At 62.0% G+C, this 56,705-nt stretch carries 54 protein-coding genes (1 of these 54 running past the window's edge); 29 read left to right on the top strand and 25 right to left on the bottom strand.

Translation table 11 applies throughout. The features are described from left to right. Together D7D26_RS02285 and D7D26_RS02280 are read left to right on the top strand one after the other, a co-directional pair. On the top strand, window positions 1-1,277 hold the 3' portion of the coding sequence (locus D7D26_RS02285) for a sigma-54-dependent Fis family transcriptional regulator (RefSeq protein ID WP_120371863.1). 493 nt of this gene lie to the left of the window's left edge; only the last 1,277 of its 1,770 coding nucleotides appear in the window; its start codon lies off the left edge, out of view; it ends in the stop codon at window positions 1,275-1,277. Between the two features lie 313 nt (window positions 1,278-1,590). Continuing rightward, a complete protein-coding gene (locus D7D26_RS02280; protein ID WP_120371862.1) occupies window positions 1,591-2,790 on the top strand; it encodes a pyridoxal phosphate-dependent aminotransferase in 1,200 nt (399 codons plus the stop codon). A gap of 33 nt (window positions 2,791-2,823) precedes the next feature. Here the strand turns inward: D7D26_RS02280 and D7D26_RS02275 are convergent, their stop codons facing one another. The 5 genes from D7D26_RS02275 to D7D26_RS02255 form a co-directional block, all read right to left on the bottom strand. Beyond that, window positions 2,824-3,435 carry a GNAT family N-acetyltransferase gene (locus tag D7D26_RS02275; protein ID WP_199674656.1) on the bottom strand — a complete coding sequence of 204 codons (612 nt, stop codon included), beginning with the start codon at window positions 3,433-3,435 and terminating at the stop codon, window positions 2,824-2,826. An 83-nt stretch (window positions 3,436-3,518) separates the two neighbouring features. After that, window positions 3,519-4,694 carry an amidohydrolase gene (locus D7D26_RS02270; RefSeq protein WP_120371861.1) on the bottom strand — a complete coding sequence of 392 codons (1,176 nt, stop codon included), beginning with the start codon at window positions 4,692-4,694 and terminating at the stop codon, window positions 3,519-3,521. An 87-nt stretch (window positions 4,695-4,781) separates the two neighbouring features. Further along, on the bottom strand, window positions 4,782-5,996 hold the full coding sequence (locus D7D26_RS02265) for a hypothetical protein (protein ID WP_120371860.1): 1,215 nt from the start codon (window positions 5,994-5,996) through the stop codon (window positions 4,782-4,784). 486 nt (window positions 5,997-6,482) lie between these two features. Next, entirely contained in the window at window positions 6,483-6,947 is a 465-nt protein-coding gene (locus tag D7D26_RS12440) for a hypothetical protein (RefSeq protein WP_199674654.1), read from the bottom strand. A gap of 276 nt (window positions 6,948-7,223) precedes the next feature. Further along, window positions 7,224-7,808 (bottom strand): hypothetical protein, encoded by a 585-nt coding sequence (locus D7D26_RS02255; protein ID WP_120371859.1) that lies wholly within the window; start codon window positions 7,806-7,808, stop codon window positions 7,224-7,226. Window positions 7,809-8,106: 298 nt separating this feature from the next. On the opposite strand from D7D26_RS02255, the gene D7D26_RS02250 reads away from it, so the two are divergent. Together D7D26_RS02250 and D7D26_RS02245 are read left to right on the top strand one after the other, a co-directional pair. Next, window positions 8,107-8,754, top strand: coding sequence for a response regulator (locus D7D26_RS02250; RefSeq protein WP_120371858.1), 648 nt, complete (start codon window positions 8,107-8,109; stop codon window positions 8,752-8,754). After that, on the top strand, window positions 8,751-10,142 hold the full coding sequence (locus D7D26_RS02245; protein ID WP_120371857.1) for a sensor histidine kinase: 1,392 nt from the start codon (window positions 8,751-8,753) through the stop codon (window positions 10,140-10,142). Before D7D26_RS02250 ends, D7D26_RS02245 begins: the two co-directional genes overlap by 4 nt. A gap of 224 nt (window positions 10,143-10,366) precedes the next feature. On the opposite strand, the gene D7D26_RS02240 is transcribed toward D7D26_RS02245, so the two are convergent. After that, window positions 10,367-12,265 (bottom strand): SpoIVB peptidase S55 domain-containing protein, encoded by a 1,899-nt coding sequence (locus D7D26_RS02240; protein ID WP_120371856.1) that lies wholly within the window; start codon window positions 12,263-12,265, stop codon window positions 10,367-10,369. Further along, a protein-coding gene (gene prfB, locus D7D26_RS02235; RefSeq protein WP_199674652.1) for a peptide chain release factor 2 occupies window positions 12,262-13,357 on the bottom strand; the annotation gives its coding sequence in 2 pieces (ribosomal slippage) (window positions 12,262-13,284 and window positions 13,286-13,357; 1,095 coding nt in all). Before prfB ends, D7D26_RS02240 begins: the two co-directional genes overlap by 4 nt. On the opposite strand from prfB, the gene D7D26_RS12240 reads away from it, so the two are divergent. From D7D26_RS12240 to selD, 3 genes are all read left to right on the top strand, one after another. Continuing rightward, the gene (locus D7D26_RS12240; protein WP_158606234.1) at window positions 13,329-13,502 is read left to right on the top strand and encodes a hypothetical protein; all 174 of its coding nucleotides are present in this window, start codon (window positions 13,329-13,331) and stop codon (window positions 13,500-13,502) included. The genes prfB and D7D26_RS12240 overlap by 29 nt on opposite strands. A gap of 139 nt (window positions 13,503-13,641) precedes the next feature. After that, entirely contained in the window at window positions 13,642-13,860 is a 219-nt protein-coding gene (locus D7D26_RS02230; RefSeq protein ID WP_120371854.1) for a DUF2905 domain-containing protein, read from the top strand. Between the two features lie 75 nt (window positions 13,861-13,935). Then, the gene (selD, locus tag D7D26_RS02225; RefSeq protein ID WP_147413031.1) at window positions 13,936-14,982 is read left to right on the top strand and encodes a selenide, water dikinase SelD; all 1,047 of its coding nucleotides are present in this window, start codon (window positions 13,936-13,938) and stop codon (window positions 14,980-14,982) included. 198 nt (window positions 14,983-15,180) lie between these two features. Here selD and D7D26_RS02220 read toward each other — a convergent pair whose 3' ends face one another. From D7D26_RS02220 to D7D26_RS12740, 12 genes are all read right to left on the bottom strand, one after another. Beyond that, on the bottom strand, window positions 15,181-16,035 hold the full coding sequence (locus D7D26_RS02220; RefSeq protein WP_120371852.1) for a hypothetical protein: 855 nt from the start codon (window positions 16,033-16,035) through the stop codon (window positions 15,181-15,183). A 2-nt stretch (window positions 16,036-16,037) separates the two neighbouring features. After that, the gene (pyrR, locus tag D7D26_RS02215; protein ID WP_120371851.1) at window positions 16,038-16,583 is read right to left on the bottom strand and encodes a bifunctional pyr operon transcriptional regulator/uracil phosphoribosyltransferase PyrR; all 546 of its coding nucleotides are present in this window, start codon (window positions 16,581-16,583) and stop codon (window positions 16,038-16,040) included. A 36-nt stretch (window positions 16,584-16,619) separates the two neighbouring features. Further along, window positions 16,620-17,222 carry an orotate phosphoribosyltransferase gene (gene pyrE, locus D7D26_RS02210; protein ID WP_233543430.1) on the bottom strand — a complete coding sequence of 201 codons (603 nt, stop codon included), beginning with the start codon at window positions 17,220-17,222 and terminating at the stop codon, window positions 16,620-16,622. Next, window positions 17,210-17,929, bottom strand: a complete 720-nt coding sequence (pyrF, locus tag D7D26_RS02205) for an orotidine-5'-phosphate decarboxylase (RefSeq protein ID WP_120371850.1) — start codon at window positions 17,927-17,929, stop codon at window positions 17,210-17,212. The genes pyrE and pyrF overlap by 13 nt, the downstream gene beginning before the upstream one ends. 59 nt (window positions 17,930-17,988) lie before the next feature. Next, complete coding sequence (locus D7D26_RS02200; protein ID WP_120371849.1) at window positions 17,989-18,918, bottom strand: dihydroorotate dehydrogenase; 930 nt, start codon at window positions 18,916-18,918, stop codon at window positions 17,989-17,991. Next, window positions 18,902-19,672: an iron-sulfur cluster-binding protein gene (locus D7D26_RS02195; RefSeq protein ID WP_078015660.1), complete on the bottom strand. Its 771-nt coding sequence runs from the start codon at window positions 19,670-19,672 to the stop codon at window positions 18,902-18,904. The genes D7D26_RS02200 and D7D26_RS02195 overlap by 17 nt, the downstream gene beginning before the upstream one ends. Before the next feature lie 121 nt (window positions 19,673-19,793). Then, entirely contained in the window at window positions 19,794-21,095 is a 1,302-nt protein-coding gene (locus D7D26_RS02190) for a dihydroorotase (protein ID WP_120371848.1), read from the bottom strand. A 53-nt stretch (window positions 21,096-21,148) separates the two neighbouring features. Then, on the bottom strand, window positions 21,149-22,375 hold the full coding sequence (locus tag D7D26_RS02185; protein WP_120371847.1) for a Zn-dependent hydrolase: 1,227 nt from the start codon (window positions 22,373-22,375) through the stop codon (window positions 21,149-21,151). A gap of 12 nt (window positions 22,376-22,387) precedes the next feature. Continuing rightward, on the bottom strand, window positions 22,388-23,668 hold the full coding sequence (locus D7D26_RS02180; RefSeq protein ID WP_120371846.1) for a TRAP transporter large permease: 1,281 nt from the start codon (window positions 23,666-23,668) through the stop codon (window positions 22,388-22,390). Beyond that, on the bottom strand, window positions 23,669-24,127 hold the full coding sequence (locus D7D26_RS02175; protein ID WP_078015664.1) for a TRAP transporter small permease: 459 nt from the start codon (window positions 24,125-24,127) through the stop codon (window positions 23,669-23,671). Window positions 24,128-24,295: 168 nt separating this feature from the next. Further along, complete coding sequence (locus D7D26_RS02170; RefSeq protein ID WP_120371845.1) at window positions 24,296-25,297, bottom strand: TRAP transporter substrate-binding protein; 1,002 nt, start codon at window positions 25,295-25,297, stop codon at window positions 24,296-24,298. Between the two features lie 66 nt (window positions 25,298-25,363). Beyond that, entirely contained in the window at window positions 25,364-25,498 is a 135-nt protein-coding gene (locus D7D26_RS12740; RefSeq protein ID WP_255415961.1) for a hypothetical protein, read from the bottom strand. A 17-nt stretch (window positions 25,499-25,515) separates the two neighbouring features. Between D7D26_RS12740 and D7D26_RS02165 the strand changes: the two genes are divergently transcribed. Then, window positions 25,516-26,469, top strand: a complete 954-nt coding sequence (locus D7D26_RS02165) for an MBL fold metallo-hydrolase (protein WP_120371844.1) — start codon at window positions 25,516-25,518, stop codon at window positions 26,467-26,469. A gap of 204 nt (window positions 26,470-26,673) precedes the next feature. Here D7D26_RS02165 and D7D26_RS02160 read toward each other — a convergent pair whose 3' ends face one another. The 3 genes from D7D26_RS02160 to D7D26_RS02150 are packed head-to-tail and all read right to left on the bottom strand — an operon-like array spanning window position 26,674 to window position 29,410. Then, window positions 26,674-27,915: a dicarboxylate/amino acid:cation symporter gene (locus tag D7D26_RS02160; RefSeq protein WP_120371843.1), complete on the bottom strand. Its 1,242-nt coding sequence runs from the start codon at window positions 27,913-27,915 to the stop codon at window positions 26,674-26,676. Window positions 27,916-27,939: 24 nt separating this feature from the next. Beyond that, a complete protein-coding gene (locus D7D26_RS02155) occupies window positions 27,940-29,100 on the bottom strand; it encodes a UxaA family hydrolase (protein WP_120371842.1) in 1,161 nt (386 codons plus the stop codon). Between the two features lie 13 nt (window positions 29,101-29,113). Then, complete coding sequence (locus D7D26_RS02150) at window positions 29,114-29,410, bottom strand: UxaA family hydrolase (protein WP_078015669.1); 297 nt, start codon at window positions 29,408-29,410, stop codon at window positions 29,114-29,116. A gap of 109 nt (window positions 29,411-29,519) precedes the next feature. Between D7D26_RS02150 and D7D26_RS02145 the strand changes: the two genes are divergently transcribed. The 4 genes from D7D26_RS02145 to D7D26_RS02130 all read left to right on the top strand — a co-directional run bounded on the left by D7D26_RS02145 (window position 29,520) and on the right by D7D26_RS02130 (window position 33,318). Beyond that, window positions 29,520-30,473 carry a LysR family transcriptional regulator gene (locus D7D26_RS02145; protein ID WP_120371841.1) on the top strand — a complete coding sequence of 318 codons (954 nt, stop codon included), beginning with the start codon at window positions 29,520-29,522 and terminating at the stop codon, window positions 30,471-30,473. A gap of 328 nt (window positions 30,474-30,801) precedes the next feature. Then, a complete protein-coding gene (locus D7D26_RS02140) occupies window positions 30,802-31,542 on the top strand; it encodes an ABC transporter ATP-binding protein (protein WP_078017124.1) in 741 nt (246 codons plus the stop codon). A gap of 2 nt (window positions 31,543-31,544) precedes the next feature. Continuing rightward, entirely contained in the window at window positions 31,545-32,471 is a 927-nt protein-coding gene (locus D7D26_RS02135) for a SufB/SufD family protein (RefSeq protein WP_078017125.1), read from the top strand. A gap of 277 nt (window positions 32,472-32,748) precedes the next feature. Beyond that, entirely contained in the window at window positions 32,749-33,318 is a 570-nt protein-coding gene (locus D7D26_RS02130) for a manganese efflux pump MntP (protein ID WP_120371873.1), read from the top strand. Window positions 33,319-33,389: 71 nt separating this feature from the next. Here D7D26_RS02130 and D7D26_RS02125 read toward each other — a convergent pair whose 3' ends face one another. Further along, window positions 33,390-34,553, bottom strand: a complete 1,164-nt coding sequence (locus tag D7D26_RS02125; RefSeq protein WP_120371840.1) for an amidohydrolase — start codon at window positions 34,551-34,553, stop codon at window positions 33,390-33,392. A 37-nt stretch (window positions 34,554-34,590) separates the two neighbouring features. Next, entirely contained in the window at window positions 34,591-34,845 is a 255-nt protein-coding gene (locus tag D7D26_RS02120) for a hypothetical protein (RefSeq protein ID WP_078017127.1), read from the bottom strand. 164 nt (window positions 34,846-35,009) lie between these two features. Here D7D26_RS02120 and D7D26_RS02115 point away from each other — a divergent pair, with 164 nt between their 5' ends. From D7D26_RS02115 to D7D26_RS02060, 12 genes are all read left to right on the top strand, one after another. Then, window positions 35,010-35,921: a peptidylprolyl isomerase gene (locus D7D26_RS02115; protein ID WP_120371839.1), complete on the top strand. Its 912-nt coding sequence runs from the start codon at window positions 35,010-35,012 to the stop codon at window positions 35,919-35,921. 156 nt (window positions 35,922-36,077) lie between these two features. Then, window positions 36,078-37,286 (top strand): MalY/PatB family protein, encoded by a 1,209-nt coding sequence (locus D7D26_RS02110; RefSeq protein ID WP_078017129.1) that lies wholly within the window; start codon window positions 36,078-36,080, stop codon window positions 37,284-37,286. A 143-nt stretch (window positions 37,287-37,429) separates the two neighbouring features. Continuing rightward, window positions 37,430-38,671 carry a DUF401 family protein gene (locus D7D26_RS02105; protein ID WP_120371838.1) on the top strand — a complete coding sequence of 414 codons (1,242 nt, stop codon included), beginning with the start codon at window positions 37,430-37,432 and terminating at the stop codon, window positions 38,669-38,671. Window positions 38,672-38,870: 199 nt separating this feature from the next. Continuing rightward, window positions 38,871-39,611 (top strand): FadR/GntR family transcriptional regulator, encoded by a 741-nt coding sequence (locus D7D26_RS02100; protein WP_078017131.1) that lies wholly within the window; start codon window positions 38,871-38,873, stop codon window positions 39,609-39,611. Between the two features lie 445 nt (window positions 39,612-40,056). After that, complete coding sequence (locus D7D26_RS02095; protein ID WP_120371837.1) at window positions 40,057-41,031, top strand: tripartite tricarboxylate transporter substrate binding protein; 975 nt, start codon at window positions 40,057-40,059, stop codon at window positions 41,029-41,031. A 110-nt stretch (window positions 41,032-41,141) separates the two neighbouring features. Then, entirely contained in the window at window positions 41,142-41,588 is a 447-nt protein-coding gene (locus D7D26_RS02090) for a tripartite tricarboxylate transporter TctB family protein (protein WP_120371836.1), read from the top strand. A 20-nt stretch (window positions 41,589-41,608) separates the two neighbouring features. Next, window positions 41,609-43,120: a tripartite tricarboxylate transporter permease gene (locus D7D26_RS02085; protein WP_120371835.1), complete on the top strand. Its 1,512-nt coding sequence runs from the start codon at window positions 41,609-41,611 to the stop codon at window positions 43,118-43,120. A 105-nt stretch (window positions 43,121-43,225) separates the two neighbouring features. Next, complete coding sequence (locus tag D7D26_RS02080; protein WP_009163624.1) at window positions 43,226-43,495, top strand: UxaA family hydrolase; 270 nt, start codon at window positions 43,226-43,228, stop codon at window positions 43,493-43,495. An 11-nt stretch (window positions 43,496-43,506) separates the two neighbouring features. Further along, on the top strand, window positions 43,507-44,733 hold the full coding sequence (locus tag D7D26_RS02075; RefSeq protein WP_120371834.1) for a UxaA family hydrolase: 1,227 nt from the start codon (window positions 43,507-43,509) through the stop codon (window positions 44,731-44,733). 283 nt (window positions 44,734-45,016) lie between these two features. Next, complete coding sequence (locus tag D7D26_RS02070) at window positions 45,017-46,186, top strand: alanine dehydrogenase (protein ID WP_120371833.1); 1,170 nt, start codon at window positions 45,017-45,019, stop codon at window positions 46,184-46,186. A gap of 28 nt (window positions 46,187-46,214) precedes the next feature. Beyond that, complete coding sequence (locus D7D26_RS02065) at window positions 46,215-47,615, top strand: Na+/H+ antiporter NhaC family protein (protein WP_120371832.1); 1,401 nt, start codon at window positions 46,215-46,217, stop codon at window positions 47,613-47,615. Between the two features lie 271 nt (window positions 47,616-47,886). Then, on the top strand, window positions 47,887-49,239 hold the full coding sequence (locus tag D7D26_RS02060) for a sugar transferase (RefSeq protein ID WP_120371831.1): 1,353 nt from the start codon (window positions 47,887-47,889) through the stop codon (window positions 49,237-49,239). A gap of 87 nt (window positions 49,240-49,326) precedes the next feature. Here D7D26_RS02060 and D7D26_RS02055 read toward each other — a convergent pair whose 3' ends face one another. Next, entirely contained in the window at window positions 49,327-50,982 is a 1,656-nt protein-coding gene (locus D7D26_RS02055; protein WP_120371830.1) for a phosphoenolpyruvate carboxykinase (ATP), read from the bottom strand. A 550-nt stretch (window positions 50,983-51,532) separates the two neighbouring features. On the opposite strand from D7D26_RS02055, the gene D7D26_RS02050 reads away from it, so the two are divergent. The 5 genes from D7D26_RS02050 (at window position 51,533) to D7D26_RS02030 (ending at window position 56,517) form a co-directional block, all read left to right on the top strand. Further along, window positions 51,533-52,384: a hypothetical protein gene (locus D7D26_RS02050; RefSeq protein WP_120371829.1), complete on the top strand. Its 852-nt coding sequence runs from the start codon at window positions 51,533-51,535 to the stop codon at window positions 52,382-52,384. Window positions 52,385-52,405: 21 nt separating this feature from the next. Next, entirely contained in the window at window positions 52,406-53,335 is a 930-nt protein-coding gene (locus tag D7D26_RS02045) for a CsgG/HfaB family protein (RefSeq protein WP_120371828.1), read from the top strand. 75 nt (window positions 53,336-53,410) lie between these two features. Continuing rightward, window positions 53,411-54,808: a CsgG/HfaB family protein gene (locus tag D7D26_RS02040; RefSeq protein ID WP_120371827.1), complete on the top strand. Its 1,398-nt coding sequence runs from the start codon at window positions 53,411-53,413 to the stop codon at window positions 54,806-54,808. A 299-nt stretch (window positions 54,809-55,107) separates the two neighbouring features. Next, on the top strand, window positions 55,108-55,665 hold the full coding sequence (locus tag D7D26_RS02035; protein ID WP_120371826.1) for a flavodoxin: 558 nt from the start codon (window positions 55,108-55,110) through the stop codon (window positions 55,663-55,665). 84 nt (window positions 55,666-55,749) lie between these two features. Continuing rightward, a complete protein-coding gene (locus tag D7D26_RS02030; protein WP_120371825.1) occupies window positions 55,750-56,517 on the top strand; it encodes a formylglycine-generating enzyme family protein in 768 nt (255 codons plus the stop codon). Window positions 56,518-56,705: the final 188 nt, after the last annotated feature.

The raw sequence follows: 56,705 nt of genomic DNA, 5'->3' as shown, positions 1-56,705 counted from the left end.
TCCTGGTCACCTCAGGCATGGAAAGCATCGAAGACGCGTTCCAAAGGGCGCTGCACCTGCAAAGTTATTACCGCGACCTGCAGGAAAGCAAAAATCTTCTCGACTCCCTGCTCAACAGCCTCAACGACAACCTGATCGTCTTTAGCGACCGCCGGGAACTTTGCTTCTCCACACTGAAGGATATCCCGCAGAAACTTCGTTCCACCTTGGAAAAAAATGTCCCCTCGATTCTTTCCGGAGAAAACCTGCATCTCGTCCGACGCCTTGACGCGCAGCGAGTTTCCATCGAAGGCAAAGACCTTGTCTCGAGGGAACGGAACTACTGCGTCTACACGCTGACGCGGCAGCCTTACGCGGAACCCTTTGGCAACAAGGCGCTGCGGTATTACGACCCGGAGGAAGCCCTTCAGACGGCGCCTTTCGAAAATTTTCTCGGCGAGAGCGAGATCATGCAAAAGGTCATTCACCGCATCAACCGTTGCGCCGCCATCGACCAGCCGGTGCTTCTGGTGGGCGAGGCCGGGACCGGGAAAGACCGTTTCGCTCACTATATTTACGCTCACAGCAGACGGCGCCGCAGCTCCTTGGTCCGTATCGACTGCAGGATGATGACGGAATCTCACTGGGAGTATCTGCTTGAAAACGAGAACTCCCCGCTCCGCGACAACGGTCTCACCTTTTACATCCGCTGCGTCGAACACATTCCGCCCGAACAGCGCCTGAGGCTGGAAAACTATTTCGGGAACACCGCCGTTGCGTGCCGAAACAAGTTCATCCTTTCCTGTTCTCTCGGCGACGGCTTCACCGAGCGCGACAGCTTTTTCATCTATCTCAGGGAAATCTTTTCCTGCCTTACCGTCGAGATCCCGCCTCTACGACGGCACAGCGGCGACATCCCCACCCTTGTAGGGCTTTACATCAACTCGCTGAACGCCCGGCTTGGCACCCAAGTCGTGGGGTTCACGCCCGAAGCCATGCTGCTGCTCCAGAAGTTTCCCTGGGAGCGGAATATCGACCAGCTTGTCAGAGTGGTGCGCTGCCTCGTGGTCTCCGCCAAGATGTCCTACATTTCCGCCAGCGCGACGGAAGAGGTGCTGGCGGAGGAGCGTCATCAGCTGCCTCCCACCGCTGCGGCCGCTTTTAACCTGAACCGCCCTTTGAACGAGATCGTCAGGGATATCGTCACGGCAATTTTCGCGCAGGAGAACATGAACCAGACGAAAACCGCCAAACGCCTTGGCATCAGCAGAAGCACTCTGTGGCGGATGCTCAGGTGATCCGGCACGACGCCGCCGCGTTTTGAAGAACGCCGCGGCGGAAATCCCGGACACGATGCCTTTCAGTTTGTCATACTAAGTTCTCGATTAAAATGCCAAACGCAAGGGCGCTGCGAGGGAGTTCAGTCGCTCGCAGCGCCCAGTAAACCGTGTTAACGCTTTTTATCAAGAAATAGTATCAGCTGCTATATTGTGTCAGGACGGTTCGATTTCTCAAGGTACTATGGAGCACGTTTATTTCATAAGGAACACGCGTGCGAAGGCCGGTTTTTTCGCGCCGCGGTTCACCAAATCCGAAGGAGATGAATTGACAATGATCATTTCAGAACGAATCAGCAGCCTGTCCGCGTCCCCCATCAGGAAGCTGACCCCCTACGCCGCCGCGGCAAAGGCCGCAGGCAAGAAAGTCTACCATCTGAACATCGGTCAGCCCGACATCGAAACACCCGCCGGCTTTCTTGAGGCGATCCACCGTTTCGACAAAAAAGTCATCGCCTACGGCGACTCGCACGGCAATCCGCGCCTGCTCGAAGCGATCCGCGCCTATTACCAGAGCTGGAGCATGGATTACGGCATCGAACAGATCACCATCACCAGCGGCGGCTCGGAAGCGCTGCTGATCGCCATGATGGCGCTCTGCGACCCCGGCGACGAGATCCTCGTTTTCGAGCCCTTTTACGCCAATTACAACGCGCTTGCCCGGGCGCTCAACATCACCGTCCGCGCCATTACGACGCATGTCGAAAACGGCTATGCGCTGCCGGAAGAAGCGCACGTGGAGCGCAGCATCACGCCGCGCACCAAAGCCATTCTGCTGACCAATCCCGGCAATCCCACGGGGCGCGTCTATACGCCCGCGGAGATGGAACTGATCTCGCGCGTCGTGCGCCGCCACAATCTGGCGCTGATCGCCGACGAAGTGTACCGCGAGTTCGTTTACGGAGCTTCGTACCGCAGCTTCGGCGCCATGCCGGAACTCGACGAGCATCTCGTGCTCGTCGATTCGCTCTCCAAACGCTACAGCGCCTGCGGCGCGCGGATCGGCGCGCTGCTGAGCCGCAACAGAGATTTCTGCGTCCAGATCATGAAATACTGCCAGGCCCGCCTGTGCTGCCCCGAGCTGGAACAGATCGGCGCCGCCGCGCTCTACGCCACGCCGAAGAGCTATCTCGACGGCGTCAACGCCGAGTACCGCCGGCGGCGCGACACGCTCCAGCGCGAGCTCGCCAAAATCCCCGGCGTCGCCTGTTCGTCGCCGCAGGGCGCTTTTTACGTGATGATCAAAATGCCCATCGACGACGCCGAAAAGTTTGCGATCTGGCTGCTGGAACACTTCGACTCCCACGGCGAAACCGTCATGTTCGCGCCCGGCAGCGGCTTTTACGCCACGCCCGGCCTCGGCAGGGACGAAGCGCGCCTGGCCTACGTGCTCAACTGCGCCGATCTCACCCGCGCCATCGCCATCCTCGGCGAAGGGTTGAAAGCCTATCCCGGCACGAAACTGCTGGCGTAAAACACCCCCGTGAAAAGCCGCGCCGGACGCCTGTCATACTTCCATAGAGTACCGCACCTCCCACAACGGCCGCCCGAGCATAATCTGCTGCGCGCGGCCGTCACGGACAAAACCGTTCTTTTCGTAGAATCGCCTTGCTCGGATGTTGTCGCACAGCACCCATATCGTGAGGTGCGAATAGCCGAGGAACTTTAGCCTCTTGATGCAAAATTCCAGTCCGGCCTGGGTGGCCGGAGTTCCCCAGAAATCGGGATGAAAGTAAATCGAGTATATCTCTCCGACGTGATCAGGTTCGTCATCCTCGTGACTTCGGCACAGGGAAGCGACACCGGCGGGACGGCCGTCGACCGTGAACAGATAATATTCTTCCCGCCGGGTGGCAATCGCACGGGCAAATCTCTCCGCCTGCTTGTCCGCAGTAAACGCCGCGACGATTTCGTCGGGGACGATTCCTTTGTACGCCGTCTGCCATGAGCGCGAATGGATCTTTCCCATGGTGAAAGCGTCTTCCGTTTTCGACATGACGGCCTCGAACTTCATGCGCCTCGCCTCCATTTCACCCTCTCCGTTGCGGCCAGACAAGAGGCGGCCCGCCGACATGTTCCGGCGGGCCGCCTCTTTGACATTCGGCATCGAACGTTTCACGCGGGACTTCTCGTAAGAAAAACGTCCTGCAAGCTTTCTCCGCGATCCTCTTTCCGCTTTCGCGGCGTCTCTCGTTTTACCTTCTAGCGCGCCGCTTCGGCCAGGAAATCCGCCGCGAACTGGGCCATCACGGCGCTGCCGCGCTTAAGGACGCTCTCGTCCACGTCGTATTTCTCCTGATGATTCGTGTAAACGTAGCCCTTTTCCTCGTCGCGGCTGCCGATGAAGCCGAAGATGTAGCGGCATTTTTCGCCGAACCACGAGAAATCTTCGCTGCCCATGATCGTGGGCATGTGCCCGACGCTTTCCTCGCCGTACAGTTTGACTACGGCGTCATGGGCAATGCGGTTCAGCTGTTCGTCCTCGTTGATCACGGGCAGGGTCAGATACTTGTATTCGAGCGTGCCCGCAGCGCCGAAGGCCGAGGCCGTGTCGGCAATGACGCGGCGCATGGCCTCTTCCACGGAGGTATCGGCTTTGAAGGTGCGCACCGTGCCCTCCATTTCCACCTCGCGGGGCACGCAGTTCCAGCGGTCGCCGCCGTGCACCGTGCCCACCGTCAGCACGAGGGGATTGAGCGGGTCGTTCATGCGCGACACGCACTGCTGCAGGTTGTTGACGATCGCCGCCGAAACGGTGATGGCGTCGATGCCCAGATGCGGGGCCGAACCGTGGGCCGAGACCCCCGTGACGGTGATTTTGAACTGATGGCAGCAGGCCATGCGGTTGCCCGGCGTCACGTCGATCAGGCCGCTCCCCAGCACGCCCCAGATGTGAGCGCCGTAAATGGCCTCGACGCCGTCCAGCGCGTCCTCGGCGAGCATGGCTTTGGCGCCGGTGGCCACTTCTTCGGCGGGCTGGATGATCAGGCGCACGTCGCCGTGCAGCTCGTCTTTCACCTCGTTGAGGATCTGCGCCGCGCCCAGCAGCATGGCCATATGATTGTCGTGGCCGCAGGCGTGCATTTTGCCCTCGTTTTTCGAGGCGAACGGCAGACCGGTCTGCTCCTTTACGGGCAGCGCGTCGATGTCGCTGCGCAGCGCCACCGTTTTGCCAGGCTGGCCGCCGTGGATCGTGGCCGTCAGACCGCAGCAGTTTTTCAACTCTCTGATGTCGGTGACGCCCATGGCCTCGAGGTCGCGGCGGAGTTGCGCGCGCGTCTCCTTCTCCTCGCCCGACAGTTCCGGGCAGGAATGGTAATAGCGGCGGCGTTCGACGATGTAGGACTCGTACTTGTCGGCAAGAGCTTTGATGTCCATAATGCATTTCTCCTTTCAATCGCTTCCGACGCGGAAAGCTGTCAGGCTATGGGTCTGACAGCTTTCCGCGCACCTATTGCACTCCTTTTAGAACAGCTTCTCGAAGATTCCAGCCACGAAGACGGACGTAATCGTGACGGTGACGAAGCCGCCGACGATCATGGCCGGCATGAGGATGCCCGACAGATAATCGTGCTCTTCGTCGTTTTCGGCCAGAGCCCTGCAGATCGACTCGGTGATGACGGCGTTGGGGGGGAAGCCGTACAAAGCGGTCAACGAAACGGAGAACGCCAGCGGGATGGAAAGCTTGACGATCTTCGCCGCGATGAAGGCGAACAGCAGCTGGCCGGAAACGCCGGTAACGATCAGCTGCACCAGGGGCAGGATGATGGACTTGAGCATCTCGGGGGTGCAGTCCTTCAGCCCGTCGAAAATGTACATCATCAGCGCGAACATAACGATGCCGAAGGAGTTGCATTTCGTCAGCGAATTCTCGTCAAGGAAGCCGATCGACGTGAACAGCACGCCGAGCAGCAGGCACCAGATCGCGCCGCTGATCTTGCCGACGGGACCGAAGGAGACGCCGCCCATGACTGTGGCGAGATAGCCGACGATCCCCAGTTTGAGCAGCACCACCACGGCCGAATCGAATTTCTTCGGCACGGAAGGAAGCAACTTGCGGCGCACCGCGGCAGCGGCCAGAACGGCCTGCTCTTCCGTGACGCCGTTGGCGTCGGATTTGCCGGCGCGGAAGTTCCTGATCAAACGGCGCCCTTCGTTCTGGAGGAAGATCGCCGTCAGAGGATAGCCCGCGAAACCCTGTACGCAGTACATGGCGATGGCGAACACGCCGACGGCCGTCATGCCCTTGGCGATGGCCGCCTGCTGCATGATCGAAGCGGCGACGATGCCGCCCGTCAGAGGCGGCAGTCCGGCGATAACAAAGCTGCGATCCATGAACAACGGGCAGACGAAGTAACCGGCAAGGCACATGCCAGCCAGACCGGCCAACGCCACAACGACGACCTTCCACTGCTCCATCAGCTGTTTGAAGCTGATGATCGTGCCCATGTGCACCAGCAGCAGGAAAATGCCCGTGCTCGCGCCGAAGGGGATCAGCACCGAATTGGTGACCAGATCGTGAGGTACTCCGTGCCAGTACCCCAGCAGCATCAGGCAGGCAGTGACGAAAACCGAGGGAACCCAGGCTTTTGTGATCGTGGAAACCCATTCGCCGATGACGTACATCAGACCGCAGATGGCAAACGCCGCCATGAAATTGTACTTAAAGAACTCAAGCATAATCTCTTCTCGCTCCTTCTCGACACACAAGATTTTGCCGAAAAACCTTTCCGTCCCCCCGGAACAAAAGTTTTTTTCGGAACACATCGCGCTATCCCATCCACCCAGGCCGGTTGCCTGTAGATGGATGTAAGTATACCGTCCGCGAAGAAATTTTGCAAATTTTTTCTGCGCCGTCGCTTACTTTTTTTCGGCAAAACAGATTCATCGTCCCTCGGCGAAAACAAAGAAAACATAACTTCCTCGAGCGTTCTCCTTCCCGTTTGCAAACGTTGTGATACCAATTCTTAATGGAACAGCTTAACTGCAAGCGCCCAGCGCCCGCTCAGGACAATCTCGACTGCGTCGTTCGTTTTGTGAATCTTCCTCGGAGCGCCTTTGTTCTTCAGTGTTCCAATCAAGAAAATAGTATGATAGCTCCATAAAAAGCTCCCGGCAGGATTCCTGCCGGGAGCCGTTCATTGAGCTGCCGATTCGAGGAGGAGTTCAGTTCGCGCCGCCGAGGATCGCTCCGAGCAGCAACATGGCGCCGCCTACAACGAACAGATCGTCGCGGTCGCGATGACGATGATATCTCCGGGGAGGCGGCGGGGGCGGCGGACGGTGCCCGTACGGAGGCGGCGGAGGCGCGGGGCGGAATCCCGGACCGCCGGGACGGGGCGGCGGAGGCGCGGGACGGAAACCCGGACCGCCGGGACGGGGCGGCGGAGGCGCGGGACGGAAGCCCGGACCGCCGGGACGGGGCGGCGGAGGCGCGGGACGGAAGCCCGGACCGCCGGGACGGGGCGGCGGAGGCGCGGGACGGAAGCCCGGGCCGCCGGGGCCGCGGCGTGGAGCGGCAATCTGGGATACGGCACTTTTTTTCGAGGCGGCGTCGGCTGTTCCCGCCCCGCTCAGGACGGCAACAGCCGCAGCGACAAGAACGATACCGGCCAGTCTCTTCTTATACATGGAGAAACCTCCTTGTCTGCAATAGTTCAGCGTCCGCAGGACACTGGAGAATTAGATTTCGGGAAGTATCAGTCGCCGCTGCTGGCGGCCGCGCCAATCAGCACACCGAGAAGGAGCATGCGCCGTCCGGAGGCGAGAGGACAAAAGATCCCGAAAGCAGCGAAGCAAACAGAGCGCGTGTGACTTTCATCAGAACTCATTTTCTTCTTCAGACGGAGAACACGGACGGATCCTCCGCCTTTCCGTCATCAAAATTCGGCATCGTAAAAAAACTGTCTACTTGGCCGCCGGAGCTTCGGCGGCGGGCGCCGCGGGCGCGTCCTGCCGGGGCACCGGAGGCACCATCGTCATGCAAGGGCAGTGGTACATCGGCGCCACGGAGTAAGGCATCATCGGCATCATATAATAATGCGGAACGGCGTGCGGACCGAACCCGGGCGCCGCAGGCGCGAGACGGCCGTCGGGGCCGTATCCTCCGAAACCGCCGCGATGCCGGCGGCCGGCGGGTTTGGGCGCATTGCCCTCGAGGATCTGCTTCACTTGCCACTCGCGCACCTTGGCGTGCAGTTCTTCGGACTTTCTCAGCATCTCCAGCGCCTTGCCCGAGTCGGGTTTGTCCTTGCCCAGCTCGAGGCGGAGGTCTTTCTTCAGGCTTTTCATCTCCGCAAAAGCATTTTTGATTTCCTCAGGCGCCTTCTCAGAGATGCGCTTGTCTTCTTCCCAGCGCTGCATCCGCAGAGGCGGGGGCAGGCCGGGGCCGCCGTGGATTTCCCGGCCGGGGCGAGGCGGAACGGCCCACGCCGCCGCGCTGCCAAGGATCGCGATCGCCAAACCACCAAGAACAAGGCGTGTTTTTCTCATTTTACATGACCTCCTGATATGATTGTTTTTTATGAAGATTACGCCGCAGGGAGGCCTCTCTCGCGTCCTCCCTCGAACGTGCCCTGAGTATAATTGGAAAGCGTCCGCCGCGCATTGAAGAATTCGCCAATCCGCCGCCTGCGGATTTTCACAGGAAATTTTTGCGCGCTGTCCTTGACTGTCCAAACCCGCTGTCACAGAAGATTGTACAGATTCCCATTCCCAATCCGATTTCCCGGCGATACAATAAGCACAGTACCGGATAACGACTCCATCATGAAACGGGAGGTTCTTTCACATGATCTCAATCGTTCTGGCCGACGACCATCCGCTCACCCGCGCCGGGCTGGCGGCGCTCATCACCGAAGAAGAAGGGCTCAGTCTGCTCGGCGAGGCGTCCGACGGCAAACAGGCCTGGGAAATGATCGAAAAGCTCAGGCCCGACGTGGCCCTGCTCGACATCCGCATGCCGGAAATGGACGGCATCACCGTGGCCCGCAAAGTCAAGGACGCCAAGCTGCCGACGAAGGTCATCATGCTCACGGCCTACAACGCCCAGCCGTACATCGTGGCGGCGCTTTCGGCCGGCGCGCGCGGTTTCATCGTCAAGACCTCGGCGGTCATGGAGCTGACGCAGGCGCTGCAGTCGGTGATCGGCGGCGGCATCTATCTCGACTCCGCCATCGCCAACGCCGTCGACTCCGCGTCGAACGAACTGGAACCGCTCTCGCCGCGCGAGCGCGAAGTGCTGCTGCTTTCGTCCCAGGGATTTCCCGTCAAGGAAGTGGCAGCGAAGCTGTTCATCACCGAACGCACCGTTCAGGCCCATCTCTCCTCCGTCTACGCCAAGTTCGGCGCCAAGAACAAGACCGAGGCTCTGATCATCGCCCTGAAAAACGGCGTGATCCTCGTCGACGAACTGCTCGAAGGGGAACTTCCTTCATGAAGAAACGCCGCTGGCTGCTCCCCGCCATCCTCATGATGATCCTCGTGCCGACGCTGGCAGCTCTGTTTTTCTCCGGCTTCGGCCTTTACCGGCAGCAGCGGGCCATGGCCGGTATGGCGTCGCGCTACGCCCAAAGCCTGGCGCGCAGCATCGTCCGCGAGGAAAGCGGTTCGAGCAACGAGTCGCCGCTGCAGCGCCACCGGCGCATGGGGCTGTTCCTGAAAATGCTCACGCTCGGGCCGCCCGTGCCCGGCTGGATTGCCACCGTCGGACCGGGGGGGATCAAGCTGCAGGGCTCGCCCGGCAGCAAGATCACGCCCGAGCTGGCGCTCGCCGTCAACCGCGCTTTCGCCAGCGGCGAAATGCAGCTGCTCTCCGTGCAGATCGATCCGCATCCGCCCTCGGCTGCGGCCGTCTATCCTTATCCCGACGGTATCCGCGCCGTCGTCGTCGTCATCTCCAAATTCCTCGTCCCCGGGCCGATGCGCGATCTCGTCTTCCTGCAGCAGGTCATCACCATCGGCGTCAGCGCGATCGCCCTGATCGGTATCTGGCTTTTGTGGAGCTGGTGCGTGACGCCGCTGCGGCGTCTCGCCGCGCAGGTGGAAACGCTGCACTGGGGGCGGGACGTGTTGCGCGCCGGTTCCCGACCGCCGCTGCCCGAACTGCAGAACATGCAGGAAGCCCTCTCGGAGCTGTCGGTCAGCGCTGTCGACCGAGAGACTTTAAAAAAGAACTACGTCGGCGACATCGTGCGCACTCAGGAAGAAGAACGCACCCGTCTCGCCCGCGAGATTCACGACAGCCCGCTGCAGACCGTGGCGTCTCTGATCCAGCGCATTCAGCTCGCGCGGCGCGGTTTGGGAAGGGCCGAGATCGACCGTGAACGCGTCGACGGGCACCTCGACGCCGCGCAGGAAGCCGCCCTTACCGCCGTGCAGGAGATGCGCGACGTCTGCGACCGGCTCTCGCCGCCGTGGCTCAGCCTCGGCGCCGCGCGCGCCTTGGAGGAGATTTCCAATCGTCTCAGCCGCATCCATAACGTCGCCGTCACGGCTGTCATCGAAGGCTGCACCGACGCGCTCAGCGAAAAGGACGCGCTGGCGCTGTGCCGCATCGTCCAGGAAGCCGTGGCCAATTCCGCCCGGCACGGTCACGCCGCGGCCGTCGAAGTCAAGCTGACCTGCGGCGACGGCTGTCGACTCACCATCGCCGACGACGGCTCCGGGATCGACCGCGAATTCGATCCCGAAGTCCTGCGCGTGCAGGGGCACCGCGGCATCGCCAGCATGAACGAACGCGCCGCGCTGATCGGCGCGTCGTTTTCCATCCGCCCCCGCCCCGAGGGCGGCACGCTGGTCACCGTGGATATCCCCGCCAGGCGATGAGCGCGTCTTCAAGCAAAAGCCGCCACGGAGAAGCGGCGGCTCGGAGAAAAAATTCAAAAGAAATATGATACGGAGCGTCCGTACAGAACCGCCCATATGCAGAAAGCCCGCCGATCGTTTGATCGGCAGGCTTTCTGCATTACGTTCATGGGAATTTTTCCGGTCCCTTCGTGATCGATCTTCGGGTTCTCCGCTTCCCCGTGGCGGCCGTCGTTCTCCGCCGCTCACGAACGTTTCTTTTTCGGTTCGAGCACGGTCAGCGGCACCTGCAGGCTGCCTTCGACCACGTAGTCGGAGCGGAAGATCCGCATCGAGCCTTCGCGCATTTTGCGGCGGCGGACTTCGCCGGGGAATTCGCTGCGCGTCCCCGAGTCGTCCTGGCTGAGCAGTTCCACGATCACCTCGCAGCTCCGTTCGCGCGTCTGCAGTTCGTACAGCAGCTGCTCGAGCGACGACAGACGGCGATCGGTCACCGTTGGCTCGTCGTTCGAATCGTCCGTCGGCGCGGGATTCCCTTGCCGCAGCGTAACCGTGTAGCCGCCCGCCGCATCCTCGGGGACCTTCAGCGTGAAGCTGCGGATCACCGGCTGATGGCGCCACGGGCGCAGCGTCGCCGTCACCGTCACCGTGTCGCCCGGAGCCGCTTCGCTGCGGTCAACGCTGAGACTCTCGATGATCAGCTTGCGGATCTGCGACGAAGCCGACAGCTTGATCTTCAGCCCCACGGGGCTGACGTTCCGATAGGGATTGCCGACCACGTTCGCCACGAGCGCCGCAATCGGCGACACGGCGTCGCTCATCACGTCCTCGTCGGCGATCACCACGTCGTTCACGTTCCAGTCGTCGGGCATGCCGTCGCCCGTGACAGTGACGTCATAACGCACGGTGCCGCCCGATTCGCGCGCCAGCTCGCGGTCCGCCAGTCCCGCAAGCAGCTCCGGCAAGAGCGAGGCCACGGCGTGCTCGTCGTTGATCATCTGAAAACGGCGCACCACCGTACGGCGGCTGTCGAGATCTTCGATTTCCACCCGCACCGAGACCGCCGGCGGGAAGCGGCCCAGCCAGCCGGCGATGCCCTCCGGCCGATCCTGCGTCACCGTGCCGACGAGGCGCTGCGACGCGGTCAGCTTGAACGGCGACTCGTAGCTGCCGATGACACCGTAGACTTCGCTTTTCGCCAACGGATAGGCCACGGCCCCCCAGTTCTTGAAACTGTGGCCGAAAGCGATGAAGCGTCCGTCGCGATCCACGGCCGTCAGCGTGCCGCTGACGTCGAGCGCCACGTCGCCCCAGGCCAGCATCGCCGAAACGGCGTCGCCCGGCTTGAGCGGCTTGGCCTTTTCCGACACCGCCGTATTGTCGCCCGAACCGCCCTCGACCACGCGCATGCCGAGCCGATCGCCGAGTTTCTTCAGCGCGCGGCGGCTGAGTCCATCCGCCGTCGCGTACATTTTCGCCGTGGTCTCGGCGACCGCCGGCTCCTTATGGGTCAGTTCTTCGGCTTCCGCGGCGGCGATATCCTGCGGCAGCGAGAACTCGAAATCGGGAACCGACTTTTCCTTCGCCGCCCGATGCGCCGGCGTCGGCGCCAAAACGCCGTCCGCTTTCTTCGCGGCGTTCCGCGCGTACTGGTCGTACAGTTCGCTGAACCGCCGTTCCAGCTCGGTATCCTTCTTTTTCGAGAGCAGCGGGCGCACGCTCGCAAGCTTTTGAGCGCGGCTCGGATAATCGAAAAGCTCCATCATCTGTTCGATCGGCGTCACCAACCCCATCTTCGGATCGCCGAAATCCCAGCCGAAGGAAAACGCGCCGATCAGCCGCCCGTTCACGTACACCGGCGAACCGCTCATGCCCGAAGCCATGCCGCCGGCCCTGTCGATGTCCGGACCGGAGGCGCGGATCAGGATCAGCTTCGAGGGGCGGTCTTTCTTGCTGACGACTCCCAGCACTTCGACCGGGAACGATTTGATCCTGCTGCCGGAGAAGACCGTTTTCGCGTACCCTTTCATGCCCGCCCGCACCTGCGCCAGCGGCATGACCGGCTCCGTCGGCGCAAAAGGCTCCGCCGCAGCCGGAACGCACAGCGCCAGCGCCGCGCCCACAACCGCCCAAAATCGTTTCATCGCGCCCACCTCAGATAGGCCAAAATAAAAGGATCGAGCCCACCGTCGAGCACGCCGCCGACGTTGCCCGTCTCTTCGCCGGTGCGGTGATCCTTGACCAGCGTGTAGGGCTGGAGCACATACGACCGGATCTGGCTGCCCCACGTGCTCTCTTTCTTTTCGCCGGCGAGCGCGCTCATCTCCGCCTGCCGCTGCTCGAGCTCCCGCTGGTAAAGTTTCGACTTCAGCACCGACAGGGCCGTGGCCTTGTTCATGTGCTGGCTGCGCTCGTTCTGGCAGCTGACCACGATGCCCGTGGGCAGATGCGTGATGCGCACCGCCGAATCCGTCATGTTGACGTGCTGGCCGCCCGCGCCGCTGGAACGGTACGTGTCGATGCGCAGGTCTTCCGGCGCGATCTCCACGTCCACGTCGTCGGGCAGCTGCGGCGACACGTCCACCGACGCAAAGCTCGTGTGCCGCCTTTTGTTGGTGTCGAAGGGCGAGATACGCACGAGGCGGTGCACGCCGATCTCGGAGCGCAGATAACCGTAGGCCGTCTCGCCCTGGATCAGCAGCGTCGCGCTCTTGATGCCGGCTTCTTCGTCGTGCTGGTAATCGAGCAGCTTCGTCTTGAAACGACGTTCCTCGCACCAGCGCAGGTACATGCGGTACAGCATTTCCGCCCAGTCCTGCGAATCCAGCCCGCCCGAACCGGCGTGCACGCTTAAAATAGCGCTGCAATGGTCGTACGGCCCCGACAGCAGCAGCGCCATCTGCTCGTCTTCGATCTCGCGGCGGAACGCCGCGCTGCGTTCGCCGAACTCGCTCGTCAGTTCGGCGTCTTCGCCGTCGTCCAGCAGCTCGGCGATCGTCTGCAGATCGGCAAACTCCCGTTCGATCTTGTCCCAACGGGTCAGATCGGCCTCGTGCCGCGACAGCTGGGCCGAAATTTTCTGCGCGTCGGCCCCCGACCAGAAATCGGGCGCGGACGCCTGCGCGCGCAGCTCCTCACAGTTCTTCCTTATCGCAGGCAGGTCAAAGGCTTTCCTGCAGCTCGGCCTTCAGCGCCTGCAGTTCCTCCATGACCGTGGTGATCGGCATCAATGCCATCGGTTTCATTCCTCCCGAAAAACAGATTTGTCATTTTATTATAGCATCCTGCGCCTCGATGCAGAATCCGTTGCCTCTCTTTTGTCCGCATTTTTTACGTATCTCTTCGCCGCGGCGCTTGCCCTTTCGCGCCGACATGATATAAATAAAACGACGAAGATCCTTTCGCCTCCGCCGGCTCGTCGAGGCCGTTCCGCCCCGGCGGACCTGCCCGCTTCGAAACGCGGCACTTCCAATGATCCCGGTCAATCGAAAACGGGGACTCCACGGAAAGGAATGAAATCATGGTTCACGACATCGGCAAAACCATCATGATCATCGGTCTCACGCTGTTCGCCGTCGGGGCCGTCGTCCACTTCGGCGGGCGCTTTCTGCCCTTCGGCCGCCTGCCTGGTGACTTTGCCTGGCAGGGCAAGAACTGGTCGATTCATTTTCCGTTTGCCAGTTCGATCGTCGTCAGCGTTATCCTTACCGTCCTCGCCAACCTTTTCTTCCGCCGCTGAGCCATTGGGCGACTTTTTGACGCCGCTGCGGTATAATGGTTATTAAAGAAGTTTTACGACAGGAGCGAAACGAAAATGAGCCTTGACCAACGACTGACCCAACTTTCCCACAGCAGCGGCTGAGCCGCCAAAATAGGTCCGGAGGACCTGGCGAAAGTTTTGGCGGATCTCCCCCGTCCCCACGACGGCCGTATCCTCACCGACTGGGAGGGGGGCGAGGACGCGGCGCTGTGGAAGATCACCGAAGAGCGCGTCGGCATCCTCACGCTCGATTTCATCACCCCGGTCGTCGACGATCCTTACGTGTGGGGGCAGATCGCCGCCGCCAATTCGATCAGCGACGTGTTCGCCATGGGCGGCTCGCCGCTCGTGGCGCTCAACATCGTCGCCTTCCCGCTCAACTGCCTGCCGCTGGACATGCTCAAGCGCCTCATGGAAGGCGGCGCTTCGAAAGTGTCCGAAAGCGGCGCTTTTCTCATGGGCGGGCACAGCGTCGAAGATCAGGAGCCCAAGTACGGGCTCTGCGTCTTCGGCGAAGTCGAGCGCGACGCCATGTGGCGCACCACCGGCGCGCATCCCGGCGACGCGCTCGTGCTCACCAAGCCGCTCGGCACGGGCATCATGGCCACCGCCATCAAGGCGGAAATGGCCGATCCCGCGCAGGCGGCGGAGGCCGTGCGCTGGATGACGGCGCTCAACGACCTGCCCCGCCGCATGACGGCCGAGCAGCGCCGCCGCGTCCACGCCGCCACGGACGTCACCGGCTTCGGCTTGGCCGGACACGCGCTCGACATGGTTTCCGACCACCGCGTCGACCTCGAACTGAGCGTCGAGGCTCTGCCGCTGCTCGACGGCGCGGCCAACCTCGCCCAGATGGGATTGTTTCCCGCCGGAGGCTACCGCAACGAAAAGCTCTACGCGCCGCAGATCGACCGTCTCGAAAAAGTATCGCGCACACGCCGCGACTTCCTCTTCGACCCGCAGACTTCCGGCGGCCTGATGATGGCCTGCCCGCCGGAAGACGCCGAAGAAGTCGCGGCGCTCGCCAAACGGCACGGTTTCGACCGCGCCGGCGTGATCGGCCGCTTCAAACCCGGCACGGGGCGCATCGTCTGCGTCTGACGCTACGAACAAAGGCTGCCGCGGAGACACGGCGCAAAAACGGAGAAAGAAGACATCAAAAACCGCGAGGGCGGATGACCGGATTTGAATCGGTCATCCGCCCTCGCGGTTTTCGATTTTCGCCGCAAAGCGGTGGCTCCATTTTTCTCTTCGCTTTTTCTCCGTGTCTCCGCGGCGGCCTTTGTCCTGCCTCTTCGTTCAACGGCGGCTGAGCCGGGAACCGACGTCGAGGAGAACGCGGTGCATGAAAAACAGGATGTCCTCGTTCTTCGGCGGCGCGATGTAAACGGCTCCGAGATGGGCGACCAAGGCACGGCGGAGCTTGGGATCGACATCATAAGCGACGACGACGAGACGCCCGGCGGCCAGACCAGCGACGAGGTTTTCGATGTATTTCGGATTGGAAGCCTGGCCGATCTGGCGGATGCGCCGCATTTCCTCCTCGGTCGGAACGCTGACGGCGCAGCCGAAAGCAGCGAAGAAGAGACGGTATCGTTCGCTCAGGCAGAGCACCTTCGTGCCTGTCATGAGACGGCGTCCGGTGATCAGCACGGAGCGGAGGCGCGCGTTGAACTCGCCGAGACGGCGCTGGAAGTAGGCATAGCGCGCGGGGACGAGTTCGCTGAGGGCGTTCGCGACCTGCTGCGCGGTAAACGGCATGTTGGCAGGATCGCCGTAAAAGGCGTCGACGTCGCCGCGTTTCACGCCGTCGGGGTAAAGATAATGCAGATTGGCGCGGTCTTGCTCGGCGGCGGTCAGATTCTTGCCGCGGCGGCCGGCCGTCATGAACTCGCGATACTGCGCCGGATCGAGCGCGTAAAGCGGCAGCGCCGCGTTCGCGCTGCCCATGACGGCGGCGCGGCTGACGCGCAGGCGGCCGTTGTCGTCCCAGCTCGCGCCGGATGCGGTGCTCACATAAGGGCCGCCGATAAATTGAAGCAGCAGTTCGGTCATCGGGTCGAGCGCCAGCACGCGCATTTTTTCCGCGGCGGCGGCCGACAGCGCGCCCAGCAGTAGCGCCGCGCCGCAGAGGACGATTCGGAACCGGCGCATGGCTAGGCTTTGGCGCAGATCACGGCAACATCCTCGCCGTCCAGCTCTTTGACGCGCACGTCCACGATCTCCTGCGACGAGGTGGGCACGGCCTTGCCGAGATAGTCAGGCTGAATCGGCAGCTCGCGGTGGCCGCGGTCAATGAGGATCAGCAGCTGCACGCAGGCGGGGCGGCCAATGTCGCCGATGGCTTCCAGCGCGGCGCGGATCGTGCGTCCCGTGTACAGCACGTCGTCGACGAGGATGATGCGGCGGCCGTTAACATCGACGGGAATGGACGTGCTGTGAACGACGGGCTGGTCGCTGAGCAGCGTGATGTCGTCACGGTACAGCGTGATGTCCAGCTCGCCCAGCGGCAGCTTGACGCCTTCGGCGACGCGCAGGAACTCGCGCAGCCTTCCGGCCAGATAGACGCCGCGGCGCTGGATGCCGATGATGACGAGGTCGTCGGCGCCGCGGTTGCGTTCGACGATCTCGTTGCCCATGCGGCGCAGGGCGCGCTCCATGTCTTCGGCCGTCATCACGACGGCTTTTTCTTTCAGTTTCAACGCCGCATCGCCTCCCGTCGTAAAAGGATCGTTTTTCTACTTCGCGCTGGGCCGGCTGCCGGGCTTGACGGGAGGCGTGCCCAGTTCGCGGCACAGCGGGCAGTCGTCGGCTTCCCAGGTGGGGAAAGAGACCTTGAAGAGCGAAACGAGCTCGGGCCCGAGCTGCTGCGCGCCGCCGGAGCGGTCGACGATGCAGGCAGAACCGGCCCAGACGCAGCCGCCGGCGATCATGTGCTCGGCGGTCTCCTTGACGGAGCCGCCCGTGGTGACGACATCCTCGACGGCGACGAAACGTTTGCCGACCGGCATCGGGAAGCGGCGCAGCTTCATTTTGCCTTCCTCACGTTCGCAGAACAAAAATGGAATATCCAGCGCGCGCGCCACCTCATGTCCGATGATCAGCCCCCCCAGCGCCGGCGAGACGATGAAGTCGGGCCTGAACGCGGCGATCCGTTTGGCGATCTCGCCGCCGGCGAACGCCGCGTATTTGGGAAAGCGCAGCAGCATGGCGCACTGCATGTAGTTGCCGCTGTGCCGCCCCGAGGTGAGCTTGAAATGCCCCTCAAGCCACGCTTTGCTCTCGACGAGCATCTCTTTCAGTTTTTCCTGCACCTGAGAATTCGTCATCACTTCCGACATGCCAATCCCTCCTCGATGGATCGGGCGATCTCTTCGACCGCCTTGCGAACGTCGGGCGCTTTGTAGATGGGACGCCCCATGACGATGTAATCGGCGCCGTTGCGGAACGCGTCGGCGGGCGTGGCGACGCGGCTCTGGTCGTCGCCGCCGGCGACGAGGCGCACGCCGGGCACGACCTTGAGCAGCGTCGGCGGCGTCACGGCGCGCACCTCGGTCAGATCGAGCGGCGAGCACACCAGCCCGTCCATGCCGCAGTCTCCGCACAGCCAGGCGCGCTTTTTGATGGCCGCGTCCATCGGGCAGCCGGGGGCGACTTCGTCCCAGCTTTTTTCGTCGAAGCTGGTCAGCACGGTGATGCCGAGCAGCTTCATGGTCGAGCCGAGCCGATCGCGGGCGGCGACAGATTCTTCCATCATGCGGCGGCCGCCCGCGGCCTGCAGCGTCAGACAGAAGATGCCGAGGTCGCCCAGCGTCTCCACGGCCAGGCGCACGGTGTTGGGGATGTCGTGCAGCTTCAGGTCGAGAAACAGTTTGAAACCGTGGTCGACGATCTCCTTCAGAAACGGCGCGCCGCCCTGAGCGTAGAGGCGCGGGCCGATCTTGATGGCGTCCACGATTCCCGAAAGGGCGTCCATTGTGCGGCGCGCCTCGCGCAGCGTGTCGAGGTCGAGCGCCGCAAACAGCGGCAAAGATGTGTGTTCGGTCATAAAAGCACTCCTCACGTTGATAGGATCGATCCCGTTTTTTTGACAAAATTTTCGCGTGCTCACGCGCGGCGGGCGCGGCCGATCAGTTCGGCCAGGGAAGCGACGTTCCAGCGCTCCACGGCGGAGAGCAATCCCTCGTGGACGTTTTCAAGCACTTTGAAATCGCCGAACAGCGCCGCTCCGACTTCCACGGCGCTGGCTCCGGCCATGATCATGGCCAGCGCCGAATCGGGGCCGTCCACGCCGCCGCAGCCGATCACTGGAATTTTCACGGCGCCGGCCGCGTCCCAGACGACGCGCAGCGCCAGCGGAAAAACGGCCGGGCCGGAAAGTCCCGCCACGCGGCGGCTGAAAACCGGCACCCCGCGCAGCGTGTCGATCGCCATGCCCAGCCAGGTGTTGGCGGCCACGACCGCGCTGGCTCCGGCCGACTCGGCGGCCTTCGCCACCGCGGGAATGTCGGGCGCCTGCGGCGTCAGCTTCACCCACAACGGGCCGTCCCAGCGCCGGCGCGCCATCTCCGTGGCCTGCGCCGTCAGCGCCGGGTCGACGCCCCAGCTCATGCAGCCGTGATCGGTGTTGGGGCAGGAAACGTTCAGTTCCACGCCGTCGACCATGTCCCCGGCTTCGGCGATGCGGTCCATCATGTAAGCCAGATCTTCCGCGCTCTGCATACAGACGTTGAGCATCACGGGCACGCCGCGTTTTTTCAGGTCGGGCAGACGGCAGTCGATGAAGCGGTCGATGCCCTCGTTCTGCAATCCGATGCTGTTGAGAACGCCCGAGGGCGTCTCCCAGATGCGGCAGCCGGGATTGCCAGGGCAGGGATCCTTGGTGATGGCTTTGGAACAGATCGCGCCGACGTGGCGCGTCAGGTCGTCCGCCCACATTCCGGCTTCGTAAGCCCACGTGCCCGACGCGATCACGACGGGGACTTTCAGCTTCATGCCGCCGACGTCGAGCGCGAGCGGATCAGAGATGCAGCTCATCCCATTTCACCTCCCTGGCCTGGAACACGGGGCCGTCGATGCAGACGCGCCGCCGTCCCGTCGTGGTGTCGACCACGCAGCCGAAGCAGCCGCCCATGCCGCAGCCCATGCGGCGCTCGAGGCTGACCTGGATGTCGTCGCACTGCGCGCCGTACCGTTCGTACAGCGCTTTCATCATCGGATTGGGGCCGCAGCAGGCCAGCGACACGTCGCTCAGATCCTGCCCTTCCAGTCCGGCGATGGAAAATCCCCTGCGTCCGATCGAACCGTCGTCGCTGTACAAAACCATCTCCGGCGCGCGGGCGCGTACCCAGTCGGCGAAGCTCCGCCACGAGGCGTTGCCGACGCCGAGGAACAGACGGTCGAAACCGTTCAGCTCGCGGCGCAGGAACAGCAGCGGCGCGATGCCCAGCGTGCCGGCCACGCCCCAGACTTTTTCGTGCCGGAACGGGGCGAACTGCCCGCCTACGGGCCCGCGCACGGAAAGCGACGCGCCAGGTTCGGCGGCAGCCAGCAGAGCCGTGCCCTGCCCAACGACGCGGAAAAGCGTCTCGATCGTCCCCTTTGCGGGGTCGGCATCGAGGATGCCGAGCGGCCGGCGCAGCAGCGGCGCCGTGGCGGCCGACGTTTTGAGCAGCACGAAATTCCCCGGCCGCGCGTTTTCGGCAATCTCTGGACACGCGAACGTCAAATGCCAGATGTCCGGCGAGACCCGTTCCTTTTCGAGCAGCCGCGAATCGTAATCGCGAATCAATCCAAACTCCCCTCTCGTTGGCGCTCTCCGCGCGGCCGCTTGCGCGGCGCGCTTTCATCCCCCAGCGCGCGGCGCAAACGGCCGCGCGATCGACGGATTTATTGTATCGCAACGGACCGTTTTATACAACCGATTGCACGAAAGTTCTTCGATCGCAGACGATCCGCCCGCCCAACACGGTCATCAGGACCGTGCCGCTCAGCGTCCAGCCGTTGAACGGACAGTTGCGCGACTTCGATTTGAACTTCGCCGCGTCCACGCGCCAGCGGCGTTCGGGATCGAACAGCGTCAGATCGGCCGGCGAACCGGGCTGAAGACGAACGGGCGGCAGCTTGAAGATCCGCCGCGGCGCGGAGCTCATGCGCTCCACCAGCGAGGAAAGCGAAAATCCGCGCTCGCGGCACAATCCGTCGAGGCACAGCCCCAGCGACGTTTCCAGACCGATGATGCCGTTGGGGGCCTTGGCGATGCCGAGGGCTTTTTCGGCCGGCGTGTGCGGCGCGTGATCGGTGGCGACCACGTCGAGCACGCCGCTCATCAGCGCCTCGCGGATCGCCGCCGCGTCGTCGGCCGTGCGCAGCGGCGGGCTCATCTTGGCGTTGGCGCCGCATTCGAGAATCGCCGTTTCGTCGAGGAACATGTGATGCGGCGTGGCCTCGCCGGTAACGGCGACGCCGCGGGCTTTCGCCGCCGCGATGATCTCGACGCCGCGGCGCGAACTGACATGCTGCGCGTGCACATGCGCGCCCGTCTTCTCGGCGAAGAACACGTCGCGCATGATCATCAGCTCCTCGGCCAGCGCCGGCGCGCCGGCGAGCCCCAGTTTTTTGGAGATCTCGCCGCGGTTCATGGAGCGGTCGCCTTCGAAGCCGGGAGCCTCGCAGTGAACGCTCACGGGCAGGCCGACGGCGGCCGCTTTTTCCATGGCTTCGTAAAACAGCGGCCCGCTGCCGACGGTGAGGCCGTCGTCGGTCAGGCAGACCGCGCCGGCTTCCTTCAACGCTTCGAAGTCGGTCAGTTCTTTGCCGCCCAGCCCCTTGGTGACCGCGCCCCCCGGATAGATGCGGCAGTCCATGGTCCGGTTGCGCTCGATGCAGCTGCGGATCAGCTCGGGCGAATCGACGGCCGGCTTGGTGTTGGCCATCGTCACCACGGTCGTGAAACCGCCGTTGGCCGCGGCGGCGCAGCCCGTCTCCAACGTTTCCTTTTCGGTCTGGCCGGGATCGCGGAAATGCACGTGCAGATCGACCAGTCCTGGGGCCAGGACTGCGCCGCCGCAGTCGATCTTTTCGGCGTCCGCAGTCGGCAGCAGCTCGGGGCCGAGGGCGGAAACGACGCCGTTTTCGACCAGCAGATCGCCCCGCATGTCCATTTTCAGATCGGGGTCGATCAGGCGCGCTTTTTGAAACAGGATCGGTTTCATGAACAGCCTCCTTATAAAAATATCCGTGGGATTCCGGAGTCTTCGTAAAAAAGTTACCGAACGATGTCTTTCACCGCCTGGAGCAGCACTTCATAGCCGGGACGCACGCGCCGCCAGTCCACCGTTTCGGCCGGGTTGTGGCTGACGCCGTCCTTGCACGGCACGAAAATCAGCGCCGAAGGGATCAACGTGGCCATGTACATGGCGTCGTGTCCCGCGCCGCTGGGCATGTGCCGGTATTTGACCTGCAAGTCTTTGCAGACGTTTTCGAGGCGGCGCGCCAACAGGCCGTCCATGGCGACGGGCTTGTCGGCCGAGTAGAGCGTGAAGTTCGCCCTCACGCCGCGTTCGGCGCAGACGCTTCCGACGCGCGCCTTGATCTCGTCGCAGGCGCGGCGGATGCTTTTTTCGACGATGCCGCGCACGTCCACTTTCAACACGACTCGCCCCGGCACCACGTTCATGGCCCCGGGGTAACACTCGCACACGCCCACGGTGGCGACCGTGCCGAACTCGCTTTCCTCACGTCCGGCGCGCTCCGCGGCGAGGATTATCTCCGCCGCCGCGGCCATGGCGTCGTGGCGCAGGTTCATCGGACAAGCGCCGGAATGGGCCTGTTCGCCGATCACTTCGAGCATGAAACGCGTCGGCGCGGCGATCGCCTCGACGATGCCCACGTCCTCGCCGTTCCAGTCGAGCACCGGCCCCTGTTCGATGTGCAGTTCGAAATAAGAGTGATACGACGCCGGCGCCAGGCAGTCGCGCGGGATCCGCTCGGGCCGCCCGCCGAAATCGCGCAGCGCATCGAGCAGCGTCACGCCCTGTTTGTCCTTGAAGCGCAGCGTGTCCATCAGCGACAGATTGCCCGTCGCCGCTTTGCTGCCGATCGTCGCCAGCGAAAAGCGGCTCGATTCCTCCGCGGTGAAGACCACCACCGACAGCGAACGCCGCGGATGCGGATTTTCGGCAAGGAGGTCGCGCGCCGCGCCCAGCCCGCAGGCCACGCCGAGCACGCCGTCGTAGCACCCGCCCTCGGGCACAGAATCCAGATGCGAGCCGATCACCACGCCCGGCTGGTCCGCGCTTCCCTCGAAACGTCCCCACAGATTGCAGCAGGCGTCGGTCGTCACCGACATGCCGAGCGATTTCATCTCTTCGATCACGATCTCGCGCGCCTGACGGTCCGCCTCGGTCAGAGCGAGGCGGGAAACGCCCCGCTCGCCGCGCCCGGTCTGCGAGATCGCCGCGACCAGTTCGCGGACGCGCTCGAAACCCGACATTCCCCGCGCTCCCTAACGGCCGTACACCAGCGCCGGCAGGAAGGTTGAAAGCGCCGGCACGTAGGAGATCACCAGCAGGCCGACGATCGAGACGATGATGAACTTCGTCACCGCGCCGATGATCTTCGACATCGGCAACCCGGTCACGCCCGCGGCCACGAACAGGTTCAGTCCGAACGGCGGAGTGAAGTTGCCCAGCGCCAGGTTGGAGACCATGATGATGCCCAGATGCAGCGGGTCGATGCCCATCTGCTGGGCGATCGGGAAGAACAGCGGCGCGAGGATGACGATGGCGGCGATACCTTCCATGAACATGCCCACGATCAGCAGAATGACGTTGACCATGGCGATGAACGCCCAGGGCGTTTTGATGTTTTCGATGATCGCCGCCGTGACCATCTGCGGGATGCGCGCCACGGTGAGGAACCAGGCGAAGCTCGTGGCCGCGGCGACGAGGATCATCACTTGCGCGCAGGTCACGGCCGAACGCAGACACACGTCGAACAGTTTCGCCCAGGTGATCTCGCGGTAGACCGCCACGCCGACGAACAGCGCGTAAACGGCGGAGATCCCCGCCGCCTCGGTGGGCGTGAACACGCCGCAGTAAATGCCGCCGAGGATGATCACCGGCACCATCAGCGACCAGCCGGCTTCCAGCGTGTTGCGGACGATCTCGCCGCGGCTGGAGGGCGCCGAGACCTTGAGATCGTGATGGCGCGCGAAGTACCAGATGTAGACGACCGTCGCCAGCCCGTAGACGATCCCGGCGCTGACGCCCGACATGAACAGCGAGCCCACCGACACGCCCGTGGCAGCCGCGTACATGATCAGCGTCACGCTGGGCGGGATGATCAGCGCCACCGATCCCGACGACGCGATCAGACCGGCGGAGAAATCCTCGGGATAGCCGCTTTCGATCAGCTCGGGATAGAGCACGCGCCCCATGGCGACCACCGTCGCCGGGCTGGAGCCGCAGAGCGCGCCGAAGATCATGCAGGTGCACTGCGTCGTGTAGGCCAGTCCGCCCTTGCGCGCCCCCACGAGGCTGCGCGTCCACTTGAGGATACGCTTGGAGAGTCCGCCCGTGTCCATCAGATTGGCGGCGAAGATGAAAAACGGCATCGACATCAGCGAAAACTTGTCGAGTCCGCCAAACATGCGCTGCGCCAGCACCATCGGATCGAGTCCCGTGAAGAGCAGCATCGAAACCAGCACGGCCGCCGCCAGAGCGACGAAGATCGGCACGCTGCCGAACAGCAGCGCCAGCAGCGCGCACATCAGAAAGACCGTCATCTAGGCGCCCTCCTTCCCGAAAGCGGCCTGAACGAAACGCAGCGCCATCAGCGCCGATCCCAAAGGCATCGCCAGATAAGGGATCCACATGGGGATTCCCATCGCCGGCGAAGTCTGCTCGAGTTCCACGGTGAACCGCACCAGCTGATAGCTGTACCGGAACAGCGTCGCGCAGAATCCCGCCGCGATCAGATAGACCAGACGCGTCAGCGCGCCGGCCATTTTTTCGGGCAGCACGCCGAGCAGAAAGTCCATGCGGATATGCGCCCCCCGCCGCACGCAGACGCTGCCGCCGATAAAAGTGATCCAGATCATCAGATAGCGGATCAGCTCTTCGGCCCAGCTCGTGCTGGCGCTGAAAACATAGCGCAGCACCACGTTGACGAACAGCACAAGAGCCGTTGTCAGCAGAGCGGCCGCACAGAAAATCTCCTCAATCCTGCCGAGGAACCTGAGCATTTTTCGATCTCCTCCCAGTTTCATGCAACGCATCATGAATATAAAAACGAAAGGGGCGAACCTCCTGCAGGAGCCGCCCCTTAATTTTCCGCTCTTGAAAACCCCTTTCGCCCCTCATTTTTTCTCGAAGAGTCATGAGCGGGCGAAAGTCTTCTGCCAGTCCGCCGCTCAGCGGGCCTCCTTGGCTTCGTAGACCGCTTTCAGCAGCTCCGCCTTGGTCGCCGAGCCCTCGACGAACTTGTCGTGCAGCGGCTTGCTGACCTCGATGAACTTGGCGCGGTTCTCGTCCGTCAGTTCGCCGACGGCGATCTTGGACTGTTTGATCTGCTCGAGGAATCTGGCCTCGCCCTCTGCCTGCGCCAGGCGTTCCGCCACGCGGGCGCCGCGTTCGCACTCGACGATCAGCTTCCGTACGTCCTCGCCCTGCTTCTCGAACCAGCGCCTGTTGACGATGAACAGATAACCGAGGAACCCGTGATCGGAGATCGTCAGATAATCCTGCACCTCGTACAGCTTGGCCATGGCGATGGTCTGCAAAGGATTCTCCTGACCGTCGACGATGTTCTGCTGCAGCGCGTTGTACAGCTCGGCGTACTCGATCGGGATCGGATTGGCGCCCCACGACTTGTACTGCTCCACCAGCTGCGGGCTGGGCATGACGCGGATCTTCATGCCCTTCAGATCCTCGGGCGCGTTCACCGGCCTGCCCTTGGTCGTGATCTGTTTGAAACCCGAAGCCCACAAGCCCAGGGTCTTGAAGCCCTTCTTCTCGCAGAAGGCGTAGAACTTCCCGCCGACTTCGCCGTCCATGATGCGGTACAGCTCGTCCTTGTCGGCCCACAGAAACGGGAAGTCGATGACGCTCAGTTCCTCGACGAAAGGCGTCAGCACGGAAGTGGGCTGCACGGACATCTCCAGCGTGCCCATCTGCACCATTTCGGCCTGCTCGCGCATCGAGCCCAGCTGCATCTGCGGGAACACGTCCACGGTGATCCTGCCGCCCGATTTCTCTTCCATCAGCTTTTTGAACGTCTGGGCGCCGACGTCCTCCGGGCTGCCGACAGGCTGGTTGTGACTGAGGCGGACGTTCATCGCCGGGTACTCCGCCGCGGCCAGCGAGGCCGGGGCGATCAGCGCAGCGGCGAGAAACAGACTTGCCAACTTCTTCACGTGCGATCCACTCCTTTGAAGGATAACGAACTTTTCCTCCGCCGCGAAATCTCGGAGGCCGGTCCATTATAGCAAGGCGCCGCGAACCGTGCAATCGGTTTCAGGAAAGGCGAAAGACAAAATCCGCTCCGGCATCCTCCGCGCCCGGCGCTGGAAAAAAATTTCCGCCGCGGTACAATAAACCACGTCATCGCTCTTCATACAAGGAGGTTTTCGCCATGACCCGGACAAACGACGTCCGCCCCGTCGCCGCCGCCGGCGGCGAGTCGCTCGACCTGATCCGCCTGCCGCTGGACGGCCGGCCCGGCTTCGAGGAGTTCCTCGGCGCCTGGCTGCTGCGCGCTCCCGGCGAAACCGCGCTGGTCGACTGCGGCGTGGCCGGTTCCTACGCGCGTCTCAAAAAAGCGCTGGACGACCTGGAAGCCGCGCCCGACCTGCTGCTGCTCACCCACATCCACCTCGACCACTGCGGCGCGGCCGGCTGTCTGTGCCGCGATTACCCGCGGCTGAAAGTGTTCTGCTGCGAGCGCGCCTCCCAGCACCTGATCTCGCCGCAAAAGCTCTGGCAGGCCACCGCCGCTACGCTCGGCGAAGCGATGGCCGCCGCTTACCGGCCGCCGCTGCCCGTGCCCGCTTCCGCTCTCGTCGCGCGCGAACAGCTGCCCCCCGCGTGGCGCGTCATCGACACGCCCGGGCACGCCGCTCACCACGTCTCCTTCCTGCGCCGCTGCGCGGGGCGGCGCCTCTGCTTCGGCGGCGAAGCGCTCGGCGTCATCCCCGGCGACGGCGCCGCGAGCTGGTTCGCCGACGGCCGGCGGCGGGACGGCATCCGTCCCGCCACGCCGCCCCGCTACGTGCCGGAAATCGGCCGCGAGAGCATGAGAAAGCTCGCCGCCGCCGACTGGGACCTGTTCTGCGCCGGGCACTTCGGCGCTTCGTCCGACCGCACGCTGCCCGAACGGGCGCTGAAGCAGAACCTTTTCTGGGAAGAAACGATCGCCCAGGCCCTGCGAGACGGCCTGAGCGAAGACGAAACGGTCGAATTGCTGCGGCGCGAAGACCCCGAACTGGCCAACCTCGTCGCCTATACCGAAAGCGCGCAGAGCCGCGAAGCGTACTTCCTCGGCAACAGCGTGCGCGGCTTCGCGCGCTTTCTGGGCGAGAACGCCTGACGGCCGGGGCATCCGCGGCGCCCGAGAAGACGTGCTTTGCTTTGCCAAACGCAAAAATGGACGGCACACAAAAAATCCCCGGCGCCGAAAAAAATGGCCGCCGGGGATTTTTTTGCGTGCCGCATGTCCCGCGCGAAACGCGGACGTCCGCTCCATGCCGACGCGGTCTTCTCCGCGTTCCGGCGCCGGGGCGCCTTTTCGCGGTCACTGTCCGCCAGTCGGCTCCGGGGCTTTGAACGTGCCTTCGGAACGGGAGACGATCAGCGCCGTGGCCGCGTCGCCGGCGATGTTGGGGATCACGCGGGCCATGTTGAGGATGCGGTCGATACCGGCCAGCAGCCCGATCGCTTCCATGGGCAGATGGACCGAGGTGAGCACGATGGTCAGCATCACCAGCCCCGAGCCGGGCACGCCGGCGGTGCCAATGGAAGCCAGCGTGGCGGCGAGCATGATCATGACCTGATCGGCGACGGTGAGCGGTACGCCGAAGATCTGGGCCGTGAAGACCACGGCGATGGCTTCGTAGATGGCGGTGCCGTTCATGTTCATGACGGCGCCGAAGGGGATCACGAAGTTGGCCGTCTCCTCGTCGACGCCGAGTTTCTTCGTGCATTCGAGGTTGAGCGGGATCGTGGCGACGCTGGAACAGGTGGCGAAGACGAAGGTCATCGCTTCCTTCATCGTTTTCAGGAAACGGAGCGGGCTGACGCGCCCGATCACGCCGGCCATCAGACCGGCCTGAACGACGACCAGATAGAGGAACGAGGCGATGTACATGGCCGCGATCGCCTTGATGTAAGGGATGAGGATATCCGGGCCGTTGGCTCCCACGACCTGCGCCATCAGGCCGAAAACGCCGTAGGGCGTGAACTCGAGCACGATGGTGGTGATCTTTTTCATCGCTTCCTGTCCGGAGCGGAACATGTCGAGCAGCGCTTGCCCCTTGGGGCCGATCTTCATCAGCGCGAAGCCCAGCAGCAGCGCGAAGAAAATGATCTGCAGCAGGTTCTGTTTCGACAGGGCCTCGAAAGGATTTTTGGGGATAACGTTGATCAGCGTGTCGAGCATTGAGACCTGTTTCGCCGCCGTCTTCGCCGATTCCTTGGCGAGCTCAATGCTGACGCCCGTGCCGACCTGCATGAGATTGGCGAAGATCAGGCCGATGACGATGGCAAGTGTGGTGCTGACAAGGAAGACGACCACCGTCTTCACGCCCATGCGTCCCAGCTTCTTGCCGTCGCCCACGTCGGCGGCCGCACAGACCAGCAGGCAGAGCACCAGCGGCGCCACCACCATGGTCAGCAGGTTAGTGAGGATTGTTCCCAGCGGTTTCAGCACCGCGGCCTGCCTGCCGAAGATCAGCCCCGCGGCGACGCCGAGCGCGAAGCCGATCATGATGCGCGTGAACAGGCTCAGTTTGTTCCACGGTTTAAAGATGAATCCCATTTCTCTTCCCCCTTTAATGAAAAATCAAACGAAGCGGCAGACGTGATCGATCGCGATGTCGGAGAAGCCGTAGGCTTCGGCCTTGGTCATCTTGCCGTTACAGACGTCTCCGATGATCTCAAGGAGCTCCCTGCCGCTTTCCCGATACGTCGTCGTGCCCTTGATGATGCCGCTCAGATCGACGTCCATGTTGTCGTCCATCATCCGATAGGTGCGGGCGTTGCCCGTCACCTTGAGTACGGGCACGATGGCGTTGCCCGTCGGCGTGCCGCGCCCCGTGGTGAAGATCACGGCGTTGCAGCCGCCAGCTACCATGGAGGTGACGGAGGAGATGTCGTAACCGGCCGTGTCCATGACGATGGCGCCGTGCTTCGTGGGGCGCTCGGCCTGCGCCAGCACTTCGACGATGGGGCGGGTGCCGCCCTTGCGGATGCAGCCGAGGCTTTTCTCGTCGAGCGTGGAAAGGCCGCCCGCCTTGTTGCCGGGCGTGGGCTGACCGGCGCGGCAGTCCTGCCCTGCCGCCTTGAGGTGTTCTTCGTAATCCCGGCAGATCTCGATGATCTTGTTGTGCAGTTCCGGCGTCGCCGCACGCCGGGCGACGACGTGCTCGGCGCCGATCCATTCGATGGACTCGCTCATGATCGTCGAAGCGCCGAGATCCACGAGCAGGTCGCTGAGCTCGCCCACGGCGGGATTGCTGGCGATGCCCGAGGTAGCGTCGGAGCCGCCGCACTCGATGCCCAGAAGCAGATTCGATATGTCACACCATTCTTTTTGCTGCATGGCGGCTTCGGCGGCCATGTCGCGCGCGGCGCGGACAGCTTTTTCGATGGTTCTGAGCGTGCCGCCCTCTTCCTGAATGCCGAAAGAGACCACGGGCTTGCTGGTCATTCCCCGGATTTTTTCGCGCAACTGCGCGTGCCCCACCGTCTCGCAGCCAAGGCCAATGATGACGACACCGTAGACGTTGGGATTGCAGGCGAAACCCGTCAGCACTTTCTGCGACATGGCCGTGTTCGCCGCCACGTCGGAACAGCCGGTGTTGAAAATGATGTTCACGGCGCCGCGCACCTGCGACGCGATGATGCGCGCGCTCTCGCTGCCGCAGGCACACGTGGGCAGGATCAACACGTGATTGCGGATGCCCGCGCGCCCCTCCTGGCGTTTGTATCCCCAAAACTGCATCGTTTCCCCCTCCTTATACCATTTCACTGGCGTAGTCTCGCGGCACGCTGAAGATGTTCTCGTGCGAGACCCAGTGCCCTTTCGCGATCGGTACCAAGGTGCGGCCGATCAGCTCGCCGTACTTGATCACTTCGTCCCCCTCGTCCAGCGGGACCAAGGCGACCTTGTGGCAATAGGGAATCGTCTCCTCCGCCGTGAGCGTGCAGAGCTCATCGCCGTGGCGATAAACGACCGGCGCCCCGGCCGGCACCTCTTCGACGCAGGTGACCACGTTGTCTTTCTCATCCATGAGCAAAGCGTTGATGTTCACATTCAATCCCCCCTTGAAAGTCGAATATCTTGCTTGACGTCATCATACGGCGGCAGTAACATAAATTCAATTACTGGAAATTTATTACACCATAAGGAGAATTTATGTTATGAGACAGGTGCTGGAGTACGTCTACGAGGTCTACAAAAGCGGCAGCCTTTCGAAAGCGGCGGAAAAACTGTATATCACGCAGCCGGCGCTGAGCATGGCGATCAAAAAAATCGAGTCGTCCATCGGCATGACGCTGTTCGACCGCAAGGTGCGCCCCTTTCAGCTCACCGAAGCCGGCTGGCTTTACATCAACGCGATCACACGCATCAAAAAAATCGAGGCGGAACTGACGCAGCGGATCGGCGACATCAACGACCTCCAAACCGGACACGTGCGCATCGGCGGCTCCCACTACATCAACAGCTACATCCTGCCGCCGGTGTTGTCGCGCTACAGCCAGCTTTATCCGGGCATCGCCCTGGAGCTGGTCGAGCACAGTTCGGCCGTCCTCGCCAAGATGCTGGAGGAACGCGCCGTAGACCTGACGTTCAGCTGCAACGAACTCTTCATGGAGGACTTCGAGCGCTATCCCATGTTCAGCGATCGCATTTTGCTGGCAGTGCCCCGCGCCCATCCGTTCAACCGCCGATACCGAGCCTTCGCCCTGCCGCCGCGCGGCGTCATGAGCGGCCATCATCTGCATGGGGATTGTCCCGCGCTGCCCGCCGAGCGCTGCGGAGAGCTTGAGTTCATCTCGCTGATGCCCGGTAACAATCTTCACGACCGTATGCTGCAAATTTTCGCCGCCGTCGGCGTCAAACCGCGCCTCAAGATTGAGCTGAGTCAGCTCGCCACCACCTATCATCTGGCGGCAGGCGGCTTCGCTGCCGCTTTTGTGAGCGACCGTATGGTCACGGCCGCGGCGACACCGCTGTGCTTTTACAGGCTCGATTCGCCGCTGGCGACGCGGCAGTTTTACGCGCTCCTGCCCAGCCGCGACTACACAGCCAAAGCGGTGCGGCGCTTTATCCAGCTCGTCGGCGAAGTCCTGCGTCCGAAAGCGCGGGCGTAGGGGCAAAGGCGAGCTCGTTTTCGAACGGCGGAGCGCTCTCAGCGGTTCCCCTTCCGCGAAGGAATGTTCCACGTGGAACATTTTCCGCCTCTCTCCCGGCGGCGACCGCCCGAAAGCGGAACGCGTCAATTCCGACGGTTCTTATTGACTAACACGCCGCGGTCATGACACAATGGCCGCGGCGTTTTTCCCGCGGGAAAAAGCATCTTCCGTTGTCCCGCCAACGAACATTTCACCTAAAATGTGATAGAGTAAAAACGGGAACGGAGAGGGGCTTCGCGCCTTCGCCCCGGATCCGGGGGAACAAAAACGAAGGGGGTTGCCAGCCATGCTGGAATTGAAAAATATTTCCTTCAGCGTCGCCGAGGACGTCGGCCGGAAGGAGATCATCCACGATCTGAGCCTGAAAGTGGACAACAGAAAATTCGTCGTCGTCACCGGCCCGAACGGCGGCGGCAAATCGACGCTGGCGCGCCTCATCGCCGGCATCGAAAAGCCCACGGGCGGCCGCATTTTTCTCGACGGCGAAGACGTCACCGATAAAAGCGTCACCGAGCGCGCCCGCATGGGCATCGGCTTCGCCTTTCAGCAGCCGGTGCGCTTCAAGGGGCTGGAGGTCGTCGACCTGCTGCGTCTGGCCGTCGGCAGAGAACTTCTCGTCAGCGAGGCCTGCGAGTATCTGGCCGAAGTGGGACTGTGCGCGCGCGACTACATCAACCGCGAGGTGAACGCTTCCCTTTCGGGCGGCGAGCTGAAGCGCATCGAGATCGCCACGGTGCTGGCCCGCCGCGCCAAGCTCTCGGTCTTCGACGAGCCGGAAGCGGGAATCGACCTGTGGAGCTTCCAGAATCTGATCCGCATCTTCAAAAAGATGCGCGAGGACATCAAGGACAGTTCGATCGTCATCATCTCCCATCAGGAACGCATCCTCAGCATCGCCGACGAGATCGTCGTGCTGGCAGAGGGACGCATCGAGAAGCAGGGGCCGCGCGCGGAAATTTTCCCCGCGCTGGTCGGCACGGAGTCGGCCGTCGACGTGTGCCACAAGCTGAAACAGGGGGAGGCTTAACCATGGTGCAGCTGGACGAGATCCAAAAACGCCTGCTGGCGGAAGTGGCCGACCTGCACAAGGTGCCGACGGGAGCGTACAACTTCCGCGCCAACGGCCAGCTGGCCGGGCGCAGCAACACCGCCCACATCGAGATCACCTCCAAGGCCGACGGCACAGGGATCGACATCCGCATCGCTCCGGGCACGAAGAACGAGAGCGTGCACATCCCCGTCGTCGTCAGCGCCAGCGGCCTGAAGGAAACGGTCTACAACGACTTTTACGTCGGCGACGGCAGCGACGTGCTCATCGTCGCCGGCTGCGGCATCGACAACTGCGGCCGACAGGACGCCGAACACGACGGCGTGCACCGCTTTTACGTGGGCAAAAACGCCAAAGTCCGCTACGTGGAAAAGCACTACGGTTCCGGCAGCGGCGAGGGCAAGCGCATCCTCAACCCGCAGACGGAAGTTTACATGGAGGACGGCAGCTCCATGGAGATGGAGATGGTGCAGATCAAGGGCGTCGATTCGACGCAGCGCATGACGATCGCCGAGCTGAAAAAGGACGCCCGGCTCGTGGTGCGCGAGCGCCTGATGACGCACGGCGACCAGCAGGCTGTCAGCGGTTACCGAGTTGCGCTGAACGGCGAAGGTTCGAGCGCGGACGTGGTGTCGCGCTCCGTGGCGCGCGACGCGTCGTTTCAGAAGTTCGACGCCTGCATCGTCGGCAACGCGCCGTGCAGCGGCCACACCGAATGCGACTCGATCATCATGGACCGGGGCAAGATCCTCGCCGTGCCCTCGCTGGAAGCTAACAACGTCGACGCGCAGCTGGTCCATGAGGCCGCCATCGGCAAGATCGCCGGCGACCAGATCGTCAAGCTGATGACGCTGGGCCTGAGCGAACAGCAGGCGGAAGAGCAGATCATCAACGGTTTCTTGAAGTAAAACGACTCGTTTGTCTTGACTAACACGAGGCGGCGGTGTCACAATACGTTCCGTGAGGGAGTAGCACGCGCTCGGCACGGAGCGCAGCACGTCAACATGCTGGCCGCAAAGGTCTGGCGTGCTTTAAACTGCGAGACTCATGTATAACTGTCAGGCTATACATGAGGACGATCGAAAAAACGACATCCGGGTATAGCCGAGGCTATGCCCGGATTTTTCGTTTCCGCGGGGACGGGCGATCATTCGGAATGGGGTGGCCGAAGTGAATTTGAATTTCATGTTTGTGCTGAACTGCGCGCTGTTGGGCGTGGGGCTGTCGATGGATGCCTTTTCGGTGTCGATGGTCAACGGGCTGAATGAGCCGCGCATGAGCGCGCGCCGCGGCTGCGCCGTCGCCGGCGTATACGCGTTCTTCCAGGCGCTGATGCCGATGGCGGGCTGGGTCTGCGTGCGCACGATCGTCGAAGTTTTCTGTTCCTTCCGGAAGATCGTGCCGTGGATCGCGCTGATCCTGCTGCTTGGCATCGGCGGCAAGATGGTGTTCGAAGGGCTGCGCGGCGGTCGCGAGGATCGCGCCGCGCTTCAGCTGACGCCCGCCGTGCTGTTTTTGCAGGGGATCGCCACGTCGATCGACGCGCTCTCGGTCGGCTTCACGATCGCCAATTACGACTGCGCCGCGGCGCTGGCGGCCTCGCTGATCATCTCCGCCGTCACGTTCGCGGTCTGCGCGGCGGGACTGCTGATCGGCAAGAGGATCGGCACGGCTCTGTCCGGCCGGGCGACGATCCTCGGCGGCGCGATCCTGATCGGCATCGGCCTCGAGATCTTCGCCGACAGCGTGCTCTAGCGCCAAGACACGGGAATAAAAAATGCCGGAAGCTCAATCGCGAGCCTCCGGCATTTTTTACGGCTGAATTTTTACAACGCGCGGTACTCCACTTTGCCGTCGATCATGGTCATGACGGGGTGGCAGCGGGTGTCGAGCGGGTTGCCGTTCCACAGCACGAGGTCGGCGTCCTTGCCGGCGTCGATGGAGCCGACGCGGTCTTCGATGCCGAGGTGCTCGGCGCTGGACAGCGTGACGCAGCGCAGGGCTTCGGCTTCGGTCAGTCCGGCGCGGGCGGCCAGCGAGGCGGAGACGATCTGTCCGTAAAGCGGGATCACGGGGTGGTCGGTGAGGATGCAGATGTGCACGCCGGCGTCGCGCAGAGCGAGCAGGGTCTCCCAGCCCTGATGGCGCAGTTCGGGCTTGACGGGCACGCCGAAGGTGGGGCCGACGGCGGCCTTGACGTGGTGCGCGGCCAGCCACGGGGCGATGAACTGACCTTCGGTGCAGTGCTCGATGGTGAAGTCGAGGCCGAACTCCTCGGCGATGCGCACGGCGGTGCAGATGTCGTCGGCGCGGTGGCTGTGGACGCTGAGCTTGATCTTGCGGTCGAGCACGAGGGAAAGCGCTTCCATGTCGAGGTTGGTCTCGAAGGCTTCGCCGTCTTTGCGGCACTTTTTCTTTTCCAGATAGTTGCGGGCGTCCTGCAGGGTTTTGCGCATGATGTAGGCGTTGCCCATGCGGGTCGTGGGCGTGCGGTGGCCGTTGTCCTTGTAGACGCGGATCGGGTTTTCGCCGAGAGCGGCTTTCATGCAGGAGGGCGATTTGACGAGCATTTCCTCGACGACGCTGGCCTGCTTGAGCTTGATGATGGCGCCGGTGCCGCCGATGACGTTGGCGCTGCCGGGCAAAGTCTGCACGCAGGTGACGCCGCCTTTTTCGCGCGATTCGGCCACGTTCTTGTCGCGCACGTAGATGGAATCGAGGATGCTCAGCCCGGGCGTGACGGGGTTGGTCATCTCGTTGATGTCGCTCATGCCGTACAGTTCCATCTCTTCGGACGTGGTGATGTGAGTATGGGCGTCGACGAGGCCGGGCGTCAGCGTCAGGCCGCGGGCGTCGATGATCTCCGTGCCCTCGGGAGCGCCGAGGCGTTCGCCGACGCCGGCGATCTTCGTTCCGTCCACGAGCACCGCGCCGTTCTCGATCGGCGCGGTGGAAACGGGCAGCACGCGCGCATTGACAATAAGTTTCATACAAGGACCTCCCCTGAAATTTATAATACGCGTCCCCCTAAAGATTCCCCCAGGGAACGTTCGTCACTACGATCTGCGTCTCGTCGTCGCCGGGATGGAACGTGTCCGGCTCTTCGGCGTAGTACTCGAAAATGAATTCGCCCGAATCCCAGCGAGGGAGCACCGACCACTCTTCGGTACGGAACGCGATGGTCTCGTCGTCGATGCCGCGCAGCGCCGGCGTCATCTCCGCCAGCAAAAAGGCGAAGCGTTCCTTGAACTGGCTCCATTCGATCGTCTCTGTCTGAAGCATGGCGTCTCATCCCTCCCTGCCGGGTCGATCGTGATCCGTTAAAAGGATAGCAGATTTATACACCTTTGCAAGTGAATAAATTCGGTTATAATAGGCGATGCTGCACGAACATTTTGTGCGCTTCGCGCACAGGAAGCGATTTTTTTTAAGGAGGAATTTTTCGGATGAAAAAGTTGTTTGCCGCCGCGGCGGCGCTCTCGGTTCTTCTGGCCGGCTCGGCGTTTGCGGCCGACCAAAACTCCGGCAAAAAGGTGCTGGCCACCGTCGGCGGCGAGACGATCACGCAGGCCGACCTCGACCAGGCCATGAGCGGCTTCGACCCGCAGCAGCGCGCGGCCTATGCTTCGCCGCAGGGCCAGGCGCAGCTGTTGGACAACCTGATCGACTTCAAGGTCTTTTCGCGCTCGGGGCGCGAGCAGAAGCTGCAGAACACGGCCAAGTACAAGGAGGCCATGGCCAACCTCGAACAGCGCCTGCTCTTCACTTTGGCCACGGAGAAGATTCTCGACGAAGCCGGCAAGACGCCCGCGACCGACAAGGACGCGCAGAAGTATTACGACGAGCATAAGGAGATCTTCCAGGTCCCCGCGGCGATCCGCGCCTCGCACATCCTGATCCGCGCCGACAAGAACATGCCCGAGAAAGATCGCAAGGCCGCTCAGGAAAAGGCCGCCGATCTGATCCGCGACATCAAAGCCGGCAAGATCACGTTCGAGGACGCCGCCAAGAACAACTCCGCCGACGGCACGCGCAGCCGCGGCGGCGACCTGGGCTATTTCAGCAAGGGACAGATGGTGCCCGAGTTCGAAAAGGCCGCCTTCGCCCTGAAAAAGGGCGAGATGACCGCCAAGCCCGTCAAGACCGATTTCGGCTATCACGTCATCAAGGCCACCGACAGCCGCGACGCCTCGATCCGTCCGTTCGCCGAGGTGAAGGAAGACATCAAGGCCGACCTCCTGCGCCAGAAACAGGTCAAGGCCATCCAGGACGAACGCGACGCGCTGCGCGCCCGCTACGGCGTGAAGATCGCCGCGCCCGAGGCGCCCGCCTCCGGCGACAAAAAGCCCGCCAAGTAATGCGCCTCAAAAAAAGAGAGACTCTGCGGAGTCTCTCTTTTTTTGAGGCGGCACGTTGAGATTTTCGAAAGGGCAGAGTAGAATGGATCAGTTTCCGTATAAAACCACGCTTCGGCCGCTGCGGCCGAAATCGAACGCAGGAAGGGGAGTTTTCTCATGAAGTACGATTTCACGAGCATCATCGACCGCCACGGCCGCGACGCCCTCGCCGTAGACAACCTCGGAGCCGGCATGGCCCCTAATCCGCCCAAACCGGGGTTCGACTCGATCCCGATGTGGATCGCCGACATGAACTTCGCCACCGTGCCCACCGTGCCCGAAGCGATGATCGAGCGCGCGAAACATCCGCTCTACGGTTACTTCGCGCCCAAAAAGGAATATTATCAGTCCATCATCGACTGGCAGGCGAAGCGCAACGGCGTCGCCGGGCTCGAAGCGAAGCACATCGGCTACGAGAACGGCGTGCTCGGCGGCGTGGCCAGCGCGCTGAACGTGATCTGTTCGCGGGGCGGCAACGTGCTGCTCCACTCCCCCACCTACATCGGCTTCACCAACACGCTGAACAACAACGGCTGGCGCATCGTCCACTCGCCGCTGAAGCGCGACGCACAGGGCGTGTGGCGCATGGATTACGCCGACATGGAAAAGAAGATCGTGGAAAACAAGATCCACGCCGCCATCTTCTGCTCGCCCCATAATCCCTGCGGCCGCGTTTGGGAACGCGAAGAGATCGAAAAAGCCATGGAGATCTACCGCAGACACGACGTGTTCGTGATCTCCGACGAGATCTGGTCCGATCTGACGCTCGACGGTTATAAGCACATCCCCACGCAGAGCGTCGGCGACGACGCGCGAAACCGCACCGTCGCGCTCTACGCGCCCAGCAAGACCTTCAACCTCGCCGGCCTGATCGGCAGCTACCACATCATCTACAACGACTGGCTGCGCGAGCGCATCGACAAGGAATCGTCGCTGTCGCACTACAACAGCATGAACGTGCTCTCCATGCACGCGCTGATCGGCGCCTACAAGCCCGAGGGCTACGAGTGGGTGGACGAGCTGCGCCAGGTGCTGACGGAAAACGTGAACTACGCTTACGATTACATCAAAGAGCATTTCGACGGCGTCGATCTGGCCAAACCGCAGGGCACCTACATGCTCTTCATCGACTGCGAGCAGTGGTGCAAAAAGCACGGCAAGACCATCGACGAAGTGCACCGGGCCGGTTCCGACGTGGGCGTGTCCTGGCAGGACGGGCGCATGTTCAACGGCCCGTACAGCATCCGCGTCAACCTGGCGCTGCCGCTGTCGCGCGTCAAGGAAGCCATGGCGCGCCTGGACAAGTACGTCTTCAACGCCCGATAAAACTCGAGCCCGCCTCCTTTTTGCGGAAGCGGGCTTTTTCGTCCGCGCCGGCGCAAAAGTTTTTTCTGCGCGCGGTATGATAACATTGCCTCGGGGCGGAGCTTTTACGGCGGCACATTTCATTCGCGAAAGGAGCGGCCTCCATGCTGAGAGAATTTCTGGCAATGGGCGCGGCCTTCGGTTTTCTCGTCTTCTTCCCGAAGGGGAAGCTGTGGAACGGCGCCTCGCTGCTGATCACGGGGCTGATCATGGGACTCGGCGCCGGTCAGTCCCTGCGCGGTATCGCGGAAAACTTTACGAGTATCGTCACCTCGCCGCCGACGATGAAAACCATCGCCGTCATCCTGCAGATCGGCGTTCTCAGCGCGCTGATGAAGCAGTACGACATTCTCGGCCGGCTTGTGGAGGCCTTCAAGGACGTTTTTTCGTCGGCCAAAGCGGTGATCATGATCCTGCCGGCGGCGATCGGCATGGTCTCGGTGCCCGGCGGCGCGGGTATCTCCAGCCCTTTCGTCGACGAATTGGGCGACAGCCTCAAGCTGCCCGTGTTCAAGCGCGCGGCGCTCAACCTGACCTTCCGTCACTGCGCCTTCTTCCTGCTGCCGACGAGCAGCTCGATGATCGTTTTCTCCAACATGGCGCCGCACGTCAGCCTGTACAAACTGATCGCGCTCAACGTCGTTTTTGTCGCCGGCATGGAGTTCGCGTCTTACCTGCTTTACCTGCGCGGCGCCTCGGCGCCGGTCGCTTCGCGCTCCGGCGGCGGGCACACGCTCCGCGGGCTCGTCAGCATTCTCAAATACATGTCGCCGATCTACGTCATCGTGCTGCTCAACGGCCTGTTCAAAGTGCCCATGTACCTGAGCGCCTTCGCTTCGCTGGCGCTGATCCTGGCCGCCTGGGGACGGCGCGACGTGAAGACGTACGCGCGCGCGTTCCGACAGGGGCTCAGCGGCCAAACTTTCGTGACGATGCTGGGCATCTATTTCATGCAGAACACCGTGCGCGATTTGACCGGCATCATGGCCGCCTTCCAGACCATGTTCGTGCAGTCGTCGGGGTTTCGCGTGCTGCTGGTGATCGCGGCCGCGGCGCTGCTCTTCGGCCTCACCACGGGGCTCAGCTACGTGCCGCTGGGCGTTTTGGTGCCGTTGCTGACGAGCCTGCACCTGCCGCCGACGGAAGAGCTGCTCTACTGCGTTTTCATCTACACCTGGAGCTTCAACGGCTATTTCTTTTCGCCCCTGCATCTGTGCCAGACGCTCACCCTGCAGCAGATGGACTGTTCCGTTTCCGCGCTGGACAAAGGATACCTGCCGCTGATGATCGAGATGGCCGTGGCTCCGTTCGTCATTTTCGGGCTGTACAGAGCGATCCTGCTGTGACCGCCGCGCCCTGAAAGTCCTCCCCGCGGGCACAAAAACGTTCCGCCGGCGGCACAGCGCGCTTTCACGCAGCCCGGCATCTCACTTTTCCAGCCTGGATCGGTTCCCCCTCGGCGGCCGGCAGCGGATACGGCGGATTGTCGCGGCATAAAAATTTTAGAGCGATCGTTATCATCATTTCATTGCGGAGTGGAAAATCATGAACAAGAGAAAAGAAGAGCAGCTGAAACGGATCCTTCAGGCCATCAAGAGCGGAGAGATCGTCAGCGGCGGCAAGCTGCCGACGGAACGAGAACTGGAAAAGCATTTCGGCATGTCGCGGCTGCATATCCGCGAGTGTCTGAACATCCTCGAAGCTTACGGCGTGCTGGAGATTCGCGAACGTCAGGGCATTTTCGTGGAAAGTCACGACGTCAGCGGGGCCTTTCGTTCGCTGGACGACTTTCAGTCGGCCTGGCCGGTCGGACTCTATGACGAAATCTCGGAAGTGCGCAGCCTCGTCGAGGTCCCTGCCGCACGCTTTGCCGCCCAGCGCCGCAACGAACAGGATCTGGAACATCTTCACGAGGCGCTGACCATGCTGCGCCGTGTCATCGCGCTGGCGCCCCCGGACCGAGGATTGCAGGGCGCGAAATGGAACAGCATCTTCCACAATCTGATCGCCACGGCCGCCCATAACATGGTGCTGCTGCGAATTTACGAAAGCGTCATCGCGCTCTCGCAGAGCACGCTGAACTCGCTGATCCTCGGCGACATCGCCCGCCGCCCGCAGGACATCTGGCCCGATCAGATCATCGACGAGCACGAGAAACTGGCCGATGCCATTTTCCGACAGGACGCGGAAACCGCCGGCAAAATCATGAAACTCCACCTCGAACGGACGTACACCCGCTACAAGCTCAGTTACACCGTGAACCTGGAACGCAAGGACAACGGCTAAACAAAAAATTCCATCCGCCCCGGACGCGCCAATGGCAGGAGCGTCCGGGGCGGACTTTTTTTCAAAGTAAATTGTCGACTTGATTTTTAATATCCATGATGCTACACTGTTTTTGCCTCAGGTAGATCATGGTTAACCAGAAAAACTGACGCTGATTTTCAACGAAAAGCTCTCGATCGTTATTCGGCGAAAGACTGCTTCACCTCTGAAAAATCATTCCCCGTCGCTCCGCGGGGGGGTTTAAGGCACCACGGTTCAGGTACCTATACTGTTTCTCCATATAAAAGGCCGAGCATAAGGGCGCTGCGAGGGAGAGCCACACAGCGAGCCGCGCAGCAGTCGAGGGAGTTCTGAGCGGCTGAACTCCCCCGCAGCGCCCGGCAAACGGTGCGAACGCTTTTTATCAAGAAACAGTATTAATACATCGTGAGGGGGAGATCTTTTGATGAGAAGTGGAAATCGCGTTTTCGGTGCAGCAGTTTTGATCGGCGCGCTGGCAGCGTCCGCTGCTTTTGCCGCTTATCCGAGCAAGCAGATCACCGTTCTGCAGGGATTCAAGGCCGGCGGCGGCAGCGATACGGTCGCTCAGCTGACTCAGCCTTACCTGGAGAAGGTCCTTGGCACGTCGTTCGTCAATCAGTACATCCCGGGAGCCACCGGGGCGATCGCCTGGACGCAGCTGGCCAAGGCGACTCGCAACGACGATTACACGCTGAGCATCACCAACACGCCCATGCTTCTGACCAACTACATCATGACGCCCGCCATCACCTACAAGGTCGACGAGCTGACGCCCATCGCCAACGTCATCAGCGATCCCGGCATCGTCGTCGTGGCGGCCGACAGTCCCTTCAAGACTTTCGACGATTTCATCGCGGCGGTCAAAGCCAACCCCGGCAAGGTCACCGTCGGCAATTCCGGGGTCGGCGGCGACGATTTCTTCACGACGCTGATCTTCGAAAAAGCTTCAGGGCTGAAAGTCCAGATGGTCCCCTTCGAAGGGGACGGTCCCTCCTGGCAGGCGGCGATGGGCAGGAAGATCGACGTCAGCTTCAACAACATCGGCATCGTCTTCCCTCAGATCAAAGCCGGCAACCTGCGCGCGCTGGCGATCATGGCCGAGAAACGTTACGAGCTGCTCCCCGACGTGCCGACGATGAAGGAAAAAGGCATCGACGTGGTATCCGGCTCTTCGCGCGGCTACAGCGCTCCCGCCGGCATTCCCGAGGAGGCCCGCCACACGCTGATCGAAGCGTTCAAAAAGATGGCCGAGATGCCCGAATTCAAGAAAGCGTGCGCCGACCGCGCTTCCATCATCGACATGAAGTACGGCGACGACTACATGGCCATGCTAAAGAAACAGGAAAAGGACTTCACCGAAATTTGGAACGAAGTGAAGGATCAGTTTCAGAAACACTGAACTTCCACCGAAATGAACCACGAGGCGGTTTCACTTGCTGAAGCCGCCTTTTTTCAAGTGGTATCGCCGAAAAACCGGGGCTGTCCGTTTGTGCGAAGGAGTCTTTTTTCATGTCCTATTTTATGCAACACATCCTTTTTGCGCTGTTTTCCTTCGGCGTGGGGCTGTTCTTTTTCCTTACAGCCCAGTCCATGCCTGATTCCGCTCGACTGTTTCCGCAGCTGGTGGCGGCGTTGATCTTCCTGCTCAGCTTCGCGATGGCTTTCAATGCGCGGCGCTCGGCCCCTCCATCCGGTGAGAAAGCGCGGATCAACGTCGTGCGCGTGGTCGTTTACTCGCTGATGACCGCCGCTTACATCGCCGTGACGGAAAAGGCGGGATATTTCGTCGCGACGCCTCTTTTCATGATCGTCAGCTATATCTATCTGCGCGCAGCGGGGTTCCTCAAGGCAGCCTTGATCGCCGCGCTGTTCTGCGTTTTCGTCTATCTGCTGTTCGTCCGTTTCCTGAATCTTCCCGTGCCGCTCGGCCTGCTCGAACCGCTGCTCGGCGCTTAAGGGAAAAGGAGCGTGTTCGCATGTTTGACAGTATGATTCTCGGTCTGAGCAACATCCTCCAGTGGAACAACATGCTGGCCATGTGCGGCGGCACGGCGCTGGGACTTTTCGTCGGCGCCATGCCCGGCCTTTCGGCCACGATGGCGATCGCGCTGCTGGTCCCCGTGACGTTCGCCATGCCGCCGGAAACAGGCATCACCATGTTGGCGTCGCTTTATATGGGCTCGATGTACGGCGGTTCAATCGCCGCCATTCTGATCCGTACACCGGGCACGCCTTCGGCGGCGGCCACGGTCATGGACGGCTATCCGATGGCCTCGCGCGGCGAAGCGGGGCACGCTCTCGGCATTTCGCTGTTCGCTTCCTTTGTCGGCGGCGTGGTCAGCAGTATCGCGCTGTTGACAGTAGCGCCCCTGCTGGGACGTGTGGCCGTGATGTTCGGCCCCGTCGAGCTCACTTCGGTGGCCGTGCTGGGCATGACGATCATCGCCTCGCTGTCGCAGGGATCGCCCGTCAAGGGACTGCTCTCGGGGGCGCTCGGCCTGGCGCTGTCCACGGTGGGGATGGACCCCATCACGGGGATCCCGCGCTTCACCATGAACAATATCAACCTGTTCTCGGGCATTCCCTTCACGGTCGCGTTGATCGGCTTGTTTTCCATCCCCCAGGTGCTCCGTCTGATCGAGAAGGACGAGGACAATGCCGAGCGCATCGGGACGATCGAGGACAGCGTCGTGCGTCCCTGGTTCGAGCTGAGGGCGCTGCTGCCGACAATCGTCCGTTCCGGCCTCATCGGCGTGTTCACCGGCATCATCCCCGGCACGGGCGGCGACACGGCCTGCTGGTTCGCTTACAACGAGGCCAAGCGCTTTTACAAGCCCGGGCGCAGCAAACACGAATTCGGCGACGGCAACGAATACGGCATCGCCGCGCCGGAATCGGCCAACAACGCCGTGGTCGGCGGCGCTCTCGTGCCCACAATCACGCTGGGGATCCCCGGCAGCTCGGCCACGGCCGTGCTGCTCGGCGGCCTGATGATCCACGGCATCATGCCCGGTCCGACGCTGATGACCGAGTACGCCGGCGTCACCTACACGCTGCTGTGGGCCATCTTGTTTTCGTGCTTCGCCATGTTCGTGGAGGGCCTGTTCTTCACGCGCCTGTGCATCGCGGTGACGAAGATCCACAACCGCATTCTCGCCGTGGCGATCACGATTCTCTGCGTTATCGGCGCTTTCGCCATCAACAACAACTTCTTCGACGTGGGGCTGATGTTCTGTTTCGGCATCCTCGGTTACTTCATGGACAAGCTCAAGATCCCGGTCGCGCCCCTCGTGGTCGGGTTGATTCTCGGCCATATGCTCGACGTCAGCCTACATCAGGCGCTGCTTATCAGCGGCGGCAGCTGGTCGATTTTCGTCACCAACCCGATCTCCGCCGCGCTGCTGGCGTTGGCGCTGCTTTCTTTGATCCAGTCCACGCCCTGGTATGTCAACTGGAAAAAAGCGCGTCAGAGCAAAAAGGCGGCGTAGCTCAAGACGATCGGACAGATGCGGTCGATTCGAAGTTCTGTTGGCGATGCCGCACCTTTTTTCCGAAGAAACGTTACAGCATAATTGAGGGGGAAAATTTGAAAAATGCTCAGACGCAGTTTGCAGATATCGCCCGCCGACAACGTGAAAACAGTGCTCGAAGACAGTTTCCGAGGCGATACGATCGACACGCCCGACGGACCGTTGACGCTCCTCGACGACGTGGAATTCGCCCACAAGGTGCTGATCAAAGACCTGCACGCCGGCGATCCGGTCATCAAGTACGGCGAGGAGATCGGCCGCGTGAAGGCCGACACGCCCCGCGGCACATGGATTCACACGCACAACATGTCCTGTGAGCGCGGCAGGCGATAGGGGGAACGATCATGACGATCACTTTCAATGGATACCGTCGTTCAGACGGAACGGTGGGCGTACGCAATCATCTGGCCATCATTCCCTCCGTGTTCTGCGCCAATCGCACGGTGGAGCGCATTGCCGCCCAGCTGCCCGGTTCGGTGCCAATCCGCCATGCCGTAGGCTGTTCGCAGGTCGGCCTTGATCTTGAACTGACGGCCCGTACGCTCAAAGCTCTCGGCACGCATCCCAACGTCGGCGCGGTGCTGGTGATTGGCCTCGGCTGCGAGCGTTTTCCGCCGCGCGAGCTGGAGGAAGCCGTGCGCAAGAACGGGCGCCCCGTCGCCTGTTTCGTCATCCAGGAAGAAGGCGGCACGACCAACACGATCAACCGCGCCGTCGAAGCCGGCAGAAAAATGCTCGCCGGTCTGGCCGAACAGCGGCGCGTGCCCTGCCCGCTGAGCGAGCTGTTCGTCGGCACGAAGTGCGGCGGGACCGACGCCACCAGCGGCCTGGCCGCCAATCCCGCCGTCGGCGAAATGGTGGACAAGCTGATCGCGCAGGGCGGCAGCGCGATCCTCAGCGAGATGAACGAGCTGCTCGGCACCGAGCACATTCTCGCCCGCCGCGCCGTCAGCAAAGAGGTCGCCGATAAAGTTTACAAAGCCATTTACGAGATCGAGGACGTCTTGCGCAGCGGCATCGACATGCGGCTGGGAGCCAAACGCAACCAGCTCATCTCCCCCGGCAACGCCGACGGCGGCGTCAGTTCCATCGTCGAAAAGGCGCTGGGCGGCATGCACAAATCGGGCACCTGCCCCATTGTCGACGTGATCGACTACGCCACGCCGCCCGAGAAGGGCAAGAAAGGCCTGTTCCTGATGAAGTACGAAAGCCACGACGGCGAAGTCACCACCGGCGAGATCGGCTGCGGCGCGCAGATCGTCGCTTTTACCACGGGACGCGGCTCGCCCACGGGACACCCCATCGCCCCGGTCGTCAAGATCACCGGCAACGAAAAAACTTACAAGGCCATGAGCGAAATGTTCGACTTCGACGCGTCGGGCATCATTTCCCGCGGCGATTCGCTCGAAGACACCGGCAGAGCCCTGCTCGACCTCGTCATCCGCGTTGCGGATGGCGAGCGGACACAGGCCGAGAAGACCGGCGACGACAGCCTGATGTGCATCGCCCGTCGTCACGGCTACCACGTCAAGAGCGAAGAGGAAATCATGAATCACTGCCGGGAGGTGTAGCGCCCGTCATACTGATTCTTGATAGAAAGCGTTAACATAGTTTGCTGGGAGTTGCGAGGAAAATTCACAAAGCGAGACCGTCGCCGGCTTTATGCCGGTAGCCGTCTCGCTTTGTTGATCATGATGCGTTGGATCTGTCACAGCAGATCCGAGCGGCATATTCTTTAGTGAAAGAAAGGCGGCCGCCTCTCCTCATTTTTTTCATTTCATGATATTCTATGTTAAGCTATATCTGAATATAATATTCAGACTCTATAAATTTCCTAACACTGGAGGATTTCACATGATCTTTGGTCTTCTGAGAGACATCAAGAACGGCGAATACCGCACCATCGCCACGCCCGGCGAGATCTCCACGATCGTCGCCGACGGACATGAGGCACTGGTCCAGAAGGGAGCCGGCGAGCGCGCCGGTTTTGACGATGGCGCCTACGCCAAAGCGGGAGCCGAGATCGTCGGCACGATGGAAGAGATTTACGCCCGAGCCGAGTTCGTCACCAAGGTCAAGGAGTTCGAGCCCTGCGAGTACGGTTTGATCCGCGCGGACCAGATCGTCTTCACCTGCATCCATCCGGCCGCTCATCCCGAAGAAGTCGAGGCGCTGCTCAAGAGCGGGTGCATCGCGTTCACCGCCGAGGATTGCCACCGTTACGGCTCGCCCAACTGCGAGGCGGCCGGCAAACAAGGCGCTTTGTTCGGTCTCGAGTCGATGTTGTCGATCAACGGCGGCAAGGGCAAATATGTAGGCGGTCTGGCGGGCGCGCCGGGCATGAACGTCGTCATTCTCGGCGGCGGCATCGTCGGCAAGAGCGCTCTGCAGGTGCTGCACGCCCTTGGCGCCCACTGCACGGTGCTCGACATCAACATCGGCACGCTGCGGGCGATTCAGTTCGAATACGGCGATTCCGTCGACACCGCCTTCTCCACGCGCGAAAACGTCGCCAGACTGCTGCCCGGCACCGACATGATCCTCAACTGTGTCAAATGGCCCAAGGGCTGCAAGGACTATCTCGTCACTCGCGACATGCTCCGCCTCATGGAAAAGGGCTCCGTGCTGGTCGACATCAGCAACGATGACCAGGGCGCCATCGAATCGTTCCACGAGACGACGCACGAGAATCCCCGCTACGTCGAGGAAGGGATCGTTCACTTTTGCGTCAGCAACATTCCCGGCGCCATTGCTCAGTCAACGTCCATCGCCTATGCGGCCTCGGTCATCGGGCACTTCCGCAGCATTCTCAACCGCGGCGTCGCCGAGGCTTGCGCGCGCGACGGTTTCCTGCGCCGCGCCCTGACCTGCTACAAGGGGATGCTGACCCACGAGGAGACCAGCGCGCTGCAGGGCAAGCCATGGATCAGGCCGGAGGACGTCCTCGGCATCGCCGGACGCGAACTCGACCCGGCGCCTCACGCGACGGTCAGCCGCTCGAACAATTTCTACAAGAAAGCATAAGTCTGTTTTTCATTAAGGAGGCGTTACGATGCAAAACATGGGATTTATTTCCGTCATTCCCTCGCTCCTCGCCGTGGTACTGTGCTTTGTCACGCGCAACACGGTGGTCTCGCTGATGGTCGCCTGCTTTGCCGGCACGCTGCTGGCCGGACAGGGGCTGATGGGGCTGCCCACGTTGCTGAAAACGAGCATGGGGACCACAGGCTTCGCCTGGGTCATGATGCTGAACGTCTTCATCAGTATTCTCGTCGCTTACTTCCAGAAGACGGGGGCCATTCAAGGATTTTCGCGGAGGGTGCACGATTTTCATTTGGGACGCAAGGGCGTGCAGTTGATTTCGTGGCTGCTGGGCCTTTTCGTTTATTTCAGCGATTCCTTCTCGCCGCTGTTCGTCGGCACGGTCATGCGCCGTATTTCCGACAACGCGAAAATCAGCCGCGAAAAGCTGTCCTACATCGCCGACTCCACCTCGGCGCCCGTTTCCGTGCTGGTGCCCATCACCGGCTGGGCAGCTTATTTGAGCGGTCTGGCCGTCGGCGTGGGCTGCATCGTCGACCAGGAGCAGGCCATGAGCCTGTTCGTGAAAGCCGTGCCGTTCAACTTTTACGCGCTGTTTGCCGTGGCCTTCGTATTCCTGATCGGCTCCGGTCTCGTCAAGGATTTCGGGCCGATGAAGAAAGCCGAGCGGCGCGCCATGGACGAAGGCAAGGTCCTGCGCGACGGCGCTCAGCCGCTGATCGGCAAGGAACTGACGGAGATGCCCGCGCAAGAGGGCATGAAGACGCGCGTGTTCCTCAATTTCATCCTGCCGGTGCTGATGATCGTATGCATCGCCGTGGGGACCTACGTCACGCTTCACTCCGCCAAGACCATGGAGGCGTTCCTCGCCGTCGTGATTTTCATGACCGTCAGCATGATGCTGCAGGGCATCCCTCTCAAAGATGTCATCAACACGGCCACCGACGGCGTCAAGGGGGCCGTGCCCGTCGTCATGCTGTTGGCTCTCGCCTATTCGGTCAATGCGCTGAGCAAAACCATGGGGACGGCCAACTACATCGTTTCTTTGGCCCAACAGTTCCTGTCGCCTCATCTGCTGCCCTTCATCATCTTCGTGATCGCGGCGATCATGGCCTTCGCCACGGGAACCTCATGGGGAACGTTCGCGATCTGCATGCCCATTGCGCTGCCGCTGGCCTTCAACTATACGAACAACCAGGTGACGCCGCTCGTTACCGCCTGCTTCGCGGCCGTTGCCGGCGGCGGCGTGTTCGGCGATCACTGCTCGCCCCTGTCCGACACAACCGTTCTTTCCTCCGCGGGAGCGGCGGCTGATCACATCGATCACGTCAAGACCCAGCTGCCTTATGCGCTCGTCTGCGCCGCGGCGGCTTCGATCGCATATCTCTTCGTAGGGTTCTTGATGGTATGATCCCGTCATCGTCCCGTTAAAGCGAGGCCGGTCTCTTGGCTGAGGCCGGCCTTTTTCGTACCAAACGGTCCGCCGCGCGCAAAATGCCGCCTCTCCCCGTCACACACAGCGCCGTTCCGCGCGGCGATCATGGCTGCCCGGCGAAGAAACAAAGCGGCGCCGACGTTCGGGGAAAAAGCGCTTTTTTCGCCTCGCGTGTGTTATGATATGAATGTTCTGAAAGACTTCTTGCATCTGTCTTTCATCAATCCACCATTGAGGAGTGGCTTTCATGAATGGTTCCATCGCTGCAAAATTCAAGAAGTCCATCATGTTCCTCTTCAAGATCCTGATCGTCGTCACCGCCGTCGGGCTTTACATCGGCGGCTTCAAAATCTGGTACGAAGCGCCGCGCCTGATGTTCAAGGACAATTACGTCGTCGGCATGGTCTACCTGTTGGTGTTCTATACTCTCAGTTATTCATACGGGGCTTACCGTATCGGTATCCTGCGCCTGCGCGAGCTGATCTATTCCTTCTCGCTGGCGCTGGCTATCGCCAATTTCACGGGATACTCGCAGCTGAGCCTCATGCTGCACCGTTTCATCGCGGTGGGGCCGATGATATTGCTCACGTGCGCGCAAGTTCTGGCGGGAACGCTGCTTTACGTCGCCGCCAACGCCGTTTATTTCGCCATTAATCCCGCCCGCGACGCGCTGGCCATCCTCGCCAATCCCGAAGACGACGAGCGCGTGCTGAGGAAATTCCTCAGCGAGAGCAAACGCTATCGCATCGTCCAGTACTGCCACGAGAGCGACGGGGATGCGGCGGTGCAGAGCGCCATGGACGGGCAGCCGCTGGTGCTCATGCTCGGGCACGGGCGGCCGGAGTTCCGCAGCATGGTGATCCGTCACTGCTACGAGACGGACAAACGTCTGCTCATGGTCCCCAACGTGGACGAGATCTTCGTCCACAGCGCCGTACGCTGCCAGATCGACGATATCCCCGCCTTCCTGTTCCGCGGACATCAAATGAGCAGCGAGCAGAAGCTCATCAAGCGCGCCATCGACGTCGCCGGTTCGGCCGCGGCGCTGATCGCGCTCAGCCCGCTGATGCTGATCGCCGCGCTGTCGGTCCGTCTGTACGACGGCGGTCCAGCGCTCTATCGGCAGACGCGCGTCACCGAGGGCGGGCGGCCGTTCCAGCTGTACAAGTTCCGCACTATGGTGCAGAACGCCGAGTCCAACGGCGCCGAGATGGCTTCCAACCACGACGGCCGCATCACTCCCGTGGGACGCTGGCTGCGCATGCTGCGCATCGACGAGCTGCCGCAGCTGTTCAACATCCTCAAGGGCGACATGTCTCTCGTCGGCCCGCGGCCGGAACGTCCCGAGCTGATCGAGCAGTACTGCCGCCAATACCCGGAGTTTCGCTACCGTCTCAAGGTCAAATCCGGCCTGACGGGCTATGCGCAGGTATTCGGCCGCTACAACACGCTGTTCGAGGACAAGCTCAAGCTGGATCTGCTCTACATCCAGCATTTTTCGCTGATTTTCGATTTCTATTTGATGATCTCCACCGTCAAGGTGCTCTTCATGCCGTCAAGTTCGGCGGGAGTCGAGGAAAAAGATCCCGGCGGCAAATGAGCATAACGAGACAAGGCCCGGCGCCGGAAAAATTTTCCGGCGCCGGGCCTTGTCTCGTTATGTAATCGCAATCGGTTCCCGGCGCTCCTACATTTTTCTCAGCGCGCTGACTACCGCTTCGATGGATTCAAGAGCGTCCTCGGGCAATTCGTCGACGCCGCCGCCGGCGGTCTCGCGGCTGGCAACGAAGCGGGCGCGGTCTTTCATGCGGGCCATGAAGGCGGCGCGGTATTTTTCGTCGTTCAGATCCATCTCGAAGCCTTTCACCGGCAGATACTCGATGCCGGGCAGCCCCGTCGGCTCGAATTTCGCCGTGCCGTCGACGACGGCTTCGAGCGCGGCGAACGTGTCTTCCTTCGTCACCTTTTTGCCCATGAAGTCGCCGGTGTTGAGAACGTAACAGTCGACGCCGTCTTCGATGAGCGCCTTGAAACGCTCGAAATCCATGGACAGCGGATAGGTACGGAACGGATTGGCGTAGCTTTCGATCACCAGGGCATCGGGATCGACGCCCTGGGCCAGCTGTTCGGCCGAGGTGCGCTTCGTGGCCAGCGTGGCCCCCATCGTCGCGGCCAGCGAGGCGCCGGTGAGCTTGAGCATCGGCGGCAGCGTCGGGTCCTTCATCAGCCAGCAGATGGCGTTGAGCGGCTCGTCGATGCGGTCCACGCGGTTGGCCGTCCACAAACGCGACTTGACGGCGCGGCCGTTGCCGTTGCGCACGTCCTCGGTGACGGCTATCGTTTTGCCGGCGGCGTCGCGCGTGACGCCGCAGTTCTGTACCGTCAGCAGGTATTTGTTGGCCTCGCAGCCAATCGGGTAATCCTGCAGCTTGTCGAAGTAGGTCGGCTCCATGGCGATGGCGTACTTTTCCCTGACGTTGACGACGAACGCGTCGTCGTGCAGCACCATGATGTCGTACTTGCCGCCGTGAGTCGCGTGGGTGATGGTCGACTTGCCGGAGCCGGAAAGGCCGAACACGGCCAGCACGAACTTTTCGCCGTCGCGGCGCGTGAAGCGCTTCAGGCCGCCGTGGCAGGAGGCGTAGCCGTGGCGCGCGGCCGTGCCCCAGCCGAGCGTCAACGTGCCTTTTTTGAACTCGCCGAAGTAGCGCATGCCGAGAATGGCCGCGCAGTTCTGCTCCGGCGAGAAGAAGGCCAGCCCGAGCGGAAAGTCGGGATGCGTCCAGTACGGATCGGAATAGACGAGGATGTCGCCTTCGCCGGGAATGACGCGGCTGCCGGCGTAGAATTTTTTCACTTCGTCGGTCATGAACTGGAAATTCAGCATCCAGCTCAGCAAGTTGTTCTCGAATCCTTCGGGGATCAGAAGGCGGGCGCGGACGGTGAAGTCCGTGTCAAGCCCCACCACCGTCTCGGCTTCGTAAAAACGGCGGAAGCGCCCCTGATAAACGGCTTCCCGCACGATCTTGCACAGTCCGGCCGTGTCCACTCCGGGCGTACCGACGATGCGTCGGGCGGCCGCAGCGCGGCCGACGACGGCGCCGTCGTCGAACATCAGCACGTTGGCGCCCTTCGGCAACCCCTGCGCCTCCGGCTGATACACGGGCATGCCGGTCAGCTCCAGCGTGCCGGGGCTGTTTTTGGCTAGCTCGTAAGCCTGGGCGACGCTTTCGATCTTCGTGACGTTGTTGCCGTAAAACGGCGTTTCGACGATGGCGCGCACGGGCAAAGCGTTGATTTTTTTGAAGAGTTCCGCGTTTTCGAAGTGCTCCAGTTCAACCATAAGATTCAGTTCTCCTCTTTTCCGTCATCTGCACATCTGCGGCTATAAGAATCTCTTGCATCATCCGGTGCGTCTGCTTGCGATAACGCAAGAACTTCTTCCGTGTTTCACGAGTTTATAAAAAAATGCCGGGACAGTCAATTAAAATCTTATATTTCAACTATATTTTTTACAAACATTCTGCTCATCTATCTTTCTGCGCTCTCCCCTCAAATTTCACCCCAACGGGTGATGTCTTTTCTTTCTTTTATCAGTATGTTATATTTAAACAAAATTCCTGCAAGGGATCGTTCCGCGCGGTCCGACAGAACCAAATATTGTTGTTTTCGCTAATGCGTCCGGATATCTTTGCCGTTATGCTTTTTACAAAGCGACAAAATTTGCGTTGAAGGAAGTCTTCGTCATGAAACGGTTCTGCCGCACCACCGCTTTTTTCCTGATCCTGCTGACGCTGGTCGTCGCCTTTGCGCTTCTCGGAGCGGTCGCAGGCCGGGCGCAGCTTCTCAACACCATGTGTTTTTAAAGCCTTAATTTTGGGGAGGTATCCATTATGAACCGCAAAGTCCTTCGTTTCACCCTCGCCGCGCTGGCGGTGCTGGCGCTGGCGGTCACGGCCGTCGCGGCGCCGCTGCGGAAGAACCGGGCCATCGCCGTCATCCTTTACGACGTCGAGCCCGGCACGCGCTATACGTCGCTGTCCAGCTGGAACTACTACGGCGGCATGAGCTATACGCACTACGCCTCGGCCGCCCGCGGCGCCGCCCTGGCAACGGAGACGATCCGCAGCGCGCTGGTGAGAAACGGCTACAAAGTCGTCAGCGACCAGATCACCGCCCGCATCGTCAAGGCTCAGCCCAAACAACCCGGCCCCGGCGCCGTCAAGAAGATCAGCCGCGCGCACGGCGTCAGCCAGTACGTCGACGGCACCGTGGAAGTGCTGGACACGATCCGCAACGAGTTCGGCATGTACACCGGCTCGGCCGTCGTCATGGTGCACGTTTACGATTCCACGGGACGCACGATCTTCTCCGATTCCGCCATGGGCAAGGAAGTCGGCGCCACGCCTGACGAGTCCGAGATCAAAGCCGTCAGGAAAGCGGCCGAGGAACTTGCCGAGAAAATCACCGGCGTGCCCGCCAACCCCAACGTCACCGACGGGGGCTTCTACGTCTTCGTCAGAGGAGCGCGCGACCTCAAATCCGTACAAAGCGTGGTCACCGCCTGCAAGACGGTTTACGGCGTCACCTCCGCCCGCACCGGGCGGTTTGACGGCGACTGGGCCCAGCTGACCGTGTTCGGCAACTTCGACCTCAAGGAACTGCAGAAGGCCATCGTCGACAAAGTGCCTTACGCCCGCATCAACGACATCACCGACAGCACCATGTACGTCGACATCTATTAGACCGAAGGGAGTCCCCGGACCATGAAAAAATCGCTCAAAATCCTGCTGGCGTTTTGCGCCGCTCTGTGCTTCGCCGTTCCGTCTCTTGCGGCCTATACCATCTCCGTCGAGACCTTCCGCAACAGTTCCGGCCGCCACGTGCCCGTCGATTCCATCATGGACATGATGATCACCGAGCTCGTCAACAGCGGCACCTTCCAGGTCGTCGAGCGTGACCGTCTCGACGTGATCGCCCGCGAGCAGCGCATGGGGCAGTCCGGCCTGATCGACAGCAACACCGCCTCGCGCACCGGACGTCTTGCCGGCGCTCAGTACATGATGACCGGCGCCGTGACCAAATACAGCGCCAGCGACACCGCCGGCGGCGGCATTATCGGCGGCGGCAGCAGCCTGATCGGCGGCCTGATCAACACCAACACCGCCTACGTCACGCTCGACGTCAGGATCGTCGACACCACGACCGGCGCCATCGTTTACGCGGGGCGCGCCGAGGGCGCCGGCACCAACGTCCTCGGCGGACTGCTGAGTCGTTACGGCGGTTTCGGTACCGGCCGCAGCGGCGGACAGCTGGCTACCGCCACTCACAAGGCCATTACCAAAGTGATCGCCAATCTCCGCGCCGCTATCGGCGCCGGCGCCGCGCCCGGCAGCGCCGAAGGGTTCCACGTGCTTGAAGCCAAGGGCGTCCGCAACGTCACCATCGACGCCGGCACGGCCACCGGCGGCGCCCGCAAGGGCCAGTATTACGCCGTGTACCGCGAGGGCGAAGCGATCCGCGACCTTCACGGCAACGTACTTGACGCGGAACATTACTATGTCGCCGTGATCCAGATCATCGACGCCCGTCCCCAGTATTCCAAGGCCAAGATCGTCCGCGGCGGCGGGCTCAGACGCGGCGACGGCATCGAGCCGATCCGCAAGCCCGACGACGTCAAGCTCGACTACGAATAAGTTCTTTCCGGTCCATCACAACCTGCGCTCCACCCCAGAGCGCAGGTTGTTTTATTACTCCAAGGAGGATTATCGATGAAAGGAATCAAAACGCTGTGCGCCGCCGCGTTTCTGATAACAAGCGTTCTGCTTTCGCCCGCCGCGGCCGTGATCCGCATCGGCGTGGACCGTTTCAGGTCGGGAGCGCCGGGAGTTTCGTCGGACGTCGCCGACGCGCTCACGGAAATGTTCATCACCGAACTTTCCAATTCCGGATCGTTCCAGGTCTACGAGCGCACCGCCCTCGAAAAAGTGGCCCGCGAGCAGAGGCTTTCCATGTCGGGACTGGTGTCCGAATCGACGCTCGTCAAAGTCGGTCGTCTCGCCGGCGTGGAATGGATCATCACCGGCGCCGTCACCCAGTTCGACGAACAACAGACCGGCGGCGTGCTGCCCATCCACAACTTCGGTCTGGCCGTCGGCAGCAACGTCGGCACTGTCACGCTCGACGTCCGCACCATCGACACCACCACCGGCGCCATCACCGCCGCTCTGCGTCAGACCGGCGCGGCCAGCCGCGCCATCGCCGGCGCCGTGTACGAAGGTACCGTGATCGGCACGACGCAGTACGGCGGCGTCGGTTCGCAGGCCGCCATGAAAGCCGTCAAGCGCGTTGTGCGCGAACTGGAACGCCGCATCGGCGGCGTCGCCTATCACGTCATCAAAGTCACGCCGCAGCGCGCTCTCATCGACATGGGCTCCGCCAAGGGCGCGGCCAAAGGCCAGCTCTACGGCGTCTACGAAGAGGGCGAACCGATCCGCGCCATCGACGGTTCCATCATCGACGCCGAAAAAGTCTATCACGCCCTCGTCAAAGTCGTCGAAGTCAAGCCGAACTACAGCCTCTGCGCCTACGTGAAAGGCAAGGGCGGCCCCGCTTCCATCCGCACCGGCGACCTGCTCGACGAGATCGACCCCGGCGAGAGCGCGCGCAGTCTGCCCGTCACCGCCGAACGTCTCGTCCCCGACGCGCCCGCTCCCGTGATTGCCGGCAGCGAAGCTCCGCCCGAACCGACGGTCCCCGACGCACCTCCGCTTCCCCAAAGCGACAAGACCGGCAAGGCCTCCGTACCGGGGCAATATGCCGACGAAGGCGGTCCCGTCTTCAAAGACAATCCGCCCGTAAATGTGAACAGCTGCACGGATGACCGACTGTTCACTGCCTACAACATGCCGGCCAACCGCCTCTCGAATCTGCGCATCATCTACCGCAACGGGCAGAGATCCTACAAGGCGGGGCAGTACCGCAGCGCTTACTCCATGTTCAACCGCAGCGCCCGCGAGAACAGCTTCGACCTGCTCAACACCTACTGGGCCGGCATGTCGGCGCTGAAATGCGGCGACAAGAAGAACGCCCGCAAATGTTTCGACGCCGTTCTCGCCATCAACCCCAATTACCAGCCTGCACAAAAAGCTCTCAAACACCTCATGTAATGCGGATTGCCGATGAAACTTTTTCATCGAGAATCAGCATCGCTTCTCGCGGACGCGTTTCTGCGCCCGCGTTTTGCGCTTTCCCGTTCATCGTCATATACCAGCCGATCACGTCGCCGGCGCTGGGATCGAACCAGCCCGATTTATCGATCCTGACGCCGCTGGCACAAATCTCCGTATAATCGTTCCGGGACTCTTGACCTGAAGGGCGCTCAAACCTTTATAATGAGCCACCAGAGGCAGGGCCACGCACAAAGGCCTTTCCGGCAGATGTCTCATTATGAAAGGAGATTCCAAATATGAAAAACCTGTACGCGCTGATGATCGGTCTGTCCGCGCTGGCGGCCCTCTGGGCGCTGCCCGCGGCGGCGAAACCGACGAAGGAGAAGACGCTGATCGTTTTCTATTCGTGGGGCGGCAACACGCGCGGCATCGCCCGCGCCATCCAGAAAAAGACGGGGGCCGACATTTTCGAGATCGAGCTGGTCAAGCCCTACTCCGACGACTACAACACCGTGCTGAAGGAAGCGCAGCGCGACCAGCGCGCCCAGGCCCGGCCGGAGATCAGGGGCAAAGTGGCCGACATGGCGAAGTACGACACGATCCTGCTCGGCTATCCCAACTGGTGGGCGTCGATCCCCATGCCGGTCGCCACGTTCCTCGAGAGTTACGACTTCACCGGCAAAACGGTGTCGCCTTTTTGCAGCAACGGCGGCGGCCGGCTCGGCCAGAGCGTCTCCGCCATCACCAAGCTGATCCCCGCGGCCGTCGTGCAGAATCCGCTTTCCATCTACTACGACGGCGGCTCCTCGCTGAGCGCGGACCTCGACGCCTGGCTGGAGAAGAACGGATTTTAGGCGAGCGCCATGAAAAGCACGCTGATCCTGCTGGTCCTCCTGGCGCTGAGCGCGAGAGCCGCGCTGGCGGCGCCGTAAGACGAAATGATCCTGATCACAGGCGGCACGTTCATCATGGGCAGCCCCGAGGGCGAGCCGTGGCGCGAGAACGACGAACGCCAGCATCACGTGACGGTGAGCGACTTTTATCTCGGCCGCCGCGAGGTCACTCAGGAGGAATACAAGGCGCTGACGGGCGCAACCCCCAGCCGCCACACCCGCGGTGAAAAACTGCCCGTGGAGAACGTCAGCTGGTACGACGCCGTGAAGTTCTGCAACCTGAAGAGCACCGCGGAAGGGCTGACGCCCGCTTACGCGATCGACGGCGAAAACGTGACCTGGAACCGCGACGCGAACGGCTACCGCCTGCCCACGGAGGTGGAATGGGAATACGCCTGCCGCGCCGGCGGCGCCGGACCGTTCAGCATCGAGCCGTCGCCGTCCTGGACCGACGCCAACTACTACGGCCACTACCCCTATAACATCGAGCAGAACTATTTCGATACGGGAAAACTCGACGTGAAGCCGGGCACTTACCGCGGCGATTCCATCCCCGTGGGCAGCTTCAAGCCCAACGCCTTCGGCCTCTGCGACATGCACGGCAACGTCAGCGAATGGTGCTGGGACCGCTACGGCGTGTATCCGGCCGCCGCGCAGGCCGACCCCGCCGGCCCCGAGAAGGGTGTCGCGCGCGTCTGCCGCGGCGGCGGCTGGAACGATTTCGCCAAGCACCTGCGCAGCGCCTACCGCTCGTCGCAGATGCCCGGCGACGCCTTCCGCAGCCGCGGCTTTCGTCTCGCCCGCAACAAGTAATACTAGGGCTTGTTTAAAAAACGTCAAAGTTGCCTAAATCGATCCAATCGCTTAAACTTTTCTCATGGAAGAGAGAAGATATGAACTGACCTCCAGCGAGTGGAATCGAACCAAGAGAATGCTGCCGCCCGAACACCCGAAATCAGGTCAACGTGGACGCCCGGCAAAATACGATAACCGCAGGATCA

This window comes from Pyramidobacter sp. CG50-2, from assembly GCF_003612005.1.
Lineage (GTDB): Bacteria > Synergistota > Synergistia > Synergistales > Dethiosulfovibrionaceae > Pyramidobacter.
The sequence above is the reverse complement of the archived record's forward strand: the minus strand, read 5'-3'. Positions and strand labels throughout refer to the sequence as shown.

What these genes read in the sequence shown, in the direction of transcription:
- D7D26_RS12240 (WP_158606234.1), top strand. Translation starts at nt 13,329, where the DNA reads ATGACCGTGGTGATCGGCATCAATGCCATCGGTTTCATTCCTCCCGAA.
- D7D26_RS02030 (WP_120371825.1), top strand. Translation starts at nt 55,750, where the DNA reads ATGATCCTGATCACAGGCGGCACGTTCATCATGGGCAGCCCCGAGGGC.
- D7D26_RS02270 (WP_120371861.1), bottom strand. Translation starts at nt 4,694, where the DNA reads ATGGACATCAAAGCTCTTGCCGACAAGTACGAGTCCTACATCGTCGAA.
- D7D26_RS02135 (WP_078017125.1), top strand. Translation starts at nt 31,545, where the DNA reads ATGGTGCAGCTGGACGAGATCCAAAAACGCCTGCTGGCGGAAGTGGCC.
- D7D26_RS02245 (WP_120371857.1), top strand. Translation starts at nt 8,751, where the DNA reads ATGAAGAAACGCCGCTGGCTGCTCCCCGCCATCCTCATGATGATCCTC.
- pyrE (WP_233543430.1), bottom strand. Translation starts at nt 17,222, where the DNA reads ATGTCGGAAGTGATGACGAATTCTCAGGTGCAGGAAAAACTGAAAGAG.
- D7D26_RS02040 (WP_120371827.1), top strand. Translation starts at nt 53,411, where the DNA reads ATGAAAGGAATCAAAACGCTGTGCGCCGCCGCGTTTCTGATAACAAGC.
- D7D26_RS02100 (WP_078017131.1), top strand. Translation starts at nt 38,871, where the DNA reads ATGAACAAGAGAAAAGAAGAGCAGCTGAAACGGATCCTTCAGGCCATC.
- D7D26_RS02050 (WP_120371829.1), top strand. Translation starts at nt 51,533, where the DNA reads ATGAACCGCAAAGTCCTTCGTTTCACCCTCGCCGCGCTGGCGGTGCTG.
- D7D26_RS02155 (WP_120371842.1), bottom strand. Translation starts at nt 29,100, where the DNA reads ATGCAGTTTTGGGGATACAAACGCCAGGAGGGGCGCGCGGGCATCCGC.
- D7D26_RS02280 (WP_120371862.1), top strand. Translation starts at nt 1,591, where the DNA reads ATGATCATTTCAGAACGAATCAGCAGCCTGTCCGCGTCCCCCATCAGG.
- D7D26_RS02200 (WP_120371849.1), bottom strand. Translation starts at nt 18,918, where the DNA reads ATGAGCTGCATCTCTGATCCGCTCGCGCTCGACGTCGGCGGCATGAAG.
- D7D26_RS02185 (WP_120371847.1), bottom strand. Translation starts at nt 22,375, where the DNA reads ATGTCGGGTTTCGAGCGCGTCCGCGAACTGGTCGCGGCGATCTCGCAG.
- D7D26_RS02175 (WP_078015664.1), bottom strand. Translation starts at nt 24,127, where the DNA reads ATGCTCAGGTTCCTCGGCAGGATTGAGGAGATTTTCTGTGCGGCCGCT.
- D7D26_RS02070 (WP_120371833.1), top strand. Translation starts at nt 45,017, where the DNA reads ATGATCTTTGGTCTTCTGAGAGACATCAAGAACGGCGAATACCGCACC.
- D7D26_RS02085 (WP_120371835.1), top strand. Translation starts at nt 41,609, where the DNA reads ATGTTTGACAGTATGATTCTCGGTCTGAGCAACATCCTCCAGTGGAAC.
- D7D26_RS02145 (WP_120371841.1), top strand. Translation starts at nt 29,520, where the DNA reads ATGAGACAGGTGCTGGAGTACGTCTACGAGGTCTACAAAAGCGGCAGC.
- D7D26_RS02115 (WP_120371839.1), top strand. Translation starts at nt 35,010, where the DNA reads ATGAAAAAGTTGTTTGCCGCCGCGGCGGCGCTCTCGGTTCTTCTGGCC.
- D7D26_RS02255 (WP_120371859.1), bottom strand. Translation starts at nt 7,808, where the DNA reads ATGAGAAAAACACGCCTTGTTCTTGGTGGTTTGGCGATCGCGATCCTT.
- D7D26_RS02190 (WP_120371848.1), bottom strand. Translation starts at nt 21,095, where the DNA reads ATGAAACCGATCCTGTTTCAAAAAGCGCGCCTGATCGACCCCGATCTG.
- D7D26_RS02240 (WP_120371856.1), bottom strand. Translation starts at nt 12,265, where the DNA reads ATGAAACGATTTTGGGCGGTTGTGGGCGCGGCGCTGGCGCTGTGCGTT.
- D7D26_RS02120 (WP_078017127.1), bottom strand. Translation starts at nt 34,845, where the DNA reads ATGCTTCAGACAGAGACGATCGAATGGAGCCAGTTCAAGGAACGCTTC.
- D7D26_RS02110 (WP_078017129.1), top strand. Translation starts at nt 36,078, where the DNA reads ATGAAGTACGATTTCACGAGCATCATCGACCGCCACGGCCGCGACGCC.
- D7D26_RS02165 (WP_120371844.1), top strand. Translation starts at nt 25,516, where the DNA reads ATGACCCGGACAAACGACGTCCGCCCCGTCGCCGCCGCCGGCGGCGAG.
- D7D26_RS02250 (WP_120371858.1), top strand. Translation starts at nt 8,107, where the DNA reads ATGATCTCAATCGTTCTGGCCGACGACCATCCGCTCACCCGCGCCGGG.
- D7D26_RS02220 (WP_120371852.1), bottom strand. Translation starts at nt 16,035, where the DNA reads ATGCGCCGGTTCCGAATCGTCCTCTGCGGCGCGGCGCTACTGCTGGGC.
- D7D26_RS02125 (WP_120371840.1), bottom strand. Translation starts at nt 34,553, where the DNA reads ATGAAACTTATTGTCAATGCGCGCGTGCTGCCCGTTTCCACCGCGCCG.
- D7D26_RS02090 (WP_120371836.1), top strand. Translation starts at nt 41,142, where the DNA reads ATGTCCTATTTTATGCAACACATCCTTTTTGCGCTGTTTTCCTTCGGC.
- D7D26_RS02045 (WP_120371828.1), top strand. Translation starts at nt 52,406, where the DNA reads ATGAAAAAATCGCTCAAAATCCTGCTGGCGTTTTGCGCCGCTCTGTGC.
- D7D26_RS02265 (WP_120371860.1), bottom strand. Translation starts at nt 5,996, where the DNA reads ATGCTTGAGTTCTTTAAGTACAATTTCATGGCGGCGTTTGCCATCTGC.
- D7D26_RS02130 (WP_120371873.1), top strand. Translation starts at nt 32,749, where the DNA reads ATGTTTGTGCTGAACTGCGCGCTGTTGGGCGTGGGGCTGTCGATGGAT.
- D7D26_RS02140 (WP_078017124.1), top strand. Translation starts at nt 30,802, where the DNA reads ATGCTGGAATTGAAAAATATTTCCTTCAGCGTCGCCGAGGACGTCGGC.
- D7D26_RS12440 (WP_199674654.1), bottom strand. Translation starts at nt 6,947, where the DNA reads ATGTATAAGAAGAGACTGGCCGGTATCGTTCTTGTCGCTGCGGCTGTT.
- D7D26_RS02230 (WP_120371854.1), top strand. Translation starts at nt 13,642, where the DNA reads ATGGTTCACGACATCGGCAAAACCATCATGATCATCGGTCTCACGCTG.
- D7D26_RS02035 (WP_120371826.1), top strand. Translation starts at nt 55,108, where the DNA reads ATGAAAAACCTGTACGCGCTGATGATCGGTCTGTCCGCGCTGGCGGCC.
- D7D26_RS02060 (WP_120371831.1), top strand. Translation starts at nt 47,887, where the DNA reads ATGAATGGTTCCATCGCTGCAAAATTCAAGAAGTCCATCATGTTCCTC.
- D7D26_RS02095 (WP_120371837.1), top strand. Translation starts at nt 40,057, where the DNA reads ATGAGAAGTGGAAATCGCGTTTTCGGTGCAGCAGTTTTGATCGGCGCG.
- pyrF (WP_120371850.1), bottom strand. Translation starts at nt 17,929, where the DNA reads ATGACCGAACACACATCTTTGCCGCTGTTTGCGGCGCTCGACCTCGAC.
- D7D26_RS12740 (WP_255415961.1), bottom strand. Translation starts at nt 25,498, where the DNA reads ATGAAGAGCGATGACGTGGTTTATTGTACCGCGGCGGAAATTTTTTTC.
- D7D26_RS02180 (WP_120371846.1), bottom strand. Translation starts at nt 23,668, where the DNA reads ATGACGGTCTTTCTGATGTGCGCGCTGCTGGCGCTGCTGTTCGGCAGC.
- D7D26_RS02065 (WP_120371832.1), top strand. Translation starts at nt 46,215, where the DNA reads ATGCAAAACATGGGATTTATTTCCGTCATTCCCTCGCTCCTCGCCGTG.
- D7D26_RS02160 (WP_120371843.1), bottom strand. Translation starts at nt 27,915, where the DNA reads ATGGGATTCATCTTTAAACCGTGGAACAAACTGAGCCTGTTCACGCGC.
- D7D26_RS02080 (WP_009163624.1), top strand. Translation starts at nt 43,226, where the DNA reads ATGCTCAGACGCAGTTTGCAGATATCGCCCGCCGACAACGTGAAAACA.
- D7D26_RS02105 (WP_120371838.1), top strand. Translation starts at nt 37,430, where the DNA reads ATGCTGAGAGAATTTCTGGCAATGGGCGCGGCCTTCGGTTTTCTCGTC.
- D7D26_RS02075 (WP_120371834.1), top strand. Translation starts at nt 43,507, where the DNA reads ATGACGATCACTTTCAATGGATACCGTCGTTCAGACGGAACGGTGGGC.
- D7D26_RS02055 (WP_120371830.1), bottom strand. Translation starts at nt 50,982, where the DNA reads ATGGTTGAACTGGAGCACTTCGAAAACGCGGAACTCTTCAAAAAAATC.